The sequence below is a fragment of the Sphingomonas morindae genome (genome assembly GCF_023822065.1).
GTDB lineage: Bacteria > Pseudomonadota > Alphaproteobacteria > Sphingomonadales > Sphingomonadaceae > Solisphingomonas > Solisphingomonas morindae.
Map to the genome: position 1 here is coordinate 1327280 of NZ_CP084930.1, position 50221 is coordinate 1377500.

The 50221-nt window shown below is 70.1% G+C and carries 38 protein-coding genes, 5 tRNA genes and 2 rRNA genes (1 of these 45 only partly in view); 18 read left to right on the forward strand and 27 right to left on the reverse strand.

Annotation, left to right across the window (positions count from 1 at the left end; all coding sequences use genetic code 11):
* A protein-coding gene (lepA, locus tag LHA26_RS06445; protein WP_252167904.1) for a translation elongation factor 4 crosses the window boundary here: on the reverse strand, window positions 1-1302 show its 5' portion. Its footprint begins 507 nt before the window's first position; only the first 1302 of its 1809 coding nucleotides appear in the window; the start codon lies at window positions 1300-1302; its stop codon lies off the left edge, out of view.
* A gap of 164 nt (window positions 1303-1466) precedes the next feature.
* Between lepA and LHA26_RS06450 the strand changes: the two genes are divergently transcribed.
* Window positions 1467-1543: transfer RNA gene (locus tag LHA26_RS06450), tRNA-Pro, on the forward strand.
* A 179-nt stretch (window positions 1544-1722) separates the two neighbouring features.
* Window positions 1723-2703 carry a polysaccharide deacetylase family protein gene (locus tag LHA26_RS06455; RefSeq protein WP_252167905.1) on the forward strand — a complete coding sequence of 327 codons (981 nt, stop codon included), beginning with the start codon at window positions 1723-1725 and terminating at the stop codon, window positions 2701-2703.
* A 4-nt stretch (window positions 2704-2707) separates the two neighbouring features.
* Here LHA26_RS06455 and LHA26_RS06460 read toward each other — a convergent pair whose 3' ends face one another.
* Window positions 2708-3169 (reverse strand): response regulator, encoded by a 462-nt coding sequence (locus LHA26_RS06460; protein ID WP_252167906.1) that lies wholly within the window; start codon window positions 3167-3169, stop codon window positions 2708-2710.
* Window positions 3138-4247, reverse strand: coding sequence for a GAF domain-containing protein (locus tag LHA26_RS06465; protein ID WP_252167907.1), 1110 nt, complete (start codon window positions 4245-4247; stop codon window positions 3138-3140). Before LHA26_RS06465 ends, LHA26_RS06460 begins: the two co-directional genes overlap by 32 nt.
* 177 nt (window positions 4248-4424) lie before the next feature.
* Here LHA26_RS06465 and LHA26_RS06470 point away from each other — a divergent pair, with 177 nt between their 5' ends.
* Entirely contained in the window at window positions 4425-5696 is a 1272-nt protein-coding gene (locus LHA26_RS06470; RefSeq protein ID WP_302898049.1) for a Xaa-Pro dipeptidase, read from the forward strand.
* A gap of 13 nt (window positions 5697-5709) precedes the next feature.
* On the opposite strand, the gene LHA26_RS06475 is transcribed toward LHA26_RS06470, so the two are convergent.
* Entirely contained in the window at window positions 5710-6174 is a 465-nt protein-coding gene (locus tag LHA26_RS06475) for a DUF3617 domain-containing protein (protein WP_252167908.1), read from the reverse strand.
* A 79-nt stretch (window positions 6175-6253) separates the two neighbouring features.
* On the opposite strand from LHA26_RS06475, the gene uvrB reads away from it, so the two are divergent.
* The 3 genes from uvrB (at window position 6254) to LHA26_RS06490 (ending at window position 10219) form a co-directional block, all read left to right on the forward strand.
* Window positions 6254-8455: an excinuclease ABC subunit UvrB gene (gene uvrB, locus LHA26_RS06480; RefSeq protein ID WP_252167909.1), complete on the forward strand. Its 2202-nt coding sequence runs from the start codon at window positions 6254-6256 to the stop codon at window positions 8453-8455.
* Between the two features lie 83 nt (window positions 8456-8538).
* On the forward strand, window positions 8539-9063 hold the full coding sequence (locus tag LHA26_RS06485; RefSeq protein ID WP_252167910.1) for a hypothetical protein: 525 nt from the start codon (window positions 8539-8541) through the stop codon (window positions 9061-9063).
* A 325-nt stretch (window positions 9064-9388) separates the two neighbouring features.
* Window positions 9389-10219 (forward strand): TIGR01459 family HAD-type hydrolase, encoded by an 831-nt coding sequence (locus LHA26_RS06490; RefSeq protein WP_252167911.1) that lies wholly within the window; start codon window positions 9389-9391, stop codon window positions 10217-10219.
* 14 nt (window positions 10220-10233) lie between these two features.
* Here LHA26_RS06490 and LHA26_RS06495 read toward each other — a convergent pair whose 3' ends face one another.
* Genes LHA26_RS06495 through LHA26_RS06510 form a run of 4 tightly spaced genes read right to left on the reverse strand, consistent with a single transcriptional unit; the run spans window position 10234 to window position 12781 of the window.
* Window positions 10234-11244 carry a nucleotidyltransferase family protein gene (locus LHA26_RS06495; protein ID WP_252167912.1) on the reverse strand — a complete coding sequence of 337 codons (1011 nt, stop codon included), beginning with the start codon at window positions 11242-11244 and terminating at the stop codon, window positions 10234-10236.
* On the reverse strand, window positions 11241-12098 hold the full coding sequence (locus LHA26_RS06500) for an HprK-related kinase A (protein WP_252167913.1): 858 nt from the start codon (window positions 12096-12098) through the stop codon (window positions 11241-11243). Before LHA26_RS06500 ends, LHA26_RS06495 begins: the two co-directional genes overlap by 4 nt.
* Window positions 12095-12367, reverse strand: coding sequence for an HPr-rel-A system PqqD family peptide chaperone (locus LHA26_RS06505; RefSeq protein ID WP_252167914.1), 273 nt, complete (start codon window positions 12365-12367; stop codon window positions 12095-12097). Before LHA26_RS06505 ends, LHA26_RS06500 begins: the two co-directional genes overlap by 4 nt.
* 3 nt (window positions 12368-12370) lie before the next feature.
* Window positions 12371-12781 carry a hypothetical protein gene (locus LHA26_RS06510; RefSeq protein WP_252167915.1) on the reverse strand — a complete coding sequence of 137 codons (411 nt, stop codon included), beginning with the start codon at window positions 12779-12781 and terminating at the stop codon, window positions 12371-12373.
* 84 nt (window positions 12782-12865) lie between these two features.
* Between LHA26_RS06510 and LHA26_RS06515 the strand changes: the two genes are divergently transcribed.
* From LHA26_RS06515 to LHA26_RS06535, 5 genes are all read left to right on the forward strand, one after another.
* Window positions 12866-14119, forward strand: coding sequence for a sensor histidine kinase (locus tag LHA26_RS06515; protein WP_252167916.1), 1254 nt, complete (start codon window positions 12866-12868; stop codon window positions 14117-14119).
* 61 nt (window positions 14120-14180) lie between these two features.
* Window positions 14181-15077 (forward strand): PstS family phosphate ABC transporter substrate-binding protein, encoded by an 897-nt coding sequence (locus LHA26_RS06520; RefSeq protein WP_252167917.1) that lies wholly within the window; start codon window positions 14181-14183, stop codon window positions 15075-15077.
* Between the two features lie 86 nt (window positions 15078-15163).
* Window positions 15164-15868, forward strand: coding sequence for a phosphate signaling complex protein PhoU (gene phoU, locus LHA26_RS06525; RefSeq protein ID WP_252167918.1), 705 nt, complete (start codon window positions 15164-15166; stop codon window positions 15866-15868).
* Between the two features lie 4 nt (window positions 15869-15872).
* Window positions 15873-16571 carry a phosphate regulon transcriptional regulator PhoB gene (gene phoB / locus LHA26_RS06530; protein ID WP_252167919.1) on the forward strand — a complete coding sequence of 233 codons (699 nt, stop codon included), beginning with the start codon at window positions 15873-15875 and terminating at the stop codon, window positions 16569-16571.
* Between the two features lie 59 nt (window positions 16572-16630).
* Window positions 16631-16855, forward strand: coding sequence for a hypothetical protein (locus tag LHA26_RS06535; protein WP_252167920.1), 225 nt, complete (start codon window positions 16631-16633; stop codon window positions 16853-16855).
* A 7-nt stretch (window positions 16856-16862) separates the two neighbouring features.
* Here LHA26_RS06535 and LHA26_RS06540 read toward each other — a convergent pair whose 3' ends face one another.
* Window positions 16863-17051, reverse strand: a complete 189-nt coding sequence (locus tag LHA26_RS06540) for a hypothetical protein (protein ID WP_252167921.1) — start codon at window positions 17049-17051, stop codon at window positions 16863-16865.
* A 170-nt stretch (window positions 17052-17221) separates the two neighbouring features.
* Between LHA26_RS06540 and edd the strand changes: the two genes are divergently transcribed.
* From edd to LHA26_RS06555, 3 genes are all read left to right on the forward strand, one after another.
* Window positions 17222-19042, forward strand: a complete 1821-nt coding sequence (gene edd / locus LHA26_RS06545; RefSeq protein WP_252167922.1) for a phosphogluconate dehydratase — start codon at window positions 17222-17224, stop codon at window positions 19040-19042.
* Window positions 19043-19052: 10 nt separating this feature from the next.
* The gene (eda, locus tag LHA26_RS06550) at window positions 19053-19670 is read left to right on the forward strand and encodes a bifunctional 4-hydroxy-2-oxoglutarate aldolase/2-dehydro-3-deoxy-phosphogluconate aldolase (protein WP_252167923.1); all 618 of its coding nucleotides are present in this window, start codon (window positions 19053-19055) and stop codon (window positions 19668-19670) included.
* A 182-nt stretch (window positions 19671-19852) separates the two neighbouring features.
* On the forward strand, window positions 19853-21298 hold the full coding sequence (locus LHA26_RS06555) for a CYTH and CHAD domain-containing protein (protein WP_252167924.1): 1446 nt from the start codon (window positions 19853-19855) through the stop codon (window positions 21296-21298).
* A 3-nt stretch (window positions 21299-21301) separates the two neighbouring features.
* On the opposite strand, the gene fumC is transcribed toward LHA26_RS06555, so the two are convergent.
* The 11 genes from fumC to LHA26_RS06610 form a co-directional block, all read right to left on the reverse strand.
* Window positions 21302-22696 carry a class II fumarate hydratase gene (gene fumC / locus LHA26_RS06560; protein WP_252167925.1) on the reverse strand — a complete coding sequence of 465 codons (1395 nt, stop codon included), beginning with the start codon at window positions 22694-22696 and terminating at the stop codon, window positions 21302-21304.
* Between the two features lie 27 nt (window positions 22697-22723).
* Window positions 22724-23296, reverse strand: a complete 573-nt coding sequence (locus LHA26_RS06565; RefSeq protein WP_252167926.1) for a gamma carbonic anhydrase family protein — start codon at window positions 23294-23296, stop codon at window positions 22724-22726.
* Window positions 23293-25428 (reverse strand): malate synthase G, encoded by a 2136-nt coding sequence (locus LHA26_RS06570; protein WP_252167927.1) that lies wholly within the window; start codon window positions 25426-25428, stop codon window positions 23293-23295. Before LHA26_RS06570 ends, LHA26_RS06565 begins: the two co-directional genes overlap by 4 nt.
* Window positions 25429-25478: 50 nt before the next feature.
* A complete protein-coding gene (locus LHA26_RS06575; RefSeq protein WP_252167928.1) occupies window positions 25479-27461 on the reverse strand; it encodes a M1 family metallopeptidase in 1983 nt (660 codons plus the stop codon).
* A complete protein-coding gene (locus tag LHA26_RS06580) occupies window positions 27458-28552 on the reverse strand; it encodes a methyltransferase family protein (protein WP_252167929.1) in 1095 nt (364 codons plus the stop codon). The genes LHA26_RS06575 and LHA26_RS06580 overlap by 4 nt, the downstream gene beginning before the upstream one ends.
* A 176-nt stretch (window positions 28553-28728) precedes the next feature.
* Window positions 28729-29241: a CHAP domain-containing protein gene (locus LHA26_RS06585; RefSeq protein WP_252167930.1), complete on the reverse strand. Its 513-nt coding sequence runs from the start codon at window positions 29239-29241 to the stop codon at window positions 28729-28731.
* 149 nt (window positions 29242-29390) lie between these two features.
* Window positions 29391-31109 (reverse strand): alkaline phosphatase family protein, encoded by a 1719-nt coding sequence (locus LHA26_RS06590; protein WP_252167931.1) that lies wholly within the window; start codon window positions 31107-31109, stop codon window positions 29391-29393.
* 31 nt (window positions 31110-31140) lie between these two features.
* Window positions 31141-32250 carry a glycerophosphodiester phosphodiesterase gene (locus tag LHA26_RS06595; RefSeq protein ID WP_252167932.1) on the reverse strand — a complete coding sequence of 370 codons (1110 nt, stop codon included), beginning with the start codon at window positions 32248-32250 and terminating at the stop codon, window positions 31141-31143.
* Complete coding sequence (locus LHA26_RS06600; protein WP_437441248.1) at window positions 32250-34667, reverse strand: TonB-dependent receptor; 2418 nt, start codon at window positions 34665-34667, stop codon at window positions 32250-32252. The genes LHA26_RS06595 and LHA26_RS06600 overlap by 1 nt, the downstream gene beginning before the upstream one ends.
* 105 nt (window positions 34668-34772) lie before the next feature.
* Window positions 34773-39437 carry an NAD-glutamate dehydrogenase gene (locus LHA26_RS06605; protein ID WP_252167934.1) on the reverse strand — a complete coding sequence of 1555 codons (4665 nt, stop codon included), beginning with the start codon at window positions 39435-39437 and terminating at the stop codon, window positions 34773-34775.
* A 156-nt stretch (window positions 39438-39593) separates the two neighbouring features.
* A complete protein-coding gene (locus tag LHA26_RS06610) occupies window positions 39594-40778 on the reverse strand; it encodes a hypothetical protein (RefSeq protein ID WP_252167935.1) in 1185 nt (394 codons plus the stop codon).
* A gap of 148 nt (window positions 40779-40926) precedes the next feature.
* Here LHA26_RS06610 and LHA26_RS06615 point away from each other — a divergent pair.
* From LHA26_RS06615 to LHA26_RS06625, 3 genes are all read left to right on the forward strand, one after another.
* Window positions 40927-41002: transfer RNA gene (locus tag LHA26_RS06615), tRNA-Thr, on the forward strand.
* A 99-nt stretch (window positions 41003-41101) separates the two neighbouring features.
* The gene (locus LHA26_RS06620; RefSeq protein WP_252167936.1) at window positions 41102-42610 is read left to right on the forward strand and encodes a L,D-transpeptidase family protein; all 1509 of its coding nucleotides are present in this window, start codon (window positions 41102-41104) and stop codon (window positions 42608-42610) included.
* Window positions 42611-42621: 11 nt separating this feature from the next.
* Complete coding sequence (locus LHA26_RS06625; protein WP_252167937.1) at window positions 42622-42981, forward strand: hypothetical protein; 360 nt, start codon at window positions 42622-42624, stop codon at window positions 42979-42981.
* Between the two features lie 99 nt (window positions 42982-43080).
* On the opposite strand, the gene LHA26_RS06630 is transcribed toward LHA26_RS06625, so the two are convergent.
* Complete coding sequence (locus LHA26_RS06630) at window positions 43081-44226, reverse strand: GGDEF domain-containing protein (protein ID WP_252167938.1); 1146 nt, start codon at window positions 44224-44226, stop codon at window positions 43081-43083.
* 247 nt (window positions 44227-44473) lie between these two features.
* Between LHA26_RS06630 and LHA26_RS06635 the strand changes: the two genes are divergently transcribed.
* On the forward strand, window positions 44474-45229 hold the full coding sequence (locus LHA26_RS06635) for a sulfite exporter TauE/SafE family protein (protein WP_252167939.1): 756 nt from the start codon (window positions 44474-44476) through the stop codon (window positions 45227-45229).
* On the opposite strand, the gene LHA26_RS06640 is transcribed toward LHA26_RS06635, so the two are convergent.
* The 6 genes from LHA26_RS06640 to LHA26_RS06665 all read right to left on the reverse strand — a co-directional run bounded on the left by LHA26_RS06640 (window position 45202) and on the right by LHA26_RS06665 (window position 50162).
* Window positions 45202-45681 (reverse strand): MarR family winged helix-turn-helix transcriptional regulator, encoded by a 480-nt coding sequence (locus tag LHA26_RS06640; RefSeq protein ID WP_252167940.1) that lies wholly within the window; start codon window positions 45679-45681, stop codon window positions 45202-45204. The two genes, LHA26_RS06635 and LHA26_RS06640, sit on opposite strands and share 28 nt — an antisense overlap.
* 694 nt (window positions 45682-46375) lie before the next feature.
* A tRNA-Met gene (locus LHA26_RS06645) sits at window positions 46376-46452 on the reverse strand.
* 55 nt (window positions 46453-46507) lie between these two features.
* Window positions 46508-46622: ribosomal RNA gene (rrf, locus tag LHA26_RS06650) — 5S ribosomal RNA — on the reverse strand.
* Between the two features lie 99 nt (window positions 46623-46721).
* Window positions 46722-49513 (reverse strand): 23S ribosomal RNA (locus LHA26_RS06655).
* A 341-nt stretch (window positions 49514-49854) separates the two neighbouring features.
* Window positions 49855-49930 (reverse strand) — tRNA-Ala (locus tag LHA26_RS06660).
* Window positions 49931-50085: 155 nt separating this feature from the next.
* Window positions 50086-50162 (reverse strand) — tRNA-Ile (locus LHA26_RS06665).
* Between the last annotated feature and the right edge of the window lie 59 nt (window positions 50163-50221).

The window sequence follows — 50221 nt, forward strand, 5'->3', positions numbered from 1 at the left end:
CTGCTGGATGCCGCGCCGATCCTGGCACAGCTTGAGGATGGCGCCGAGATATTCGTCCGGCACGTAGATGGTCGCCTCGATCCAGGGTTCCTCGATCGATTCGATCCGGTTGGGATCGGGCATGTCGGCCGGGTTGTGCAGCTCGATCATGTGCGCATCCTCGGTCTTCGAATGCGTCAGATGGATGTGGTAGACGACCGAGGGCGCGGTGGTGATGAGATCGAGATCATATTCGCGGGTCAGCCGCTCCTGGATGATCTCGAGATGAAGCAGCCCGAGAAAGCCGCAGCGGAAGCCGAAGCCCAGCGCCGCCGACGTCTCCATCTCGAAGCTGAACGAGGCGTCGTTGAGCCGCAGCTTGGAGATGGATTCGCGCAGCTTCTCAAAGTCGTTCGCATCGACGGGGAAGAGGCCGCAGAACACCACCGGCTGGACTTCCTTGAAGCCCGCCAGCGCCGCCGGCGCCGGGCGCCGGGCATCGGTGATGGTGTCGCCCACGCGGGTCTCGGTGATTTCCTTGATCTGCGCGGTGATGAAGCCGATCTCGCCGGGGCCGAGATCGGCAAGCTGCTCGATCTTGGGCCGGAAACAGCCGACGCGATCGACCAGATGGGTGGTGCCGGCGTTCATGAACTTGATCTGCTGGCCCTTGCGCAGCACGCCATCCACCACACGCACCAGAATCACCACGCCCAGATAGGGATCGTACCAGCTGTCCACGAGCATCGCCTTGAGCGGCGCCTCGCTGTCGCCCTTGGGCGCGGGGATGCGCGCGACGATGGCATCGAGGATCTCGTCGATGCCGATCCCGGACTTGGCCGAGGCGAGCACGGCGTCATCGGCGGGCAGGCCGATAATATCCTCGATCTCGGCCTTGACCTTGTCGGGCTCGGCGGCGGGCAGATCGATCTTGTTGATCACCGGCACGATCTCGTGATCGTGCTCGATCGACTGATAGACATTGGCCAGCGTCTGCGCCTCGACGCCCTGGGCCGCATCCACCACCAGCAGCGCGCCCTCGCAGGCGGCGAGGCTGCGGCTCACCTCATAGGCGAAGTCGACATGGCCGGGCGTGTCCATCAGGTTGAGGACATAGCCCTTATAGTCCAACCGCACGGTCTGCGCCTTGATCGTGATGCCGCGCTCCTTCTCGATCTCCATATTGTCGAGCACCTGCGCGGTCATCTCGCGGTCGGACAGGCCGCCGGTGCGCTGGATCAGCCGGTCGGCGAGTGTCGACTTGCCATGGTCGATATGGGCGATGATCGAGAAATTGCGGATGCGATCGAGCGGCGTGGTCATAATGCCGGCCCCTAGCACCGCCCGCGCCGCCGCCCAAGCGGCGGATGGTGGGAGGCGGGTTCGGGCCCAAAAAGACCGCTTGCGATACGCCGCGCCCCTGCCTATAGACCGCCCCGCTTGGCAACGCCGGTCGGCTCCCGAGCAGTCAACGACCGGTGCTCCGTCGGGGAGTAGCTCAGCCTGGTAGAGCACTGTGTTCGGGACGCAGGGGCCGGAGGTTCGAATCCTCTCTCCCCGACCAAGCATCGTCCGTGATGCCCTACGATCCGCGATACACCGCAGTAACGCTGCGCCGGACCGGCACCTTCCGCCCCGCGCCGCCCTTCAAGCGGACATGCTTCCTTATTGGCGATGCGCCGGAAAAGGCTTTACCTTCTTCGCGTAAGGCCAAAAGCCCGAGGGAGTCGCCGGCGCGCAATCGTGACGCAGATCGTCATCACCGTGGATACCGAGCTTTCGGCCGGCCGCCAGGCACGCGGTCTGGCGGCGCGCGCCAATTACGAGAGCAGCTATCTCGGGCGCTGCGCGGCGGGCGATTTCGGCGTGCCCTGGCTGATGGACCGGCTGGAGGCGCATGGCCTCAAGGGGCTGTTCTTCGTCGATCCGATGCCGGCGCTGGTCCATGGCGACGGGCTCGTGGCCGATATGGTCGGGCCGATCCTGGCGCGCGGCCATGAGGTGCAGCTCCACGCCCATGTCGAATGGCTGGCCTTCGCCGCGACGCCGCCGCTTGCCCCGCGCGGCCGCGATCTCGCCCGCTTCCCGCCCGCCGAGCAGGCCAGGCTGATCGCGTGCGCCCGCGCGCTGCTGATCGCCGCCGGCGCGCCGCCGCCCACGGCCTTCCGCGCCGGCAATTTCGGCGCCAACGACGATACGCTGCGCGCGCTCGGCCAGCTCGGCCTGCTGTGGGACATGAGCGCCAACCCGGCCTATGCCGGCCGCGGCTGCGGCATCGCCGGCGCCGCCGATCGGGTGCGGCCCTGGCGCGCGCATGGCGTTACCGAAATCCCCGTCAGCGCCTTTGTCGATCGGCCCGGCCGCGTCCGCCCGGCCCAGGTCTGCGCCATCACCGCCGACGAGATGGCGCGCGCGCTGGATCATGCGCTGGCGGCGGGCGACGGCGTGTTCAGCGTCGTCACGCACAGTTTCGAGATGCTCTCGCGCGATCGGGCGCGGCCCAACCGCATGGTGATGGCGCGGTTCGAGGCGCTGTGCCGCGCGGCGGCGGCGCGCGGCACGCGCTTCTCGGGGCTCGCCGCGCTCGATCCGATCGCGCTCGCCGCCGGCGGCGCGGATCCGGCGCGGCTGCGCGCCCGACCCTGGCGCACCGCCTGGCGCCATGCCGAGCAGGCGCTCGCGACGCTGCGATACGAGCGGCGGCTCTGGCCGGCGCGAGGCTGAGCGCTCAGCCGCGCGCGGCGCCGTACACCACCATCCCCGTCGGCAGACGCGGCGCCACGTCGCCGCACGCGATGGCATGGGCGGCGCGCACCGCCTGCCCCACCGTGGCGGTGTGGAACGGCTTGGGCAGGCAGCCGATGATGCGCGGATCGCCGCCGCTCGGCGGGCAGTTGCCGCTGAGGAAGAGACAGGCGATGCCGAGCCCGGCCAGCGCCTCGGCGGCGGCGATGCCGCTGTCGCCATCGGCGAGCTTGACGTCGCAGAGCGCGAGATCGGGGCGTTCGCGCCGGCCGATCTCGATCGCCTCGGCGGCGGTGTCGGCGATCGCCACCACCTGATGGCCGTGCAGCGTCAGCGCATCCTCGATCAGCATGGCGACCAGCGCCTCATCCTCGACGATCAGCAGCCGCAGCGATGGTCCCTCGCCCTCGGGATCAGCCATGGTCGAGGGGGAGTTCGAGGACATGCACGCTTCCTTCCGTGGCGCGGACGGCGCGCAATTGCTGCGTCAGCGCGCGCAGCATACGCTCGCCACCCGCCGTCGACGCATGGCCGTCCCGTCGCGAACCGTGCAATTCGATGCGCAGCATATGGTTCCCGCCCGCGTCCCGGCGGCGGCCGAGCACCAGCCCGCATTCGGTCTGGCCGAGCACCAGTTCGTGCAGCAGCAGCGCCAGCGCGACCGCGCGCTCGATCGGCAGCGACAGCCCCGCCTCCGCCGCGATCCTGGGCGCCCTGTCCAGCGCCTGTTCCAGCACGCTGCGCAACAGGCTTTCCACGTCCACCTCTTCGGGATGAGCGTGGCGATAGAGCGGGCGATGCGCCGCCGCCAGCACCTGCACCCGCTCCGCCGCGAGCCGCAGCGCGGCGGCCGTCTCGCCCGCCTCGGCGCCGGTGACCTCGAGCAGCACCAGACTCACGCCGAGCTGAAGCGCGTTGCGCACCCGATGGTTAAGCTCGGCCAGCAGCCGCTCCTGCGCCTGCACGCTCTCGCGCAGCGCGGCCTCGGCGCGCAACCGGTGCTTGGCGAGCGCCACATAATGGCAAAGGGTGTGGAGGAAGCTGAGTTCGTCCTGGGTGAAGCGATCCGCCCAGCGCCGCCCGAAGCCGAGCGTGCCGAGCAGCTCGCCGGCATAGACGAGCGGCGTGCAGGCATAGGCATCCAGCCCGATGTCGCGCACGAAATCGCACAGCGGATCCGCCGAGCCCTGCACCCCGGTGACATGGATCGGGGCGCGATCGCGCGCGACGCAGCCGCACACCGCCTGGCCGAGCGCCAGCTCGGCGCCCGCCTCGGCCTGTTCGGGCGTCAGCCCGCCATGCGCCTCCAGCCGCAGCCGGCCATCCTCGACGCGATAGTTGAAGAACACGTCCAGCCGCAGCTCGTCGCGGATCATCGCGAAAAGCTCGTCGACCATGGTGGCGGGCTGTTCGGCCGCGAGCAGCCGCCCCGCCACATCGGCGATCAGCGCGAGGTAGCGCCGCGAAAGCTGATCGTCGACACGTTCGCCCGTGGCGGCGATCCCAAGCGATACCGTCTGCATGTTCAATGCCTTAGGCATGATCTTGGGGCCGGATCAACCATCGTCGCGGCAATTTTGCCTGGCCCCGATGCTGCGCCGGGCCGAGCGCCCCGCGCGGTGACTTGACGCAGCCGGCGCGGACGGACAGCCTCGGTGCGGGCCCGGCCTCCGCCGGCGCCAGTTCGTCGGAGCATCGCCTTGCGTATCCTTACCGCGCTCGCCGGCCTCGCGCTCGGCCTCGCCGCCCTGCCCGCCCGCGCCGAAACCGTGATCGTCACCGCCGCGCGCATGATCGACGGGCTCGGCAATGCGCCGGTGGAGCGGCCGCAGATCACCATCGTCGATGGCCGCATCACCGCGATCGGCCATGCGGGCGATGCCGCGCCGGCGGGCGCGCGGCGGATCGATCTGGGCGCGCGCACGCTGCTGCCGGGGCTGATCGACATGCATGTCCATCTCACCCATGATCCCCGGCTCTCGGGCTATAACCGGCTCAACTATACCGACAGCTTCTGGACGGTGGTGGGCGTGGCCAATGCTCGGCGCACGCTCGAGGCGGGCTTCACCACCGTCCGCAATGTCGGCGCGGCCGATTATGCCGATGTCGCGCTGAAGCAGGGGATCGAGGGCGGCTATGTGCCGGGCCCGCGGATCGTGCCCGCCACCTATGCGATCGGCGCGACCGGCGGCCATTGCGACGATACCGAATTCCCGCCCTCGGTCACCACGCCCGCCGACAATATCGCCAATTCGCCCGACCAGTTTCGCGCGCTGGTGCGCAAGCTGCGGAAATATGGCGCGGAGGTGATCAAGGTCTGCATGACCGGCGGGGTGCTCTCCAAGACGGATTCGGTCGGCGCGCAGCAAATCTCCGCCGAGGAGATCAAGGCGATCGTGGACGAGGCGCACATGCTGGGCCTGCGCGTGGCGGTCCACGCCCATGGCACCGAGGGCATCAACACCGCGCTCCGCGCCGGCGTGGACACGATCGAACATGCCAGCCTTGCCGATGCCGAGAGCTTCCGCCTCGCGCGCGCCCATGGCGCCTGGTTCGACATGGATATCTACAACGACGATTACATTCTCGCCGAGGGCGCCAAGAACGGGCTGTTTCCCGAAAGTCTCGCCAAGGAGCGCGCGATCGGCCTCAAACAGCGCCAGACCTTCCGCGCCGCCCATGCCGCCGGCGTGAAGCTGCTCTTCGGCACCGATGGCGGCGTCTATCCCAATGGCGACAATGCCCGCCAGTTCGCCAAGATGGTCGAATGGGGGATGACGCCGATGGAAGCGATCCGCGCCGCCACGGGCGAGGCGGCCATCGCCCTCGATCGCAGCGCCGATGTCGGCGCGATCGCGGTCGGCCGCTATGGCGACCTGATCGCCGTGTCGGGCGATCCGCTGGCGGATGTCCGCCGCCTCGAACATGTCGAGGTGGTGATCAAGGGCGGCGCTGTGGTGAAGGGGGAATGAGCGCGCGGCGCGCTCAGCCCGCCGGGCAGGCTGCCAGCCGCCGGCCGCTGTCGCGCCCGCGGAAGCCCATGTCGAAATGGTCGTTGCGGCCGGTGCCGGTGAAGGTGAAATCATAGCCCGTGGCGGTGTAGGTGCCGCTGCCGTCGACATGGAGCGCCTGGCCGCGCGCATCGGTGCAGTCGCCGCTCGCGACGATGCGGCCGCCCGCCATGTCGAAGCGGGTGAAGCGGCAGGCCTGGCCGACGCTGCCGAGCAGGATGGCGCGGGGATCGGCCAGTTCGGCGGCGCTGTAGCAATCGCGCCGCGGCCGCGGGGTCGGCAGCACCTTCTGCATCTGCGCCGCCATCTCGCTCGATCCGTTCACGCTATCCAGCGCGAAGACCAGCGTTTCCTCCCAGAGACCGGGCATCAGCGGCGGCGCCGGCGCGGCGGCGAGGAGCAGAGGCAGGGCGAGCGCGATGCGGAGCGGGCGGATCATCGCCCGGCCCTAGCCGCGCGGTGCGGGAGCGGCAACCGCATGGCTGGCGTCTGCCGCACGGGCGCCCCATATCAGCGTCATGGCCATCCAGATCCGCACGAATCTCGCCGAACCCGAGACGTCCTCGATGTTCATGCCGCACCGGCCCGAACGGCCGGAGAAGAGCGAGGGCGGCAAGCCCTTCCGGCTGGTGTCCGATTATGCGCCGTCGGGCGACCAGCCGCGCGCGATCGGCGAGCTGGTGGCGGCGGCGCGCGAGGGCGATCGCACGCAGGTGCTGCTCGGCGTCACCGGCTCGGGCAAGACCTTCACCATGGCCAAGGTGATCGAGGAGATGCAGCGCCCCGCGCTGGTGCTGGCGCCCAACAAGATCCTCGCCGCTCAGCTTTACGGCGAATTCAAGCAATTCTTTCCCGATAACGCGGTCGAGTTCTTCGTCAGCTATTATGATTACTATCAGCCCGAAGCCTATGTGCCGCGCACCGATACCTATATCGAGAAGGAAAGCTCGATCAACGAGGCGATCGACCGGATGCGCCATTCGGCGACGCGCTCGCTGCTGGAGCGGGACGATGTGCTGATCGTCGCGTCGGTCTCCTGCCTCTACGGTATCGGCTCGGTCGAGACCTATTCGGCCATGACCTTCAGCCTCAAAAAGGGGCAGACCGCCGATCAACGCGAGATCATCCGCAAGCTGGTGGCGCTCCAGTACAAGCGGAACGACCAGTCGTTCGCGCGCGGCAATTTCCGCGTGCGCGGCGACAATCTCGAGCTTTTCCCCTCTCACTATGAGGACACCGCCTGGCGCGTCACCTTCTTCGGCGACGAGATCGAGCAGATCACCGAGTTCGATCCGCTCACCGGCAAGAAGGTGGCGACGCTCGATTATGTGAAGGTCTATGCCAATTCCCACTATGTCACCCCCGGTCCGACGCTGAAGCAGGCGACCGAGGCGATCCGCCACGAGCTGACGGAGCGGCTGAAGGAGCTGGTCGGCGAGGGCAAGCTGCTGGAGGCGCAGCGGCTCGAGCAGCGCACCAATTTCGATCTGGAGATGATCGCGGCGACCGGCTCCTGCGCCGGGATCGAGAATTACAGCCGCTTCCTGACCGGCCGCCTGCCGGGCGAGCCGCCGCCGACGCTGTTCGAATATCTGCCCGAGAACGCGCTGCTGTTCGTGGACGAGAGTCACCAGACCGTGCCGCAGGTGGGCGGCATGGCGCGGGGCGACCATCGCCGCAAGATCACGCTCGCCGAATATGGCTTCCGCCTGCCGTCGTGCATCGACAACCGCCCGCTGCGCTTCAACGAATGGGATGCGATGCGCCCGCAGACCATCGCCGTCTCGGCGACCCCGGGCCCGTGGGAGATGGAGCAGGCCGGCGGCGTGTTCGCCGAGCAGGTGATCCGCCCGACCGGGCTGGTCGATCCGCCGGTCGAGGTGCGGCCGGTGGAGCATCAGGTCGATGATCTGGTGCAGGAGTGCAAGGACACCACCGCGCGCGGCTATCGCGCGCTGGTGACGACGCTGACCAAGCGCATGGCGGAGGATCTCACCGAATATCTGCACGAGGCGGGGATCAAGGTCCGCTACATGCACAGCGATGTCGAGACGCTGGAGCGGATCGAGCTGATCCGCGACCTCAGGCTCGGCGTGTACGACGTGCTGGTGGGGATCAACCTGCTGCGCGAGGGGCTTGATATCCCGGAATGCGGGCTGGTCGCGATCCTCGATGCCGACAAGGAGGGCTTTCTCCGGTCCGAGACCTCGCTGATCCAGACGATCGGCCGCGCCGCGCGCAACGCCGACGGCCGCGTGATCCTCTATGCGGACAGCATCACCGGATCGATGGAACGCGCCATGGCCGAGACCGAGCGGCGCCGCGCCAAGCAGCAGGCCTTCAACGAGGCGCATGGCATCACGCCCGAGACGGTGAAGCGCAACGTCACCGATATCGTCGCGCATCTCGCCAGCCGCGATCAGGTGACGGTGGACACCGGCATCGAGGACAAGCCGCACATGGTCGGCCATAATCTGCGCGCCTATATCGAGGATCTCGAGAAGAAGATGCGCAAGGCCGCCGCCGATCTGGAGTTCGAGGAGGCCGGCCGGCTGCGCGACGAGATCCGCCGGCTCGAGGCGGACGAGCTCGGCCTACCCGGCGAGCCCAGCCACGCGCCGATCAAGGGCAATTCCACGCTCGGCAAGCCGGGCACGCGCCAGACGCGCTATGGCAAGGCGCGGCAGGTGCGGGCGGAGAAGCGCGCGCGCGGGCGCTGAGCGCGGGCGCTTCGCCCCGCCGGGCGCGGCGGGGCGCCGCCGCCGAATTGCCTCGCGCCGCCGGCCGGGGCATGAGGCGGCCCATGGTCCGCTCCGCTTTCGCTCTGCTTCCCCTCCTCGTCCTGGCCGGCTGCGTCGCCGCGCCGCCGCCGCGCGCGCCCGCGCCGCGCCCCGCCCCGCCGGCTCCGGCGCTGCCCGCGGCGCCGCCGCAGCAGGATTGGCGCGACGTGCCGCTCACCCCGGGAGACTGGCGCTGGCAGGCGCTGCCCGGCCGGGGCTCGATCGCGCAGTTCGGGCCGGCGGGGCAGGCCGCGCTGGTGGCGCTGCGCTGCGATCCCGCGCGCCGCGTGGTGCAGCTGTCGCGCGCGGGCGCGCTCGCCGCTTCGGGGATGCTCGCCGTCACCACCTCCTTCGGCCGGTTCGCGGTGCCCGCCGGCAATGGCGGCGGCACCCCGCCCGCCATCATCGCCCAGTTCGCCGCCGCCGATGCGCGGCTGGATCAGCTCGCCTTCAGCCGCGGCCGCTTCCTGCTGGATGCGCCCGGCCAGCCGCAGCTGGTGGTGCCCGCCTGGCCCGAGGTGGCGCGCGTGATCGAGGATTGCCGCTGAGCGGCCCCGCCGCCCGCCCCGCCCGCGCCACGCCGTGGCGTTAGGGGAGATTTGCGGATGGCGAATAAGCTTGAATCCTTAACCGCGATGACTCACACTCGCCGGCGTCCATCAACTGGCGAAAGGAGGTGATCCGATGTCTCATGGTTCAGCCGAGAGGTCGGTTCTGTCCGTTCGGGAGATGCCTCGCTAAGCCACGCTTAGCGGGCCCAGGTCTCCCGGGCCGGACCTCCGGCCGCTGACCATGCGAGACCGCCGGGGCGAGACCCGTTCCGGCGGTCTTTCTCTTGTCCGCGCGCCGCCCGCGCTCCTTGCGAGACCCGCCATGATCCGCCTGCCCGAGGATGCCCGCCTGCTGCTCTGCGATGTGTGGGGCGTGGTGCATGATGGCGTGCAGGCCTTTGCCGGCGCCCGCGCCGCCCTGGCCCGCTGGCGCGGCGAGGGCCGGACGGTGGTGCTCGTCACCAATGCGCCGCGCCCGTCCGCGCCGATCCGCCGCCAGCTCGCCCGGCTCGGTGTCGGCGACGCGCACTATGACGCGCTGGTCAGTTCGGGCGATACCGGGGTCGAGCTTGTCCGGCGCGCCGGCGGCCGCGCGGGCTTCATCGGCACCCGCACCGATCATGCCGCGCTCACCGAGGCCGGGCTGGCGCTGGTGCGCGATGGCGCGGAGGCGCTGCTCGTCTGCACCGGGCTGGAGGAGGATCGCCCCGATCCCGCCGATTACGACGCCGAACTGGCCCGGATGCGCGCGCGGGACACGCATATGCTGTGCTTCAATCCCGATCGCGTCGCCTATCACGGCACCACCCTGGATATCTGCGCGGGCGCCATCGCCGAACGCTATGAGGCGCTGGGCGGCCGCGTCACCTATACCGGCAAGCCCTTCGCTCCCATCTACGAACGCGCCTGCGCGCTGGGCGCCGCGGCGGCCGGACGCGCCTTCGCGCCGCACGAAGTGGTGGCGATCGGCGATGCCGTGGCCACCGATCTGCTCGGCGCCGCCGGCATGGGCTATCGCTTCCTCTTCGTCACCAGCGGGATCGAGCGCCATGCCATCGCCGAACAGGGCGAGGCGCGCTTCCTGGCCGACATGCGCGCGCGCCACGCGCTCACCGACTTCGCCCCGCTCGCCATCGTCCCCGCGCTGGACTGACGAGGCGCGCCTGCCTAGCGCGCGGGGCGCCAGCGTGGCGGCAGCGCCTTGATGGCGAGGTGCCGGGCGAGCAATGGTGGCGGCATCCGCAGCGCGTGCGACCGAAGATAGAAGCCGAAGCGCGTGGCGGCGTGGCGCTGCCGCCCCCAGCCGTCGCGCACCAGCAGGCGGCGGCGGACCAGCGCGTCGAAGCCGTTGAAGCGGCCCGCCCAGTCGGGACAGGGCGTCTCGTAGAGGCGATGCGCGAGCCGCAGCGCCTGCCGCACCGGGCCGAGCAGCCCGTGCCGCCGCGCCTGGTCGCGCAGCGCCGCCACCCCCTGTTCGCGGACGAGCCGATCGATATCCCACAAATTGCGCAGGCCGCCGGAAAGATCGCCATCGGCGAGAAGATGCGCGGCGGCATGGACGATGCGGTCCGCCGGCGCCAGCGCCCACAGGCCCTGGCCGAGCGGCACCGCCTCGGCGCACAGCGCGGCGGCGTCCGGGCGGGGCCGCGCGGTGGGCGGGAGGATGCTGTGATGGACGTCGATCAGCCGATCGCGCTCGGCATGGATGAGCGGCGGCAATTCATGCATCCAGCGGCGATAATAGGCGTCGTCATAGGGATCGGTCTTGACCGGCTCCCAGCCCGCGCCGATCAGCGCCGCCTCCACCGCCGCCAGCGCCGCACGCGGCACCAGGATATCGAGATCGCCGATCGCCCGCCCGCGCGCCGCGGTCGATCCGGCGGCGGCGAAGGCGGTGCCCTTGAGCAGGATGGGCGCCACCCCGATCGGCGCCAGCGCGCGCCGCGCCATCTCCGCCTCCCACAGGGCGGCGCGACGCTCGGCCTCGGCCCCCTCGATCGCGTCGGAGAGCAGCGCGGCGACCCCCGCCGGCGCGGCGCGCGCATCCAGCCGCATCGCCAGCGTGCCGAGCAGGCGCTCGGCGCGGGCGGCGGTGAGCAGCCCCGTCCAGCCGGCCTCGTCCAGCGCCGCGACCGTATCCGGCGCGACCAGCGCCCGCACCAGTGCGTGCGCGCTCATCGCCGCGCCTCGGCCCAGAGCCGCTCGACCAGCCGCAGCGCCGCCGCGCTGTCCGGATAATCGATGGCGCAGACCGGCACGGCCGCGATCAGCCGGGTCAGCGCCACGAACCCCGCCTCGCCCAGCGCCACGTAATTGGTGGAGGCCTGGGTAAGGCGGACAAAGGCCTCGCTCGGCGGCACCGCGGCCACCGCCTCGGCCGCGCCGAAGCGCGGCAGCAGCAGCAGCGCGGGCGGCGCCGGTTCCGCCATCCGCGCGAGCGCCGCGGCCGGCGGCCGGACATAGCCGATCCGGCCCTTGGGCGTGCCGGGGATTTCGGCGGCGATGACGCCTCCTGCGGCGCGCACCACCGCGATCGCCGCATTCTTGAGGCTGGCCGGGCGCGGAAATGGATGGATGCAGCCATCCTCCCGCCCCACCAGCGCGAATTCGTCCCCCAGAAAGCGCCAGCCGGCCAGCATCAGCAGCGCGGCGAGCGTGGATTTGCCCGAGCCGGACGCGCCCGCGAGCAGCAGCACCCGCCCGTCGCGTTCGAGCGCGGCGGCGTGGAGCAGCAAATGGCGCCGCCAGCCGAGCGCGACCTGCAGATTCATCCCCATTTCGGCCGCGACCAGCCCCTGGGCGAGCGGCAGCGGCACCGTATCGGGCAGCCAATAATCGCCCGAGATCGTCACCGCCGGCCGCACCAGCCGCCGCCACGGGCGCGGCGCCGTCAGCCGAACGGTGCAATCGGGCACGCGCTCTTCATCGGGATAGCCGGCATAGAGCGCGCGCAGGGCGGCGATCGGCGCCGCCCAATCGGCGCCGATGCGGAAGCGCACCGGGCCGACCGTGATCGCATGCTGGTGCCTCACCGCCGCTGCGCCAGGCCGATCGCCACCAGCTCGTCCAGCCGCGCCGCCAGCGCCGCCGGATCGGCATCGGCGATGTCGAAGCGCCGCGCCAGCCGGGCGAGCAGCGTGGCGGCGTCCGCCGGCCCCTCGGCCAGCGCGTCCAGCAGTTCGGGCAGGGGACTGGCGAGGAGATGCGTGGCGCCGGAGGGGCGGTGGTACAGCGCGGTCATCGCGTCCAGCGGCACCACCAGCCGCGTCGCCGGCGGCTCGGCCGCGTAGCGCGCCGGCATGGCTCAGGCGCGCGGCATCTGCAGCGAGGCGTAGCAGGTAAAGCCGCTCGTCCCCTGCTGGAGCCGGCGGATATAGTTGACATAGGCCTGGCGCGACCGGGGATCGAAGCCGGGCGGCGAGAGGCCGTTGAGCATCGCCTTGGCCTCGGCGCCGGTGACGGGCCGCGGCGCCGGGGGCACCGCCCCGGCGGTGCCGCGCGCCACCAGCGTGCCGTCCTGCGCGATATAATGATCGGCGCGCGGCGGATCGGGCAGCGGGATGGTGCAATGGCTGACCGAGGCGGCGGTGCTCGCCAATGCCGGGCGGATGGTGACCACCGAAGAGGCCGCCGCCGCGCCCAGCATCAGCAGCTGGCGCCGGCCGGCGCGCTTTTCGGGCGCGACCGACTCCGAATCGTCATTGTCCTCAGCCATCAATTGTCCAATGTCACGAGCGAGCTTTCCCAGGCGTAAACATCGTCGCCGGTTATTGGAAGGGATGCCGCGCGGGTGTGACCCATGGCTGCTAAGAGGCTTGGCCTGAAAATGCGGGCGCGGATCGCCCTGGCGCTGCCGCTGCTCGGCGCGGGGGTGCTGCTGGCGCTCGCGGTCGGCGCGAGCCCGCTCGCCATCGCCGCCGGGCTCGCGCTCGGCATCGGCGCGGCGGTGCTGCTCTGGCCCGAGCCCGCGCCCGAGCGCCCGCCCGAGCCCGCGCCGTCCGCCGATCAGCCCCGGGTGGAGGAGCTGATGGCCGCCTTTGGCGATCCGCTGCTGCTGGTGGAGGGGCGCATGGTCATCCACGCCAATACCGCCGCGCGCGAGGCGCTGGGCCCGCATGTCGAGGGCGAGGATGTGCGCCTCGCCATCCGCCATCCCGCCGCCGCCGAACTGCTGGTCCGCCGCGCCGAGGATAAGCCGGGCCAGGTCGATCTGGTCGGGCTGGGCGATCGCGACCGGCCCTGGACGCTGTCCACCCAGCCGCTCGGGCGCGGCCTGCGGCTGGTGCGGCTGGTGGATCGCAGCGAAGGCCGCGCGGCCGAGCGCATGCGGGTCGATTTCGTGGCCAATGCGAGCCATGAGCTGCGCACGCCGCTGGCCAGCCTGATCGGCTTCATCGAGACGCTGGAAGATGCCAATGGCCCCGAGGATGCGCCGGTCCGCGCGCGCTTCCTCAAGATCATGGCGGGCGAGGCGCGGCGGATGCAGCGGCTGGTGGAAGATCTGATGTCGCTTTCGCGGATCGAGGCCGATCGCCATCGCGCGCCCGCCGAGGCGGTGGCGCTGGTGCCGCTGGCGCGCGAGGTGGCGGATGCCTTTGGCGTGGACGTCAATCATCGCCGCCGCATCCGGATCGAGGCGGGCACGGTGCCGGCGGTGGCCGGCGATCGCGCGCAATTGTCGCAGCTGCTCCACAATCTGATCGGCAACGCGCTCAAATATGGCGACGCCGCCAAGCCGGTGCGGGTGGTGGTGACCCGGCTGGAGACGATGGTGCGGCTCAGCGTCGCCGACGAGGGCGAGGGCATCGCCCCCCAGCATCTGCCGCGCCTCACCGAGCGCTTCTACCGCGTCGACGCCAGCCGCAGCCGCGCCATCGGCGGCACCGGCCTCGGCCTCGCCATCGTCAAGCATATCGTCGAGCGGCATCGCGGCCGGCTGGATATCGCCAGTGTCCCGGGGCGCGGCACCGAGGTGACGGTGCTGCTGCCGATCGCGCAGAATGCGGGCGAGACGCCGGGCCTCGAGACGCCGCCGGGCGCCCTCGCCCGCTAACGCGCGCCGCCGCCGCGCGCACGGCGCTTCCCCGCGCCGCGCGGGCTTCGTAAGACGGGGCATGCCCGCCTTCCCGCCCCGCTTCCGCCGCGCCGCCCTGCTGCCGCTGCTGCTCGCGCTGGCGGCGGGCGGATGTCGCGGCCCGGCCGCCGGGCCGCCGCCGCGCCAGATCCGGCTGGTGGGGGCGGTGGCGGGCTTCCCCTTCGCCACCGCGCTGGCCGAGCAGGTCGCGCGCTCGAGCCCGGAGGCGATCGCGCCGCTCGCGCGCGCCACCGGCAACGAGGCCGGTATTGCCGCCTTCTGCGCCGGCAAGGACGCGCCCGCGCTGCTTCTCACCACCCGGCCGATCGCCCCCGCCGTTCGCGCGCGGTGCCGGGGCGGCCGCTTGCTCGCCCTGCCCTTCGGCTGGACCGCGCCGGTGCTGGTGCCGGGCGCGGCGGCGCCGGCGCCCGCGCTGACGGCGGACCGGCTGAGAAGCGCGATCACCGGCGCGGCGGCGCGCTGGTCCGATATCGATCCCGCCTTGCCCGGCGCCGCCATCGCGCTGATCGGCCCCGCCGCGCCGGAGGAGGTGCTGCCCGGCCTCGGCGCCCCCCGCCGCGACGGCCGCTACCGCGCTCAGCCCGCCGATATGCGGCTGGTGCTGGCGGCGCTGGCCACCGCGCCCAACGCGCTCGCGCTGCTGCCCTATGCCGATGCCGCGCGCGCCGGCCGCGCGCCGCTGCCGCTGGCCGGCATCGCCCCTGATCCGGCAGCCATCGCCGCGGGCCGCTATCCGCGCGTGCCGCTGCTCCTCTATGTCCACGCACGCGATGTCGCGCGCTGGCCCGAGCTGCGCGCGGCGCTGCGCCTGTTCGTGGCCGCCATGGAACCGGGCGGGCTCTTCGCCGCCAAGGGCCTGGTGCCGCTGGACGCGCCCGCGCGGCGGGCGGTGGAGGGCGCCGTCGCCAAGCTGTAACATTCAACGTGCAAGGGGCTGGGCGCGTCTTCCGGCCCCGCCTCGCGCGGGCTAGTTTCCGCCGGATAACGAGTCGGGATGAGAAGATGGCGACCACGGGCCATACCGTTAAGGCGTTCGATACGGACCTCGGCCAGATCCGCGGCCTGGTGTCCGAGATGGGCGGCCGCGCCGAGGCGGCGATCACCGACAGCATCGGCGCGCTCGCCCAGCTGGATCTGGAAACCGCCGCGCGCATCGTCGAGGATGATCGCCGGCTCGACGAGCTGGAAGCCGAGGTGGAACGCCACGTCATCCGGCTGATCGCGCTGCGCCAGCCCATGGCGGACGATCTCCGCGAGGTCGTCGCCGCGCTCAAGATCTCGGGCGTGGTCGAGCGGATCGGCGATTACGCCAAGAATATCGCCAAGCGCGTGCCGCTGCTGGCGGATATGCATTCGTCCGAGCCGCTGGCGATCCTGCCCGCCATGGCGCGCGCCGTGTCCGATCTGGTGCGCGCCGCGCTCGATGCCTATGCCGCGCGCGATCCCGCCGCCGCGATCGAGGTCTGCCGCGCCGATCGGCAGGTGGATGATTTCTACAACACGCTGTTCCGCTCGCTGCTGACCTACATGATGGAGAATCCGACGGCGATCACGCCCTCGGCGCATCTCCTCTTCATCGCCAAGAATCTCGAGCGGATCGGCGATCATGCGACCAATGTCGCCGAAATGGTCTATTTCGCCGCCACCGGCGAGCAGCTGACCGAGCGGCCGCGCGGGCAGGATCCGCTCGCGGTGATGGGGGCCTGAAGGCATGCCCGGTCGCGTCCTGCTGGTCGAGGATGACGGCGCGCTCGCCGAGCTTGTGTCCTGGCATCTGGAGCGCGAGGGCTTCGAGGTGGAGCGCACCGCCGATGGCGAGGAAGCGCTGCTGCTCGCCTCCGAAAGCGCGCCGGATCTCGTGCTGCTCGATTGGATGGTCGAAGGCCTGTCGGGCATCGAAGTGTGCCGCCGGCTCCGCCGCCGCGCCGAAACCGCCAATCTGCCGATCATCATGCTCACCGCGCGCGGCGAGGAAGAAGATCGCATCCGCGGCCTCCAGACCGGGGCCGATGATTATGTCACCAAGCCCTTCAGCCCGCGCGAGTTGATCGCGCGCGTCACCGCCGTGCTGCGGCGCGTGCGGCCCGCGCTCGCCGGCGATCGGCTCGCCTATGGCGGCATCGAGATGGATCTGGTGGGCCATAAGGTGCGCCGCGATGGCGACGCGATCATGCTCGGGCCGACCGAATTTAGGCTGCTCCGCCATTTTCTGGAGCATCCCGGCCGCGTCTTCTCGCGCGAGCGGCTGCTGGATTCGGTCTGGGGCCGCGAGGCGGATATCGAGCCCCGCACCGTCGACGTGCATATCCGGCGGCTGCGCAAGGCCATCAACGAGGATGGCGCGCGCCCCGACATCATCCGCACGGTGCGCTCGGCCGGCTATGCGCTCGATGCCGAGGGCCAGGCCTAGCGGGAACCGCGCCGCCCGCCCCCGCTTTATGGCGGCGGGGAACGGAAAGGCGGTCTTAGGTGAGCCTCTGGGTGGCGATGGCGATGCTGGGCACGATCGGCGGCCCCGAGGCGGCCGGGTTCGATCTCGCCCGCCCGCGCCCGGCGCCGCTGCTGCTGCCCGCGCATCCGACGCGCGCCCGCTGGCTCGCCCCGGAGCTGGGGCCACCGCCGGCGGCGCACAAGGCACCGGCCCGGCTTCGCATCCGGGGCCGGCGCGTGAAGCTGCGCATCCCGTTCGGCTGAGCGGCGTCTATTCCTCCGCGATCTGCTTCACATAGTGGCCGGCGACCAGCACCACGGCGCCGATCGCCAGCGCCGGCACCACGCGCTTGAGCACCTGCCAGCCGACCACGCCGAGCACCGCGCCGGCGGCGCCGCCTTCGCCATCGCTCTCGTCGATTTCCTTGCCGACCAAAGCCCCGATCAGATTGCCGATCATTCTGTGTCCTTTCGCGTCATGCCCTGCCGGACGAGGACGCGGCAGGATCGGCGCGGTTCCCTCACCGGCAAAAGCGATCGCGCGCGCGCCTTTTCGCGCATCTGTCGTGCGTAGCGGCTAGGCGCTACAAGGCTTGCATTGCGCACGCCGACATGACAGCGAGAGCCAAGATGAGCCTCCACCCTGAAGTCGCCGCGGTTACGGACCGTGTCATCAGCCGTTCCAGCGCGGGGCGCCGCGCCTATCTCGATCTGATCGCGCGCGAGCGCGACGCCGGCGTCCATCGTCCGCGCCTCGCCTGCGGCAATCTCGCCCATGGCTTCGCCGCCGCCGGCGAGGACAAGGCGACGATCCGCGCCGGATCGGCGATGAATATCGGCATCGTCACCGCCTTCAACGACATGCTGTCGGCCCATCAGCCCTATGGCCGCTATCCCGAGCAGATGAAGCTGTTCGCGCGCGAGGCCGGCGTCACCGCGCAGGTGGCGGGCGGCGTGCCGGCGATGTGCGATGGGGTCACCCAGGGCCAGCGCGGCATGGAGCTGTCGCTGTTCAGCCGCGACGTGATCGCGCTCTCCACCGCCGTTGCGCTCAGCCATGGCATGTTCGAGGCGCAGGCGCTGCTCGGCATCTGCGACAAGATCGTGCCGGGCCTGCTGATTGGCGCGCTGCGCTTCGGCCATCTGCCGGCTTTGTTCGTGCCGGCGGGGCCGATGCCCTCGGGCATCGCCAACAAGGAGAAGCAGCGCGTCCGCCAGCTTTATGCCGAGGGCAAGGCGAGCCGCGACGAGCTGCTGGAAAGCGAGGCCGCCTCCTATCACGGCGCCGGCACCTGCACCTTCTACGGCACCGCCAATTCCAACCAGATGATGATGGAGATGATGGGCCTGCAGCTGCCGGGCTCGTCCTTCGTCAATCCCGGCACCCGGCTGCGCACCGAACTCACGCGCGCGGCGGTCCACCGGCTCGCGGCGATCGGCTGGGACGGCAATGGCTATCGCCCGCTCGGCCTGTGCGTGGACGAGCGCGCCATCGTCAACGCCGCGATCGGGCTGCTCGCCACCGGCGGCTCCACCAACCATGCCATCCACCTGCCCGCCATCGCGCGCGCGGCCGGGATCCTGTTCGACTGGGAGGATCTGGACCGGCTCTCGGCGGTGGTGCCGCTGATCGCGCGCGTCTATCCCAATGGCGCCGGCGACGTGAACCATTTCCAGGCGGCGGGCGGCCTCGCCTTCGTCACCCGCACGCTGCTGGAAAACGGCCTGCTGCACGGCGACATCCTCACCGTCGCCGAGGGCGGCATGGCCGATTATACGCGCGAGCCCGTGCTCGAGGGCGAGACGCTGCGCTGGATCGACGGCCCCGCCGAAAGCCGCGATACCGCCATGCTGCGCCCGGTGCCCGCCCCCTTCCTGCCCGATGGCGGCATGCGGCTGGTGCAGGGCAATCTCGGTCGCGGCACCTTCAAGACGAGCGCGGTGGAGCGCGAGCGCTGGACGATCGAGGCGCCCGCGCGCGTCTTCGAGGAACAGGATGATGTCGTCCGCGCCTTCAAGGCGGGCGAGCTGGATCGCGACGTAGTGGTGGTGGTGCGCTTCCAGGGGCCGCGCGCCAACGGCATGCCCGAGCTGCACAAGCTCACCCCCTCGCTGGCGGTGCTGCAGGATCGCGGCCATCGCGTCGCGCTCGTCACCGACGGGCGGATGTCGGGCGCGTCGGGCAAGGTGCCGGCGGCGATCCATGTCACCCCCGAGGCGCTGGGCGGCGGCCCGCTCGCCCGGCTGCGCGACGGCGACATCATCAAGCTGTGCGGCCATGACGGCGAACTGACGGTGAAGGTGGATGCGGCGGACTGGGCGGCGCGCGCCCCCGCCACGCCGCGCGAAGCGCAATGGGGCACCGGGCGCGAATTGTTCGCCTTCATGCGCCAGGGCGCCGACGGCGCCGAACAGGGCGCCTCGGCCATGCTCGCCGCCGCCGCTCTTTGAGGAGATGGACATGACTCTCGATGTTGCCGGCGTGATGCAGCTGGCGCCCGTCATCCCGGTGCTGGTGGTGGAAGATGTCGCCCATGCCCGGCCGATCGCCGAGGCGCTGGTGCGCGGCGGCCTCCCCGCGCTGGAAGTGACGCTGCGCACCCCGGCCGCGCTGGAGGTGATCCGCGAGATGGCGCAGGTGGACGGCGCGGTGGTGGGCGCGGGCACGGTGCTCAATCCCGCGCAGATGGAGGCGGCGCAGGCTGCGGGCGCGCGCTTCATCGTCTCGCCCGGGCTGACGGAGCCGCTCGCCAAGGCCGCGATCGCCGCCGACATGCCCTTTCTGCCGGGCACGGCCAATGCCTCGGACATCATGCGCGGGCTCGATCTCGGCCTCACCCATTTCAAGTTTTTCCCGGCCATGGCGGCGGGCGGCGTGCCCGCGCTGAAAGCGATCCTGGCGCCGCTCCACATGGTGAAGATCTGCCCCACGGGCGGCATCACCCAGGCGAGCGCGGCCGAATGGCTCGCCATTCCGCAGGTGCTTTGCGTGGGCGGGAGCTGGCTGGTCGGCAAGGGCGCGCCCGATCCGGCGGCGATCGAGCAGGCGGCGCGGGCGGCGCGCACGCTCGCCGGCTGATCGCGGCGCGCGGGCGTGCCCCGCGCGCCGATCCGCTGCCGCCGATCCGCCGGCTTTCGGGCGCGCCCCCGCAAGGGCGGCGCATCCAACCGGCGCGGGCGGACGTTCACCCCCCGCGCAGGCAGAAGCGGGAGGAGCAGCATGGCAGCCGGAACGGGCGGGATCCGCCAGCGGGGCGGGCGATGAGCAGCCCCACCGAGATCGAGCTCAAGCTCGAAGCCGAAACGCTGGCGCCGCTTGCCGATCTGGCGCTGCTCGCGGCGCTGCCCGCCGAGAGGGCCCTGCTCGTCTCCACCTATTATGATACGCCGGAAGGCCTGCTGCGCGCGCGCGGCTATACGCTGCGCATCCGCGAGCAGGAGGGGCGGCTGATCCAGACGGTGAAGGCCGAGGGCGCGGCGGTGGCCGGGCTCTACGTCCGCCCCGAATGGGAATGCCCGCTGAAGGCGCCCGTGCCCCGGCTCGATGCCGAGGCCGGGCCGCTCCGCCCGCTGCTCGACGACGCCGCGCAGGGCGCGCTGGCGCCGCGCTTCGTCAGCCGGGTGTCCCGGCGCAGCGGCCTGGTGACGCATCAGGGCGCCACCATCGAGGTCGCGCTCGATGAGGGCGAGAGCGTGGCCGGCCCGCGCCGCGCCCCGCTGTGCGAGGTGGAGCTGGAACTCAAGGCCGGCGCGCCCGACGCGCTGTTCGATCTCGCGCGGCGGCTCAATGCGGCGGTTCCCGTGCGGCTGGGCGTGCGCACCAAGGCAGAGCGCGGCTATGCACTCGGCGATCCGCTGCCAGCCTCCCACAAGGCCGAGCCCGTGCGGATCGGCGGCGATGCGCGCGAGGCCTTCGCCGCGGTGGCGGCGGCCTGCATCCGCCATTTCCGGCTGAACGAGACGCTGCTCATGGCGGGCGGCGGCGCTCCGGCGCTGCACCAGGCCCGGGTGGCACTGCGGCGGCTGCGTTCGGCCTTCTCACTGTTCAAGCCGCTCTTCGCTGACGACGCGACCGCGCTGCGGCTGAAGGAGGATCTTAAAGCGATGGCGGCCGCGCTAGGCACGGTGCGCAATCTCGACGTGCTGATCGCGCGGCTGGGCCCGACGCCGCCGCCGGCGCTCACCACCGCGCGCCAGGCCGCGCTGGAGGCGGCGCTGCGCCAGCTCGCCAGCCCCGAGGCGCGCGCCACGCTGCTCGATCTCGCGCAGTGGCTGGCGCTGGGCGCGTGGCGCACCGCGCCCGCCAATCCCGAGCGGGCCGGCCAGGATGCCGCCCGCTTTGCCGCCGCCGTGCTCGAGCGGCGGCGCAAAAGGCTGAAGAAGCAGGGCGCGCATCTCGCGGCGCTCGACGATGAGGCGCGCCACCAGGTGCGGATCGAAGGCAAGAAGCTGCGCTACGCGGCGGAGTTTTTCGGCGGCCTGTTCGGCGGCAAGAAGGCGCGCCGGCGGCTCAAGGCCTTTCTGGCCGCGATCGAGGCGCTTCAGGAGGAACTGGGCGAGCTCAACGATCTCGCCACCGCGCCGACGGTCTATGCCGATCTCGGCCTGCCGCTGCCCGCCGAGGCGCCGGACCGCGCCGCCATCCTCGCGCGCGCCGAGGCCGCCTATGACGACCTCATCGACGTGAAGCGCTTCTGGCGGACCTGATCGCTAGTCGGCGAGCGAGGGGCTGGTCATCCGCGCCGGATCGACGACGCGGTCGAAGGTGGCGGCGTCGACATGGCCGAGCGCCAGCGCCGCCTCGCGCAGGCTGAGATCATGATGCATCGCGTGATGCGCGATCTCGGACGCCTTGTCATAGCCGATCACCGGCGCCAGCGCCGTCACCAGCATCAGCGAGCGGCCGACATGCTCGGCGATCCGGCGGCGATCGGGCTCGGTGCCTTCGATGCAGAAGCGGCGGAAATTGGTGCAGCCATCCGCCAACAGCCGGATCGACTGGAGGAGATTGTGCAGGATGAGCGGCTTGTAGACATTCATCTCGAGCAGGCCGCCGGCCCCGCCGAGCCCGACCGCGACATCATTGGCCATCACCTGCGCCGCCACCATGGTGAGCGCCTCGACCTGGGTGGGATTGACCTTGCCCGGCATGATCGAGGAGCCGGGCTCATTCTCGGGCAGGCGAAGCTCGCCCAGCCCGGCGCGCGGGCCGCTGGCGAGCAGCCGCACATCATTGCCGATCTTGGCGAGCGAGACGGCCAGGGTGCGCAAAGTGGCGGACAGCTGGACCAGCGCATCATGCGCGCCCTGCACGGCGAATTTGTTGGGCGCGCTCTCGAAGGGCAGGCCGGTCAGCGCGGCGATGCGCGCGCAGGCGGCCTCGGCGAAGCCCGGCGGCGCGTTGATGCCGGTGCCCACCGCCGTGCCGCCCAGCGCCAGCCGATAGGTGCCGGGCAGCGCCGCCGCGATCCGCGCCTGATCCTCCTCCAGCATCGCCGCATAGCCGGAAAATTCCTGGCCCAAGGTCAGCGGGGTCGCATCCTGCATATGGGTGCGGCCGATCTTGACGATCTCCGCCCAGGCCCCGGCCTTGTCCGCCAGCGCGGCCTGGAGCGCCGCCAGCGCGGGCAGCAACAGTTCGTGCGTGGCGGTGGCGGCGGCGATGTACATGGCGGTGGGGAAGCTGTCGTTCGACGACTGCGCCATGTTGACATGGTCGTTGGGATGGACGGGATCCTTGCCGCCGAGCGGCTTGCCCGCCAGCTGCGCCGCGCGGTTGGCGATCACCTCGTTGACGTTCATGTTGAACTGGGTGCCGCTGCCGGTCATCCACACATGCAGCGGAAATTCGTCGCGATGCTCGCCCGCCAGCAGCTCGTCGCAGGCGGTGGCGATCAGCCGGTGCCGCGCCTCGCCCAGCCGCGGCGCGTTCACATCCGCGCAGGCGCGCTTGAGCAGCGCATAGGCGGTGATCAGCTCGGGCGGCATCTTCTCGCGGCCGATCGAGAAATAATGGAGCGACCGCTGGGTCTGCGCGCCCCAGAGGCGATCGGCGGGCACCGCGATGGCGCCCATGCTGTCGGTTTCGGTGCGAGTCTCGGCCATGGTCGAGCCTCGCCACAGCCGCCGGGCTTAGGCAAGCCCTTCCGGACGAGGCGCGTCCTCGCTGCGGCGGGGCTCGGCCGGCCGCAAGCCGGCGGCGTAGCGGCGCGCCTTGTCCGCATAGGTGCGCGCCGAGCGGGCGAGCCCCGCCAGCGCCTCCGGATCGAGCGGGCGCACGGCGCGCGCGGGCGCGCCCAGGATCAGCGTCTCGGGCGGGAAGGCCCTGCCCTCCGGCACCAGCGCCCCGGCGCCGACGAGCGCGCGCGCGCCGATCCGCGCCCGGTTGAGCAAAGTCGCGCCCATGCCGATCAGCGCGCCATCCTCGATCCGGCAGCCATGGATGATCGCGCCATGGCCGATGGTGACCCCGGCCCCGATCCGCAGCGGCGCGTCGGGATCGGAATGGAGCAGCGCGCCGTCCTGGACATTGGTGTCCGCGCCGATCTCGATCGCGCCATTATCGGCGCGGATCACCGCGCCGAACCAGATCGACACGCCCGGCGCGATCCGCACATCGCCGATCAGCGTGGCGTTGGGCGCGATCCAGGCGGAGCCGCAGGCGGGCAGGCGCGGCGCGATCCCGTCCAGCGCGAACAGCGTCATACCCGCGCCTTGGCGCGGCGGCGAAAGGCATGGAGCAAGGGCTCGGTATAGCCATTGGGCTGGTCCGCGCCCTCGAAGATGAGCGCGCGCGCCGCCTGGAAGGCGAGGCTCGTCTCCACCGCCGGGCCCATCGGCCGGTAGAGCGGATCGCCGGCATTCTGCGCATCCACGCGCGCCGCCATCCGCCGCAGCGCGGCCTCCACCGCCGGCGCCGTCACCACCCCGTGGAGCAGCCAATTGGCGATGTGCTGGGAGGAGATGCGCAGCGTGGCGCGATCCTCCATCAGGCCGATATCGTGGATGTCAGGCACTTTGGAACAGCCCACGCCCTGATCGATCCAGCGCACCACATAGCCGAGCAGCCCCTGTGCGTTATTCTCCAGTTCGGCCTCGATCTCGGCCGGCGCATAGCCGGCGGCCGGGGCGAGCGGCAGGGTGAGCAGAGGCGCGAGCGGCGTGATCGGCTCCTGCGCGCGCGCCGCCTGGCGCGCCGCGACATCGACGCGGTGATAATGGGTGGCGTGCAGCGTCGCCGCCGTCGGCGAGGGCACCCAGGCGGTCGAGGCGCCGCTGGCGGGATGCGCCTCCTTTTCGGCGAGCATATCGGCCATGCGGTCCGGCGCCGCCCACATGCCCTTGCCGATCTGCGCGCGGCCCGCCAGGCCGCAGGCGAGGCCGATCTGCACATTGCGGTCCTCATAGGCGGCGAGCCACGAAGCCCGCTTCATCGCGCCCTTGGCGCACACCGGGCCGGCGCGCATGGCGCTGTGGATCTCATCGCCGTTGCGATCGAGAAAGCCCGTGTTGATGAAGACGATGCGATGGCGCACCGCGTGGATGCAGGCGGCGAGGTTGACCGAGGTGCGGCGCTCCTCGTCCATCACCCCGATCTTGATGCTGTGCCGCGCCAGGCCGAGCAGATCCTCGACCGCATCGAACAGCCGGTTCGAAAACGCGGCCTCCTCCGGCCCGTGCATCTTGGGCTTGACGATATAGACCGCGCCCGCCCGGCTGTTGCGCAGCGGCCCGGCGCCGCGCAGATCGTGCAGCGCGATCAGGCTGGTGACGATCGCATCGAGCAGCCCTTCGGGGGCCTCGCCGCCATCGGGCAGTCGCACGGCCGGGGTCGTCATCAGATGCCCGACATTGCGCACCAGCAGCAGCGCGCGCCCCGGCAGGGTGAAGGACGTCCCGTCGGGGGCGAGATAGGCGCGGTCCGGCGCCAGCGCGCGGCGCATCGGGCGTCCGTCCTTGCTGAACGTGGCGGTGAGCGTGCCGCGCATCAGCCCCAGCCAGTTGCGATAGGCCGCCACCTTGTCCGCCGCGTCCACCGCCGCGACCGAATCCTCGAGATCGACGATCGTGGACAAGGCCGATTCGAGCCGCACATCGGCAAGGCCGGCGGGATCGGCGCGGCCGATCGGGGAATCGCGATCGAACACCAGCTCGATATGGAGGCCGTGGTGGCGCAGCAGCAGCGTCTCGCCGGCGCGCCCGACACGCTGCGCCGGATCGGCGAATTCCGGCGCGCCGCGCAGCGCGGCCCAGCGCTGGCCGCCGGCGAGCGGCGCCGCCGTGTCCAGAAAGGCCTTGGCCCAGGCGATCACCGCCGCGCCGCGCGCCGGATCATAGCCGGGCCCGTCAGGCGCGCCGGGAATAGCGTCGCTGCCGTAGAGCGCATCATACAGGCTGCCCCAGCGGGCATTGGCGGCGTTGAGGAGGAAACGCGCATTGAGCACGGGCACCACCAGCTGCGGCCCCGCGATGCGGCCAAGCTCCGCGTCCACCGCGCCGGGATCGATGGCGAATGGCGCCGGCTCGGGCACGCGATAGCCGATCTCGCGGAGAAAATCGGCATAGGCCTCGCCGCCGGCGGCCTGATTGGCGTGCGCCGCGTGCCAGGCATCGAGCTTCGCCTGCAGGCGGTCGCGGGTGGCGAGCAGGGCGCGGTTCTCGGGTGCGAAGCGCGCGAGCAGCGCCGCGGCGCCATCCCAGAACGGCGCCGCGGCGATCCCCGTGCCCGGCAGCGCCTCCTCTTCGAGAAAGGCCACCAGCGTCCGATCCACCGACAGCCCGGCCCGCTCGATCCGCTCGTCCCGCTCGCCCATCTCCGACTCCCCTGGCTGGCTCATGCCATAGCCTGCCCTTTACGTAAGCGGAAGATGGCGCGCGGTCTCCAGCCTTACCGCTTGAGCAGATTATTGCTCCGATCGTGATCGGGCAGCCGGTGATCGGGATCGATCTCGGCCGAAATGGGCGCGGTCGCGCCCGGCACGAACACGGGCGAGGCCGCCTGGCGGATCCAGGTCTCGGCGGGGAGCCGCACGTCGCGCCGGCTGCCGTCCGCATAGCGCAGCCGCAGCGTGGCCGGCATCACCAGCGGATCGCGATTGACCACGGTGACGAGCCAGCCCGCCGGGCCCTCGGCCGGCGCCGGCGCGATGCCGGTCACGGCCAGATCCAGCTGGCTGTTGGTGGCATACCAGCCGCGCCACCACCAGGAGAGATCCTCGCCGCTGCCATCCTCCATGGCGCGGAAGAAATCGGCCGGCTTGGGATGGCGGAAGGCCCAGGCGGCGACGAAGCGCCGGAAGGCGGCATCGAACCGCTCCGGACCCAATATCTCCTCGCGCAGCAGCACCAGCCCCAGCGCCGATTTGAAATAGCTGACGGGGTGCCGGTATTTCTCGGTGATGGTGTCGGCGCGCGAGAGGATCGGCGGCGCCTGCAGATCGGCGAGCAGCGGCAGGATCTCGTCCACCGGATTGCCGCCGCCCTCGGCATATTCGCTATCGCGCTTGGGGGCGAACTCGCCATGGTTGAAGGCGTCGGATTCATACACGTCGATGAAGGTGTTGAAGCCTTCGTCCATCCAGGCGTCGCGGCGCTCGTCAAAGCCCACCATCATCGGGAACCAGTCATGCCCGATCTCGTGCGCGGTGATCCAGAACAGCTCCTTGCCCTTGTCCTCGACGCCGTCGAACACGATGCCGGGATATTCCATGCCGTCGGTCGGCCCGGCGACGCTGATCGCGGCGGGCCAGCGATAGGGATACCAGCGGCGCGAGAATTCCTCGATCGCGTGCTTCACATATTCGGTGGAGCGGCCCCAATGCGCGCGGTCCGCCACCTCGGCGGGATAGACGGACATGGCGAGCGCGCTGCCGCCCTTGGGCAAGTTGATCCGCGCCGCATCCCAGGCAAAGGCCCGCGACGCGGCGAAGGCGACATCGCGCGTCTGCTCCATGCGGAAATGCCAGGTCCGCTGGGTGACGCCGGCGGGGCGGGCGGCGGCGGTGGCGACCTCGTCGGGGCGGATGATCGCCACCGTCGCATCGCTGCGCGCGGCGGCGGCGAGCCGCGCCCGCTGCTGCGCGGTCAGCACCTGCTCGGGGTTCTGGAGCGCGCCCGAGCCCGCCACCACCATGTCCGCGGGCAGCGTGATCCAGTAATCGAAATCGCCGTAGTCGAGGTAGAATTCCTGCGCGAGATAGGGGAGCGGATCCCAGCCGCGCAGATCGTCATACACCGCCATGCGCGGATACCATTGCGCTATATCGAAGATGTCGCCCTGCTTGGACGGGCCCCAGCTGGTGCGGCCGCCAAAGCCGCCGGGCACGGTGTAATGATAGGCGATGCTGAGCGTGAGCGCGGCGCCGGGCGCGAGCGGCGTGGCGAGCGGCACCTCCATCCGCGTGTCGGTGATGCGCGGCGTCACCGCCACGCCCGGCGCGGCGCCCGACTCCAGCGTCACCGCCTCGATCGTCATGCCGTCGGTGGTGCCCGCCCAGGCGCCGCCCTGCGCCCGATGGCTGCGCGAGTCCGGGCGATAGGCATTCTGATCCAGCTGCAACCACAGGCTGTCCAGCCGATCGGGGCTGTGATTGGTGTAGCGGATGGTCACCTTGCCCGTGAGGCGCCGGGCGGCGGGATCCAGCGTCGCGCGGATCTGGTAATCGGCCCGGTTCTGCCAATAGCCCGGACCCGGCAGGCCATTGGCCCCGCGCACGGCGCTAGCGGGGCTCGGCATGGAGAAGGGCGCGAAGGCCGCGCGCGGATCATAGCCGGGCGCGGGCGCGGCGGCGGCGAGGGCCGCGGCGGCGGCGCTGAGCAGGAAGGCGATCATTACGAAGGCGATGATGTCCGCCGCCGGGGGCCGGATCAAGCCCCGCGTCGCGCGAACAGGCCGTGGCGCGCGATCCAGGCGGAATAGGCGCGATAGGCGGGATCGGCGCCGAGATGCCGCTCCTCGGTCCGCGCCCGCCAGAAATAGACGAGGCTCACCAGCGCGAGCAGCAGCGTGTTGCGCACCGCGTCGCTCCACACGCCGCTGGCGGCGAGGAAGGGCCAGGCCGACAGCCACCAGAAGAGATTCTTCGAGACATAGGCCGGGTGGCGCAGCCAGCGGTACGGGCCATGGGTGAGGATGCCGCGATGCGTGAGATTGGAGAAGCGCAGCCCGAAGGCGATGGTCGCCCAGGCATAGCAGGCGGTGAGCGCGATCAGCGCGAAGGCGTTGAGCGCGAGCAGCAGCGGATGGCCGGCCAGCCAGCGATCATAATGGCCGAGCCCGGGCCCGTAATCCAGCGGACCGCCCGCCGTCATCAGCACGAAGGGCGGATAGCAGATGAGCGCGGCCGTCCAGCCGGCGGCATAGGGATTGGCCGAGCGGATATGGCTCGCCAGCGGCCGTAGCGTCAGCGCGTAGCCGACCGTGGCGAGCATCACGTCGATCAGGAACATGATCGCGATCAGCCCCTCGGCCAAGGCGACGGAGCTGTCGCGCCAGGCGGCGGGGGCGAGCGCCATCACCTGCCCCCAATTGCCCGGCACGATGGCGAGCATGAAGGCGAGGAAAAACCCCTTCACCGCCCAGGCGCGCGCCTGCGCCGCGAGCGCGGCATGGGCGCCGGGCCGATCCCAATCCCGCCCCAGGATCAGCCGCCCGGCCTGCCACAACTCGTCGCGCGGCGCGATCAGCCGGCGCTCGAGCAGCAGCAGATAGGGGATGGAGAGCAGCAGCAGCGGGCCCGCGACGCGCATCAGCAGTTGCATCGCCGCCAGATAGGGCGGCTGCCAATACCAGCGGCCGGCGAAATAGCAGAGCGCGATCAGGCCCCAGAAGGTCCAGAGCGCGGCGAGCTTGGTGGCGGCGCCGGCGCAATCCTCGCGCCAGGACCGGCCCGCCCCGCCCCAGATGATGCCGGTTTCGGGCAGGCGATGGACGCGATCGACCAGCAGCGACCAGAGCAGCATCGGCAGCGCGGTGGCGCCCAGCGCGATCAGCGCGCCCGCGCCGCCGGCCCATCCGGCATGGTGCGCATAGACGGTCCAGCCGCCGAGACCGGCGACGCCGAGCCAGCCGACCGGGGCGGAGACGGCGGAGGGCGGACGCTGGAGGGCAGCCGCCTCGGCGGCCGGCGGCGTGGCGATCAGCCGGCGACCGACGCCTCGTCAGCGCCGCCCTCGACGGCCGCAGCCACGGCCTTGCCGCCATAGATGAAGCCATAGGCCGGATATTCACGCTTGCCGAGATCGTGAATGCCCTTGAACCAGACGCGCACCTCGCTCCAGTCGTTGCGCGCGGAGGTGTCGATCACCTCGACGTCGCGCTCGACGCGGCCCGGCACCGACCAATTGGCGTGGGTGACCTTGATGATGCGATCGGAGACGACCTGGCTGACCGTGGCGACATGGCCCGAGCGCATCGAGCTGATCGCCTTGAACACCAGCACCGCGCCCTGCTTGGGCGCATTGCCGCGATCATAATGCCCCACCGCCTGCGACCACCAGGAGGCGGCGGCGCCGAACAGCTGCACGCCCGAGAACATGCGGGCGAAGGTGGCGCACTGCCAGAAACGCCCGTCCGCCGCATTCGCCGATGCCGGCATCGCCATGAAGGCGAGCAGGATGGAACCGACAATCAGCCTCGATAGTTTGAGCATGAAACCCCCGGCAAACCCCATGGCCCGAAGCTAGCCAGCCCCCCGGCGTGGCGGGAAGCGTCTATCGGCCAAGCGACGGGCGGTTGCGATGAACCGCCCGCGCCTCCCCGGGCGCTCCGACCAAAGTCGCCCCAAAGCTTAGCAAGACCCTAATTTTGGCCGGAATCGCCGGTATTGGGGCAGCGCGCGACGCTGGCGAGGCACCGGCCGTCCACGGCCGGCGTGGGCACTGCCGCGATCGCGGCGAGCGTCGGCGCGATGTCCACCGTCTCGATCGCCGCGCTTTCGGCGCGCGGCGTCACCCCCGGCCACCAGAAGAGGATCGGCACGCGCCGGTCATAGTCCCAGGGCGTGCCGTGCCCCGCCACGACATCGCCGGGCGCACGCGGCACGCCGAGCGTGGTGTAGGGATGATAGGCGACCAGGATATCGCCGCTGCGCGACCGATCGAAGCTTTCGGCGTAGCGCTGGATCAGGCTCAGCTGCGTCGGCGGGATATGGCTGGGCGAGGGCACGGCGGCGATCTCGTCGGCGGTGAACACCGCCTCCACCTCGGGCCGCGCCTTGAGCCAGACGACCGCCGCCGCCCGCATCCGCGCGGCAAGCGCCGCATCCGCGCCGGCGGTGATGGTGATATCGTCCGCGCCCTCGCTGGCGACGGGATCATAGCCGAGCGCGAACTGGCGCCGAAGCTCGGTGTTGAGCGCGCGCACCACCGCCGCGCCATCCACGCGCCGCGCCTGCGCATTGCCGTTGGCGGCGGCGCGCTCGGGCGCGTCGGCAGCGCCGTGATCGGCGGTCAGCACCACCATATAGGGCAGGTTGAGCGCATCGAGCCGGGCGAAAAAGCCGCCCAGCGCCGCGTCCAGCGCCGCCATCTGCACGCAATCCTCCGCCCCGCCATTGCCATAGCGGTGCCCGATATAATCGGTGGCGGACAGGCTGATGGCGAGCAGGTCGGTGGCCGCGCCGCGGCCCAGCCGGTTCCGGTCGATCAGCTGACCCGCAAAATCCAGCACCAGCTGGTCGAACAGCGGCGAGGCGCGGAGCTGGTCGGCGAAATCGGTGCGGGCGAAGAAATTGGGGCCGGTTTCGACGGTGAGCGAGGCGGGCGGCGGCACCGTGCCGGGCATCGCCACCGCGCCCATCTGGAAGGGCTTTTGCAGCGCCGCGCACCGCGCCGAGACGCTGGTCGGCCACAGGGCCGGGGGCGCCGCCTTCCAGCGCGCGATCAGCGCGGCGTTGAAGGCGCGCGCCGGCGCCAGCACGGTTGGGGTCGCGGGGGCGGCGAAGGCGGAGCTGGTGAAGCCCTCATTATCGCCCCACCAGTAGATCGCATCGGCGTGATGGCCGCCCATCATGATCGCGGCGCGATCCTTGCCGGACACGGCGAAGCTGCGTGCGCCGGGCTGGGCACGCTTCAACCAATCGCCGAACGTATCGACGCGCAGCATCTGCCCGCCGCGCGCATCGGGATCGGCGGTGCCCTTCACCGCCACGCAATAAAGGGTGGAGCCGCTGGCGCGATCATACCAGCTATTGGCGATGATGCCGGTGGCGGCGGGATGGCGGCCGGTCAGGATGGTGGAGTGGCCGGGGCAGGTTTCGGTCGCGGCATGGGATTGATAGCCGTTGACGAAACTGACCCCCTCGCCGAGCCGCTTGAGGCCGCCGGTAAAGCTCGGCCGATAGCGCTCGTACAATTCGGCCGAGAATTGGTCGATCGACAGGGCGACGATCAGCTTGGGCGCGCGCGGCGCCAGCGTGCCGGTCTGCGCGGCGGCGGGCGTGGCGAGCGGGGCGGCGAGCGCGGCGGCGGCGAGCAGCGCGCCGGCCAGCGCCGCGCGGAGGCGGGGGGCGTGAGTCATGGGCGCCTTTTCGATCGGCGATGTTGCGGTTTCAAGACGCGCGTGCGCGGACGCCGAGCGCGGGGTCATCGGTGAAGAAGCCGTCGATGCCGGCGGCCAGATAGCGGCGGATCTCCGCCACCGATCCCGCCTCGTTCCGCACCGCGGGGCCGCCCGCCGACTGGAAATCGGCCGCGAGGAAATAATTTTCGGGCCGGAACGTCCAGGGCTGGACGAGCAGGCCGGCGCGATGGGCGTCGGCGACGAGGCTGGTCGGCGCCGCGAGCCGCTTGTCCGGGCCGAGCGGGATGATGGCGCGGGTGTTGGGGGCCAGGATATCCGCATAGCGCGCAATCTCGGCCAGCCCGGCGGGCGCCATCATGGCCTGATAGGTGAGGCTGCCGCCGGCCTTCACGATGTCCGCCGGACGCAGGCCCGCGGGCTCGGACGTCACCAGCTGCATGAGCTGGAGATTGGCCGGACGGCCCAGCATGCGGCGCAGCGCGCGCAGATTGGCGGTCTCGAAGCTCTGCACCACCAGCGGCGCGGTGCGGCTGTGATGGTGGCGCCCGATAATGTCGACGAACCGCCCTTCCGGCGCCAGGCCGATGCCGGTGAAATAGGTGGAATGCTTGATCTCGGGCACGATCCCCACCAGCCGCCCGCGCGCCGCCGATTCGGCGGCGGCGAAATCGATCACCTCCTCGAAGCGGAGCAGATCGAACCAGCCGTCCATCGCCGCGCTGCCCGGCCGCAGCTGCGGCAGCCGCTCGCGCGCGCGCAGCGTCTTCAGCTCGGCATAGGTGAAATCCTCGGTGAACCAGCCGACCTGCTTCTCGCCATCGATGCTCTTCTCGGTCTTGCGCGCGGCGAATTCGGGATGGGCGGCGATGTCGGTGGTCTCCGCGATATTATTCTCGTGCCGCACCACCAGCACGCCATCGCGCGTCATCACCAGATCGGGCTCGATGAAATCGGCTCCGTCGGCGATCGCCTTGGCATAGGAGCCCAAAGTATGCTCCGGCCGCAGCGCCGAGGCGCCGCGATGCGCATAGATGGGCGGCGTCCGCCCGGGCACCAGCCGATCGACGGCGCGGAGCGGCGCGCCCGTCATGGCCGCCCCGGCCGCCAGCCCGCCCGCCAGGAGATCGCGCCGGCGCATCAGAAGCCGAAGCTCAACGTGCCGAACCACTGGCGCGGCGCCACCGGGAAGGCATTGTAAGTGCCCGAGGCGGCGCCGATGCTGAGCGTCGAGGCGGCCTTCTTGTTGGTGATGTTGGTGACGTTGAGGCTGACGACGAGCGATTTGATCGCTCCCGTCGGCGCCATCGGCACGGTCGCCGCGATCCGCCCGCTCATCGTGAAATAGCCCTTTACCGAGAGGTCGTTGGTATAGGTGGCGTAGCGCTTCCCGATATAGTCGCCGATCAGCTGCGCGTCGAACAGGCCGGCATGGGCGCTGGCGACGAACTTGTTGAGCCATTTGGGCGAACCCGGCACCTTCTTGCCGGCGGTCGGGACCAGCGCGGTGCCGCTGGTATAATCATCCTCGAACCGGGAATTATTGTACGACAGCGCATCGTAGAAGGAGAAATGTGGCCCGAAGCGGAGCGTGCCGGCCACGTCGACGCCGTCCGTCTTCACGCTGCCGACATTCTGGAGGATCGCCGCGCCCGAGACGATCGAGGTGATCACCGGCGTCGGGCTGATCGCCAGCAGCCGGTTCTTGAAGTCGACATGATAATAGCTGATCTGGCCCTGGAAGCCGGTGATCGGCCCGAGGTCGAGGCTCGCGTCCACGCGCGCGCCCGCCTCATAGGTCCAGCTCGTCTCGGGGCGGACCTGCTGCTTGAAGAGATCGAACGCCGCCTGGCTGCCCAGCGCGAAGGGCGACAGGCCCGAGGCCGCGCTCGTCTGGAACTGGCGGATATTCTTCTGCGCATTGGCGAAGATCTGGATCCGCGAGGTCACGTCCCAGAGCAGGCCGGCCTGGGGCAGAAAGGCCTTGTCGGTCTTGATGCGCCCTACCGGCAGCGCCACCGATCCGGTGAAGGAACCCGGGATCGGCTGCACCGGCACGCGCTGCTCGGCATTCTGGAAGGTGCTCTTGAAGCCGCCCAGCACCGTCAGCGTCGGCAGGATGCGCCAGCTATCCTGGATATGGGTCTGATATTCCTGCACCCGCACCTGGCTGCCATATTGGGTGATGAGCGGATCGGCATAGGCGCGCGGCCGCTGATAGGGGGTGGAGGGATTGTTCACGTCGAGCCCGTACCAGCGCCGATAGGCGGACGAGCTCTGATATTCGTACCAGCCGCCCAGCTCGATATGGTGCTTGCCGAAATCGCCGCTGACGGTGGAGAGCACGCCGCCGCGATCGATGCGATATTCGGTGGTGCGCGTCGCCAGGCCCGAGCCGCCGAAGCGGCTCGACAGGCGGGCGAGATTGGCCGCCGAGGTGGGGGAGCCGGTGCCCGGGAAGTAGAAGGAGAAAAGCTGCGGCAGGCCGGCCACGTCGATCGGCCCGGCGACCACGCCGACGCCGTCGTCATGATGATAATAGGCCTGGTTCGACCAGGTCAGCCGGTCACTGATGTGCCAGTCATATTTCAGATAGGCGAGATAGTCCGTCCGCTGCGCGTCGCTGTAATAGTTGCGATAGTTGGAGCCCGCGGCCTTGTACGCGCCCGAGCTGAGATAATTCTCCACGCCGCTGAAATCGGGATAGAAGAAGGGCCGCGTATAGGGTGCGGTGTCGCGGTTGGCGGCGGTGAAGACGGTCGCGTCCTCATTGGGCTCGACCTTATCCGAATAGGCGAAATAGGCCGTCAGCTTGCCCGTGGCATCGTCATGCACGAACTTGCCATTGGCCTGGTAGCCGCCCTGGTGGCCGTTGAAATCCCACGCCCGCGCATCCTGGCGCACGCCGGAGAGATACAGGCTGTTGCCGTTGCCGAAGGTGCCCGTGTCCACCCGCGCATAGGTGCGGAAGGTGGAATAGCTGCCGAAGGTCTGCTGGATCTGGGCGCCGCGCTCGCGCCGCGGATCGCTGGTGAAGGTATCGATCGTGCCGCCGAGATTGCTGGTGGAGGCGGTGCCGAGATCGCCCGCGCCGGTGGCCAGGGTGACCGTGCCGACATTCTCCGAGATCACCGCGCGCTGCGGCGAAAGACCGTTGTAATTGCCGTAGGTCTGATCGCCGAGCGGCACGCCGTCCAGCGTATAGCCCAGCTGGCTGCTGGAAAAGCCGTGGATGAAGAGCGAGATGTTCTGCTCGTTATTGCCCCAGGGATCGGCGGTGAGGAAGGTCACGCCGGGCAGGGTCTGGATCGCCTTGAGCGGGTTGATGCCGGGCAGGATCTTCTGGATCTCGCTGCCGGCGAGGCTGGCGACCGAGCGCGTCTGGCGCGAGGTGACGACGATCGCCCCATCCGACGCCGCATCGTCCGCCCCAGTCAGATCAGGCTGGGCCGCCGGCGCCGTATCGGCCGCCGCGGGCGCGGCCGGGGCCGCCGGGGCGGCGAGCGCGGGGCTGGCCGCCAGCGCGCAGCCGAGCGCCAGCCAGGACGAGACATGCATCATGAAATTAACCCCTAACCCGCAACGAACATGGCGGGCGAGTTAGGGGCGCTATCGGTCAGCGCGGTGACCGATTGGAGACCTTTCCGTTACAAAAGCCGCGCCTCAGCTGCGCCGCACCAGCAACAGCCGCGCCTGGGCGGCAAGCTGGGCGAGCATCGCCGGCGTCGCGCTGGCGGCGGCGCGGGCGCGGTCCACCAGCCGGCGGAACCGCTCCACCCGCACGCCATGCTGGTCGAGCCACTGATCCACGAAGGCGCGCGGCCCCTCGCCGCCGGCGCGGGCGAGGAAATCCAGCCGCAGCTGCTCGAAATCGCGCACCAGCCCGGCGATCAGCAGCCGCTCCCAGGGATCGCTTGCCTGGGCGCGCAGCGCGGCGGCCTTGGCCCAATCCAGACCCAGCGCCTCGCCCAGCCGCACATAGGCCGCGACGACATCCACCTCGGACCAGCCGCTGCGCGCCGCGAGCGAGGCGGTCGCCACCGCGCCGTCGAGCGCGAACAGCCGCACCAGCCGCGCCACCAGCGCCTCGCCGGCGCCGGTCTCGGCCAGCCGGCGGCCGAGCGCGGCGGACTGATCGCGCACCTCCTGCAGCACCAGCTCGTCCAGCCGATCGCCCACCGCCGCGATGCCGGGGCCGAAGGCGGCGGCGGTTTCGCCGGGCAGCAGCGTGGGATCGGCGACGCGCAGCAGATCGGCGATGTGCAGCCGCACGATCCCCGCCGCCGCCTCGAGCAGCGCCAGCCGGCCCGGCTCGGGCATGGCCTCGGCCTCGATCGCGGCGAAGAGATCGCCCAGGCCGAACATGGCGTCGCAGGCGAGATAGGCACCGGCGACGCGGGCGAGGCTGACACCCTCCTCCTCGGCCAGCTCGAACGGCGCCACCAGCCCGAGCCGGTTGACCACCATATTGGCGACGCGGGTCGCGATGATCTGCGGCCGCAGCCGGTGCTGCTCGATCGCGGCGCGGTGGCCGGCCCGCATCGGCTCGGGGAAGTTGCGGATCAGCAGATCGGTGAGCGCCGGATCGCGGGCGATGGGCGAGGCCTCGATCGCCGCCTGGAGCGCGAGCTTGGCATGGCTGAGGATCACCGCCAGCTCGGGCCGGGTGAGCCCCTGGCCGTCGGCGGCGCGGCGCAGGAACTGGTCGTTGCTCGCCAGCCCCTCCACCGCGCGATCCAGCCGGCCCTGGCTTTCCAGCGCCTCGATCACGCTCACCTGCCCCGGCAGGGCCGCCGCGCCGCCCCGCTCGGCGGCGGACAGGGCGAGCGTCTGGAGGCGGTTGTCCTCGAGCACGATCGCCGCCACATCGTCGGTCATGGCGCCGAGCAGCGCGTTGCGCGCGTCGAAGCCGAGCGTCCCCGCCGCCACTTCGGCGTTGAGCGCGATTTTGATGTTGACCTCATTGTCCGAGCAATCGACGCCGGCCGAATTGTCGATGAAGTCGGTGTTGCAGCGGCCGCCGAGCAGGCTGAACTCGATCCGGCCCGCCTGGGTGGTGGAAAGATTGGCGCCTTCGCCGATCACCTTGGCGCGCACCTGGTCGGCATTGACGCGGTTGGCGTCGTTTGCGGGATCGCCGGCATCGCTCTGGCTCTGGCCCGCGGCCTTGATGTAGGTGCCGATGCCGCCGAACCAGAGCAGGTCGACCGGGCTCTTGAGGATCGCCTGGATGAGCGTGGAGGGATCATAGGTGCCGGGCGCCACGCCCAGCGCCGCCGCCGCCTCCGGGCTCAGCGCGATCTGCTTCTGCGTGCGCGCGAACACGCCGCCGCCGGCGGAGATCAGCGTGCTGTCGTAATCGGCCCAGGACGAGGCCGGCAGGCGGAAGAGGCGCGCGCGCTCGGCCCAGGAGGAAGCGGGATCGGGATCGGGATCGAGGAAGATGTGGCGATGGTCGAAAGCGGCCACCAGCCGCAGCGATTGCGACAGCAGCATGCCGTTGCCGAAGACATCGCCCGACATGTCGCCGCAGCCGGCGACGGTGACGGGATCGCGCGCCACGTCCACGCCCATCTCGGCGAAATGGCGGGTGACGGACACCCAGGCGCCGCGCGCGGTGATGCCCATCGCCTTATGGTCATAGCCATGGCTGCCGCCCGAGGCGAAGGCATCGCCCAGCCAGAAGCCCCGCTCCACCGCGATCGCATTGGCGATATCCGAGAAGGTGGCGGTGCCCTTGTCGGCGGCGACGACGAAATAGGGATCCTCGCCATCGAGGATGCGCATGCCTGCGGGATGGACCACCCGGCCCTCGACCAGATTGTCGGTGACCGAAAGCAGCGCGCGGATGAAGATGCGATAGGCTTCCGTACCCTCGGCCAGCCACGCCTTGCGATCGCCGGGCGCGGGCAGCTGCTTGGGATAGAAGCCGCCCTTGGCCCCGGTCGGCACGATCACCGCATTCTTGACGATCTGCGCCTTCATCAGGCCGAGGATCTCGGTGCGGAAATCGTCGCGCCGGTCCGACCAGCGCAGGCCGCCGCGCGCGACCGGACCGCCGCGCAGATGAATGCCCTCGAGACGCGGCGAATAGACCCAGATTTCGCGATAGGGCACGGGCGCGGGCAGGCCCGGCACGCGCGCGCTGTCCAGCTTGAAGGCCAGTGCCGCCTCGCCCTCGGCGGTGAAGGCGTTGGTGCGCAAAATCGCCTCCACCAGCCCATGAAGCCGGCGCAGGATGCGGTCGTCGTCGATCGCGGCGACCGCGACCAGCCCATCCTGGATGCGCGCGCGCGCGGCGGCGGCGGCCGTGTCGCCGCCGGCGGCGGGATCGTGCAGCGCGACGAACAGATCGACCAGCCCGGCCGTCACCTGCGGCGCCTCGGTCAGCGCCTCGGCGACGGTGGCGAGGCTGTAGGGCAGGCCGGCCTGGCGCAGATAGCGGAACCAGGCCCGCAGCCAGACCACCGCGCGCGGCTCCAGCCCGAGCCCGGCGATCAGCCGGTTGAAGGCGTCGTTCTCGGCGCGGTTCTCCAGCACCGCCGCGATCGCCGCCTCGGCGATGGCGGCGCGCGCCAGCAGCGCCGCGCCGCTGCCGCGCGGGGCATGGAGCAGGAATTCGTGGATATGGCCCAGCGCCCCCGCCTCGCCGATCGGCGTCGGCCGCTCCTCGACCACGACGAAGCCGAAATTCTCCAGCACCGGCACCACGTCGGAGAGCGGCACCAGCCCGCCGAGGCGGTAGATCTTCAGACGCAGCGCGTCCGGCTCGGCGCCCGCGATCAGCCGCACGCCACGGCCATCCTCTTCCAGCTGGGTCAGCGCCAGGAGATCGCGCGCCGCCTCGGCCGGATCCGTGGTTTCGCGGTAGAAGCCGGGAAAGGCCTGGGCATGGCTGAGCGTGAGCCGCGCCGCGCGCGTCGCGCCGACCTCGGCGGCGAGCGCCACCTCGATCGCGGGCGCCCAGCCGCGCAGCATCTCGGCGAGGCGGCGATCGACCGCGTCCGCCTGCGCCTCGTCGACCCGCGCGCCCGCCAGCGTATAGCGCAGCATCGCCAGCCCGCCCTCGTCGTCGAGCCCGATCGCGGACGCGACCACCCGCCCGCCGGTCGCCTCGATCAGCATCCGGCCGATCGCGGCCTGGCGGCGCATGGAGAAATCCTCGCGCAGCATCCAGGCGAAGGCGAAGACATGGCGGCCCAGCCCGTCCTCCACCAGCACCAGCCGCGAGCGCGGCCGATCGGCGAGCGACATCGCCGTCAGCGCCACCCGCTCCAGCGCGGCGCCGGTGAAGGAGATGACGATATCGTGCGGCAGCACCGCCAGCGCGTGGCGCAGCGCCTTGCCGGCATGGCTGGCCGGATCGAAGCCGAGCGTCTCCTCCAGCTGCGCGAGGCGGCGGCGGATCAGCGGCACCCGATCGGGGCGGCTGGCGAGCGCCGCCGATGTCCAGAGCCCGGCATGGACATCGAGCGCCACGACCCGGCCCTCGGCCCGCACCGGCGCGAGGATCAGGTCCAGCGGCGCGCGCCGGTGCACGGTCGAGACGATGTCGCTCTTGAGGAAGAGCGGCGCCTCGCCGCCCTGCTCGAACCAGGCGATCGCGGCGTCGCGCAGCCCGGCGTCGCACAGCGGCGCGCCCAGCGTGCGCGCCAGCCCGAGCGGCTGGCCGGGCGCGCCATCGCGGCTTTCGCGCGCGGCGGCGAGCAGGGTCATGTTGCCGTCCACCAGCCAGCGCACCAGCGCCGCGCCCTCGCCATCGGGCAGGCGATAGGCGGTGTCCTTGAGCGATTGGATGAGCGCGCCATAATCGCCCACCGCCGCGCGCACATCCTCCAGCACGCGCTCGATATCGCTGCCGAGCTGGCGCCGGACCTTGGCGTCGGCGCGCTCCACCTCGACATAGATGATCGATTCGCGCCGCTCGCCCTCGGCGCCGGCGGGCAGCAGCGCCGTCAGATCGCCGTCGGCATCGCGGCGCACGGCGGCGATGGGATGGAGCAGGCGATGCACCGCCAGGCCATGGCCGGCGATCGCCGCCGCCACCGAATCGACGAGAAAGGGCATGTCGTCATTGACGATGGCCAGCCGCATGGTGCGCCGTCCGGTCTCGCCGCCGAGCGACTCCAGCGCCACCAGCGCGTGGCCGGGCGAGCGCCGCTGCGCGGTCTCGGCCACGAACAGAGCGGCGGCGTGGCGGGCTTCGGCATCGAAGCCATCGGTCTCGCCAGGCAGCGCCCCGCGCACCAGCAGCTCTTCCCAGGGAGCGGCGCGGCGCCCGGCCTCGTCCGCGTTGAAGGGCCGCTCGTCCGCCACGGATGCTGTCATCACCTGCTCCTGCCGGCGCTCTCGACGGGCGCCATTGATGGATAGGCGGCGGATATGCGCCCCTCTCCGGCGGACCTCAACCCCCGCCCGCCGCGCCGCAACGGCATGGCCGGGAGCCCGCGCGGGACAGGCGGATCGTTGCGGCAGCGGCCGCGATCAGCGCGATATCTTGCGGATCGCGCGGGCGACGAGCGGCGACTCGTCGGGAATGGGCGCGACCACGGCGAGCCGGCCGTCCGCCTCGCGCCGCGCGATCAGCAGCACGAACTCGCCCTGCGTGCCGGCGATCTCGAGCCGGGCGAGCGCGGGCAGCTTGTGGAGCGCGGCGCGCGCGCGCTGATCGAGGCTGGGGGGCGCATCGGCCGGGCGACGGGCGACGCGCTCGGCCGCCACCAGCCCCTTGAGCCCGCCGGGCTCGGACTCCACCGCCGCGACGAAGCCGCCGGGCTCAAGGCCGCGCCGGCGCGCCTGGGCGAGCGCGGCGGCGAATTCGGTCAGCCGCGCCTTGTCCGCATCGGCGCCGAACACCAGCTTGGCCACCGCCGTCATCGGCGCCCGCGTCTGGCGGCGGATACCGGCTTCGGCGAGCAGCGCGCCATATTCCTCGGGCCGTTTCTCGCTGGCCCGCGCGAAATCATAGGCAAGGCCGAGCGCGCGATACAAGGCGGCGCGCGTCTTGAGGCGGCCGCGCTGCGCCTCGCCCGCGCCGGCGCGGGCGGCGGCGAGCTGCGCGGCCAGCGTCGGCGCGGGGGATGGCGGGGCGGAGGGCATGGCCAGCGCCTGCGCCAGATCCCGGCGCAGCGCCTCGGTCAGCGCGGGCGCGGCCAGCTCCTTCCAGCTGATGACGCCGAGCACGCCATCGATCGCCTCGCCATCCTCCGACAAGGGCAGCAAAATGCCCCGGTACAGCGTGGGCAGCCCACGCCGGCCGACAAATTCGGCCTCGAAGCCGATCGGCGCGCGATGGGCGACGCATTCGAGCCGATGATCGGTGAGCCGCGAGAGCAGCGAGCGGCCCGGCACGTCCGCCAGCCGCCGCGCCGCGCCCGGCTTCAGCCCGGCCTCGGCCGCCAGCGCGGAACCGAGATGGGTGAGCGCGGGGTCGGCATAGTCCTCGTCGAAGCGGAGCAGCACCGCATGATCGGCGAAGGGCAGATCGGCCGCCGGGCCGAGATCGACGGCGGCGGGCATGGCACGGCCGCGCAGCAGGGCGGCCCAATGCTCAAAGGCGCGCACCTGCAGGCGCCGCTCGCGCGGCGGCGGCCCGGTTTCGATGCGCGGCGTGCTGAATTCGCCGTCCTCGTCGCCCGGATCGGCCCGGATCGTGCGTGCTTCGTCCACCCTCGAATCGTCCCCCTGCGCCGCGCGGGCCCGTGCCCTTCCTAGGCGTGCGCCCTTGCCGAAGGGTAAAATCCACCGTCCGCGCCGTGCACGATCGGCGCTTGTGCCGCCGCGGCCCGGCTGCTAGGGGAGCGCGGCCTGGCGTGACGCCGCTTTAGCTCAGCCGGTAGAGCATCGCATTCGTAATGCGAGGGTCGCGTGTTCGAGTCACGCAAGCGGCACCACTCCCAGCCCCGGCTAAGCTCCGGGTGCGCCAGGGAAAGTTGATCTTGCTATATTCGGCATTGCCCGCGCGGCCCAGTTGCGCGATGCAACCGCGCATCATGCATGGCCGCTCCCTCCCGCTTTCCGCTCCGCTCATCGGTCGTGCCTGGCCGCTGCTGGCCCTGCCATGGCTCGTCGCCGCGCAATCGCCGGATCAGGCGCCGGTGCTGCCGCTGATCCCGCCCTCGGCGCAGACCGCGCCGGCCCCGGTTCCGGTGGCGCCGCGTCCCATGCCGGCCTTGAGCGCGCATCAGGCGGACCAGCTGCGCCACATGCTGGACGATGCCGCGGCCGATGGCATGGCCCCGGCCGATGCCGACAGCGCCGCGCCCACGGGCAGCGACGATGCCGCTTTGGTGCGCGCGGCGCTCGATTATGCGCGCGCGCTGCGGCGCGGGCGGCTCGCTCCCGGGGATTTTCTTGGCAATTGGGGCCTGCGGCCGGCCGCCTATGATCCCTATGGCGATTTCGTCGCGGCGGTGAAGGCGGATCGGCTGGCCGACTGGGTCCAGGGCCTGGCGCCGCCCTATGCCGGCTATGATACGCTGCGGCACGCGCTGGCCCGCTATCGCGGCATCGCCGCCGATGGCGGATGGCCCGTGATCGCCTCCGCCGACGGGCTCCGCCCCGGATCCGAGAATGCGCAGATCAAGCTGCTCCGCACGCGGCTGGCGATCGAGGACAAGGCGCTGGACGGCGGCGGATCGCGCTATGACGAGGATGTGGTGGCGGCGGTGCAGCGCGCCCAGCGCCGCTACGGCCTGGAGCCGACCGGGCAGATCGGCCCGGCCACGCTCGCCGCGCTGAATGTCAGCGCGCGCGATCGCGTCCGCCAGATCGAGGCCAATATGGAGCGGTGGCGTTGGCTGCCGCGCACCCTGCCGACGCGGCGCGTGCAGGTGAACATCGCGGCGGCGGTGCTGACCCTGTTCGAGGCGGACGCGCCCGTGCTGTCGATGCGCGCCGTGACCGGGCGGCCCGGCGACGAGACGCCGATGCTCGCCTCCTCCATCCACAGCATCGTCTTCAACCCGCCCTGGAACGTGCCCAGCTCGATCGCCGCGAAAGAGCTGTGGCCCAAGGAAAAGGCGCATCCCGGCTATCTCAAGGCGCATGATTTCCGGGTGATCGACACCGGCAATGGCGGCACCAGGCTGCAACAGCGCGCCGGCTCCAAGAGCGCGCTCGGCCGGGTGAAGTTCGATTTCGAAAATCCCTATGGCGTCTATCTCCACGATACCCCCAGTCAGGGCACGTTCGGCCGCTACAGCCGGCTCGCCAGCCATGGCTGTGTGCGCCTCGCCCAGCCCGTCGCGCTCGCCAAGCGCGCGCTGGAGGGCGATGCGCAATGGACGCCCGACGCGATCGACGCGGCGCTCGCCAAGGGCGATACGGTGCGCGCCCCACTGGCGCAGCCGGTGGCGGTGTTCCTGCTCTACTGGACGGCCTATGCCGGCGCGGATGGCCGCGTCACCTTTCTCGGCGATCCCTATGGCTGGGATGGCGAGCTGGCCAATCGGCTGAAATCCAGCGCCACCCGCGCCAAGCAGGCGGCGACGCTGCAATGAGGAGACCAAGGATGCGCCTGCCCCGGCTGTTGCTCCCGGCGATGATCCCGCTCGCGCTCGCCGGCTGCGATCGCAAGCCGCCGGCGCCCGCGCCCGAGTCCAATATCAACGAGCCCGAGCCCGTGCCCCCGCCGCCCGAGCCCGTGCCCGCGCCGGCCGAAAATCAGGCGGCCGAGACGAACAGCGCCGCCCCCGCCCTGGCGATCAAGCCGCCGCCCGCGCCGAGCGCCGAGCAGCAGATGCTCGACGACGCGGCCGCCACCGGCATGACCGCCCCCGCGCGGCGCGGCGGCGACGGCGCGGGCGACGATGCCGGCGCTAGCGACACCGGCGGCGCGGGCAGCGGCGAGGGCGGCGGCAACCGAAGCTGATCCTGTCAGCGGGGGCGCGCGCCGGTGCGGCGGACGGGGGCGGACGCCGATAACCTTCCCCGAAGCGCCGGCCGCATCGAGGCGCGGCGGAGCGTCGCGTCAGACGGTCGGTGTCCCGGCGGGACCGAAGCGCGCATGGCCATTGCCGCCCGTGCGCTTCACCCGATAGAGCGCCGCATCCGCCTCATCCAGCAGCCGGGCGAGCGCGCCATCCGCGATGCTGCCCGTGGCGATGCCGATGCTCGCACCGACCTGAATCGGCCCCGGCGCGATATCGATCAGCGGCTGCTCGATCCGCCGGACGAGCCGTTCGCTCGTGCGCGTCGCCTCGATCGCGCCCATGTCGAGAAGAAGGATGACGAATTCGTCGCCGCCCAGCCGGCAGACGAAATGCGGCGCCGCCTCCTCCGCGAGCCGGGCCGCCACTTCCACCAGCACCGCGTCGCCGGCGGCATGGCCATAGGCGTCGTTGACGGCCTTGAAGCCATCGAGATCGACGAACAGCGCCGCCACGCTTTGCTCCGGCGCCGCTTCCGCCTCGAGCCGCGCCACCTCGGCCGCCAGCCCCGATCGGTTGGCGAGCCCCGTCAGGCTATCGGTGCGGGACAGGCGCCGCGCCTGGTGCGATCCGCGCAGCATGGCGACGAGGGTGCTGTGGTTCTGCAGCGTCAGCGCCGCCGTGGTGGTGGCCGCGACGGTGAAGAGCGCGCCGATCGCGCCGTGCACATAGAGCACCGCGGCGCCGAACGGCGCCGCCGCCGCGAGCATGGTGGCGATCGCGAGCCGCGGCAGTGCCGCCCAGCGGCTCGCCAGCCCCGCGATCAGGCTCATCATCGCGGCGGTCACCACCATCTGCAGCGCGGCCGGTCCGATCAGGAAGCTGGCCGTGCAGCCGAGCCCGAACAGGAGGAAGGTGGGCACGCTCGCCACCACGACGCACCGCGCCAGCCCTTCGGCCAGCGATTGGCCGCGCCCGAGCCGCAGCGAGACCAGGAAGCGGGCAAGCACCATCACGAGATCGAACAGGCACCAGAGCAACGCCCAGCGGGTCCGCGTGAGCATCGCCGCCGCGCCGCTGATCAACACCAGGCCCACGCCGGAAAAGAGGAGCGGCAGCGGACGCAGCAGCACCGTCTCGAAAATGTCGGCGCGCAGCATTCGTACCTCGGCGCCCGGCAGGCCCGTGCTCCAATCGAGCAGCGCGACGAGCCAGCCATCCCTGGTCTTCGCGCGTTTTCGCGTCATCGTGCCCCTCGTGCCTCCCTGCCCGGCCGTCGGGCGGACAGGCATGCCGCTCGCCGCTATTGGTCGGGTGCCGCTGCGAGGGCGTTAACCTTGCCCCTCGCGCGATTGCTTAAGGGACTCTGCTCGCTTTCCCGCGCGGGCCACGGAACTCGGGGCCACTCGGCATGGTGGAACGCGGCGGGCGGATAAGGCGTCCTCTCCTGATCCTTCTGCAGCGGGAGCCGGCGTCATCCACGCGATCACCTCCATGGATCCCCTGACAATCCTTCCCTTTATTCTGGTGGGCTTCGCGGCGCAGCTGGTCGATGGCGCGCTCGGCATGGCCTTTGGCGTCATCTCTTCTACGCTTCTCATCAGCCTCGGAGTCCCGCCCGCTGCGGCCTCGGCGGGTGTTCACTTCGTCGAGATCTTCACCACCGGCGCGTCGGGGCTCAGCCATATCTATCAGCGCAACGTGGATTGGCGGCTGTTCCTGCGCCTGATGGTGCCCGCGTTGATCGGCGGCATCGCCGGCGCAACGCTCATCTCGGGCTTGAGCGCCACTATCGCCAGGCCCGCCATCCTCCTCTATCTGCTCGCCATCGCCCTGTCCCTGCTGTGGCGGGGATGGCGCGGCGCGCCGCGCCCCCGCGCGCCGCGCATCGTCATGCCGCTCGCGCTCGCCGGCGGCTTCCTCGATGCGGCCGGCGGCGGCGGCTATGGGCCTGTGGTGACCAGCAATCTCTTGGTCCAGGGGGCGCCGCCGCGCAGCGTGATCGGCAGCGTCAACCTGTCCGAATTCTTCCTCACGCTGATCGTGTCCGCCACCTTCATCGGCACGCTCGGCCGGTCCGCGCTGAGCGAGGCGACGCTGGGCCTGCTGGTCGGCGGACTGCTCGCGGCGCCGCTCGGTGCGCTGATCGCCAAGCGCGTGCCGGCGCAACGGCTGCTGCTGCTGGTCGGCATGATCCTCGCGCTCACCAGCGCCTGGGGCATTTACACCGCGCTGTCGGGGCGCGGCTGAGGCGCGGCGGCATAGGCGCGCAGCTGCGCGCGCAGCGTGAGCAAAGTGTCGCGCATCGCGCCGATCTCGCCTGGCGTGTGCCCGGTTGCGGCGAGGATCGCCTCGGGCAAGCAGGCGGCGCGAGCGACGGTGGCGCGGCCCTGCTCCGTCAGCGCCACGCGCACCACCCGCTCGTCGCTCGTGTCGCGCTGGCGTTCGACCAGACCGGCGGCGGCCAACCGCTTGATCAGCGGGGTCAGCGTGTTGCTCTCCAACCCCAGCCGCTCGCCGAGCGCGCCCACCGAAAGCGTGGGCGCCTCGCTCAACGCGATCAGGGCCAGATATTGGGGATAGGTGAGGCCGAGCCCATCGAGCAGCGGCTTATAGACGCGGTTGAAGGCGAGCCCCGTGGAATAGACCGCGAAGCAGAGCAGATGGTCCAGCGGGATGGCGGCGGGGTCGGGCTCGGTCATGGCTGCAAATATGGATCGCACGCGATTGAATCGCAAGGGCGTCTGCGGGAAGGCGGACCTCGGCCGTGGGTGATATCGGGGAGAGGGCGTTTCGGTGGACGGCGCGAAGGCGCGATCAGGCGGATGCTTCGCGCGAATCGGGGATCCGTCTCGAGGCGTCGCGCGCGACCAGCCTGGCTCCCAGCCTTGCGCTCGCGTGTGCGACACAGGCGCCACGATGGCCGCGAGGCGGCTGGTGCCGCCGGGGCGCTCGCCGCGCGGGTGCTGGGGAGAAAAACGGGTCCGGCCGTTCGTGGCGACACACGCCGCGAGTCCGGTGGCCGCGCGGCGGAAGGCGCCTTTGAAGCCGGCGCGGAGGGGCGTCGTATGAAGTGGTGTTTGCGTCGAGACCATGCGGCGCGAGCGAACGAGGGGAGGCGCTCGTGCGCGCGCGATGGGAAGTCGAGAGCTGTACCGCGTTCGGAGAGGGTGCGGGCCAAGTGAAAGCCGATCCGCCCGCTCGTTAGAGACGCGCGAGGCAGACGGCGAACCGCGCACCTTCGCCAGGTCGTTAGCCGCTGCGGAGACAAGCGCGGCGCAGGGGGTCGGCGGGCGCGCTCTCGCGGCTGGCTTTGCGCCGCCGGCAGCACGCGGCCTTCCCGTGTCCCGGACGCACGAAAGCCCCAGGCCGTGGGGTCTGGGGCTTTAGTGGATTTGGTTGCGGGGGCAGGATTTGAACCTGCGGCCTTCAGGTTATGAGCCTGACGAGCTACCGGGCTGCTCCACCCCGCGCCGGGAGTTTTGGTGGGGTGTGAATGGGTTTTTTCCGTCTCGCGCCGGTCGCAAAGCCTGGCGGCGTCCTACTCTTCCATCGCTTAAGCGATAGTACCATTGGCGCAGTCCGGTTTCACGGCCGAGTTCGGGATGGGATCGGGTGGGTCACGGACGCTATGGCCACCAAGCTATGGGGCCGGCGCGGGGACGGAGTGTGTTTTGAGATCGGTGCGTGTGTCATGCTGGGCGTTTGCGCATCACCAGGCTTTAGGGTGATGGCGGGGCTCATCAAGCGCGAATAGAGCAATTAGGACCGGTTAGCTTCACACGTTACCGTGCGTCCACATCCGGCCTATCGAGGTCGTGGTCTTCGACCGCTCTAAGATATCTTATCTCGAGGGAGGCTTCCCGCTTAGATGCTTTCAGCGGTTATCCCGTCCATGCATAGCTACCCTGCTGCACCGTTGGCACGATGACAGGTCCACCAGAGGCATGTTCAACCCGGTCCTCTCGTACTAGGGTCAACTCCTCTCAAATATCGACGCCCACGGCAGATAGGGACCAAACTGTCTCGCGACGTTCTGAACCCAGCTCACGTACCACTTTAATTGGCGAACAGCCAAACCCTTGGGACCTGCTCCAGCCCCAGGATGTGATGAGCCGACATCGAGGTGCCAAACAACCCCGTCGATATGAGCTCTTGGGGGTTATCAGCCTGTTATCCCCGGCGTACCTTTTATCCGTTGAGCGATGGCCCTTCCACGAGGGACCACCGGATCACTATGACCGACTTTCGTCTCTGCTCGACTTGTCAGTCTCGCAGTCAGGCTGGCTTATGCCATTGCACTCTAACAGCCGGTTTCCAACCGGCCTGAGCCAACCATCGCGCGCCTCCGTTACTCTTTGGGAGGCGACCGCCCCAGTCAAACTACCCGCCACAGAGGGTCCCTCACCCGGCTAACGGGTGCAGGTTAGACATCAGAAAACAACAGGGTGGTATTTCACCTATGGCTCCACCAGGGCTGGCGCCCTGGCTTCAAAGCCTCCCACCTATGCTACACAGTTCTTTCCTAATGCCACTCTGAAGCTGCAGTAAAGGTGCACGGGGTCTTTCCGTCTAACCGCGGGTACTCCGCATCTTCACGGAGAATTCAATTTCGCTGAGCATGTGCTGGAGACAGTGGGGAAGTCGTTACGCCATTCGTGCAGGTCGGAACTTACCCGACAAGGAATTTCGCTACCTTAGGACCGTTATAGTTACGGCCGCCGTTTACCTGGGCTTCATTTCGATGCTTGCACATCTCCACTTAACCTTCAGGCACCGGGCAGGCGTCAGACCCTATACGTCGTCTTGAAGCCGACTTAGCAGAGCCCTGTGTTTTTGCTAAACAGTCGCTACCCCCTGGCCTGTGCCCCCTGGCAGTGCTTGCGCATAGCCAGGGCCTCCTTCTTCCGAAGGTACGGAGGCAATTTGCCGAGTTCCTTCAGCACACTTCTCTCAAGCGCCTTGGTATACTCTACCTGACCACCTGTGTCGGTTTCGGGTACGGTCTGTATGGGGAGGCTATTTCCTGGAACCGCTTCGAAGCACGGCCAATCCGATAAGGCCGTACAACTGCCACGATCCGTCACTCATCCCCAGGCCATGGAATATTAACCATGTTCCCATCGACTACGCCCTTCGGCCTCGTCTTAGGGGCCGGCTCACCCTGCGCGGATTAGCCTTGCGCAGGAACCCTTGGTCTTTCGGCGACAGGGCATCTCACCCTGTTTATCGCTACTCATGTCTGCATTCGCACTTCCGATACCTCCACGGCCCATTACCAGGCCGCTTCGCAGGCGTACGGAACGCTCCGCTACCGCGTGGATAAATCCACACCCTAAGCTTCGGTGCACGTCTTGAGCCCCGGTACATCTTCGCCGCAGGAACCCTTGATTAGACCAGTGAGCTGTTACGCTTTCTTTAAAGGATGGCTGCTTCTAAGCCAACCTCCTGGTTGTTTTGGGATTCCCACATGCTTTCCCACTTAGACGTGACTTGGGGACCTTAGCTGTAGGTCAGGGCTGTTTCCCTCTTGACGACGGACCTTAGCACCCGCCGTCTGTCTCCCGGATATCACTCTTGGGTATTCGGAGTTTGGTTAGGTTTGGTAGATCTCGCGACCCCCTAGCCCATCCAGTGCTCTACCCCCCAAGGTGTTCGTCCGAGGCACTACCTCAATAGTTTTCGCGGAGAACCAGCTATTTCCCGGCTTGATTGGCCTTTCACCCCTAAACACAACTCATCCGGTACCTTTTCAACGGTAATCGGTTCGGCCCTCCAGTGGGTGTTACCCCACCTTCAGCCTGGTCATGCCTAGATCGCCGGGTTTCGGGTCTAATGCATCGAACTCAGTCGCCCTATTCAGACTCGCTTTCGCTGCGCCTACACCTAACGGCTTAAGCTTGCTCGATACATTAAGTCACAGACCCATTATGCAAGAGGTACGCGGTCAGGGCTTAAAACCCCTCCCACTGCTTGTAGGCATTCGGTTTCAGGTACTGTTTCACTCCCCTCATCGGGGTGCTTTTCACCTTTCCCTCACGGTACTTGTTCGCTATCGGTCATGCACGAGTATTTAGGCTTGGAGGGTGGTCCCCCCATGTTCAGACAGGATTACACGTGTCCCGCCCTACTCAAGGCCTGAATGCGTCCTTTCGCATACGGGGCTGTCACCCGCTATGGCCGACCTTTCCAGATCGTTCTGCTAGTCTACATCCAGGCACTGGCCTGGTCCGCTTTCGCTCGCCACTACTTACGGAATCTCGGTTGATGTCTTTTCCTCCGGGTACTGAGATGTTTCAGTTCTCCGGGTTCGCTTCACCAAAGCCTATATATTCAGCTTAGTGATACCTTCCCCATTAAACACCGACCGTCCTCGCGAACGCGCCGATGTTTAATGGTGAGGGTGGGTTCCCCCATTCGGAAATCTGCGGGTCAAAGGTTGCTCACACCTCACCGCAGCTTATCGCAGCGTGCCACGTCCTTCATCGCCTGTGCATGCCAAGGCATCCACCAAATGCCCTTACCTCACGCTTGAGAGCCCGCACCATCAACCTAAAGGCTGACGATGCGCTTAATTTGCTCAGCATGAAACCATATCACGAACCAAAACGCCGATCGCCACGGCCAAAGCCGTGCCCATCAACGCCGGTCCGCGGCATCGATCTCAAAAACCCATTCACAATGTCAAAGACAGGTCGGATGACCCTACCGCGTGTCGCCACGCGGATCCGGTTCCCATTATCACTGGACATAGTCAGAAGCGCCGTGCGTCAGATGCGTCGTGCTCCCCCGCAGCCTCGCACTCCCGCGCCGCCTTTCGGCGGCTTGGGAATTTTCGCGCAAAACCATGCCCCGCATAGTTTGGCTGAGAAAATTGGTGGAGCCTGTCGGGATCGAACCGACGACCTCAAGCTTGCAAAGCTAGCGCTCTCCCAACTGAGCTAAGGCCCCGACAGGATGCGCCGCCCGACGGCTCGAGCGGCCTTGCGGCCCCTGCGCCGCCTCTCGGCGGCCGCGCAGATCGGCGTTGCGCCACCGGCGCCGCCTCTCGGCGGCTTGGGAATTTTTTCGCAAAACCATGCCCCGCATGGTTTGGCTGAAAAAATTGGTGGGCCGAGGAGGACTCGAACCTCCGACCTTACGCTTATCAGGCGTACGCTCTAACCACCTGAGCTACCGGCCCAAATCTGCCCGGGCCAGAAAGCGGCGCACCCCGCCGCGGGAAAACCCCGCGTGGGCGCG

Bases quoted from the DNA above. Each gene is read 5' to 3' on its own strand.
- LHA26_RS06475 (WP_252167908.1), bottom strand. From the start codon at position 6,174: ATGATCCGCCCGCTCCGCATCGCGCTCGCCCTGCCTCTGCTCCTCGCC.
- LHA26_RS06620 (WP_252167936.1), top strand. From the start codon at position 41,102: ATGCATGGCCGCTCCCTCCCGCTTTCCGCTCCGCTCATCGGTCGTGCC.
- LHA26_RS06600 (WP_437441248.1), bottom strand. From the start codon at position 34,667: ATGCATGTCTCGTCCTGGCTGGCGCTCGGCTGCGCGCTGGCGGCCAGC.
- LHA26_RS06640 (WP_252167940.1), bottom strand. From the start codon at position 45,681: ATGACCGAGCCCGACCCCGCCGCCATCCCGCTGGACCATCTGCTCTGC.
- LHA26_RS06515 (WP_252167916.1), top strand. From the start codon at position 12,866: ATGGCTGCTAAGAGGCTTGGCCTGAAAATGCGGGCGCGGATCGCCCTG.
- LHA26_RS06635 (WP_252167939.1), top strand. From the start codon at position 44,474: ATGGATCCCCTGACAATCCTTCCCTTTATTCTGGTGGGCTTCGCGGCG.
- LHA26_RS06625 (WP_252167937.1), top strand. From the start codon at position 42,622: ATGCGCCTGCCCCGGCTGTTGCTCCCGGCGATGATCCCGCTCGCGCTC.
- LHA26_RS06485 (WP_252167910.1), top strand. From the start codon at position 8,539: ATGGTCCGCTCCGCTTTCGCTCTGCTTCCCCTCCTCGTCCTGGCCGGC.
- LHA26_RS06520 (WP_252167917.1), top strand. From the start codon at position 14,181: ATGCCCGCCTTCCCGCCCCGCTTCCGCCGCGCCGCCCTGCTGCCGCTG.
- LHA26_RS06580 (WP_252167929.1), bottom strand. From the start codon at position 28,552: ATGCTGCTCTGGTCGCTGCTGGTCGATCGCGTCCATCGCCTGCCCGAA.
- LHA26_RS06540 (WP_252167921.1), bottom strand. From the start codon at position 17,051: ATGATCGGCAATCTGATCGGGGCTTTGGTCGGCAAGGAAATCGACGAG.
- LHA26_RS06495 (WP_252167912.1), bottom strand. From the start codon at position 11,244: ATGAGCGCGCACGCACTGGTGCGGGCGCTGGTCGCGCCGGATACGGTC.
- LHA26_RS06555 (WP_252167924.1), top strand. From the start codon at position 19,853: ATGAGCAGCCCCACCGAGATCGAGCTCAAGCTCGAAGCCGAAACGCTG.
- LHA26_RS06595 (WP_252167932.1), bottom strand. From the start codon at position 32,250: ATGCGCCGGCGCGATCTCCTGGCGGGCGGGCTGGCGGCCGGGGCGGCC.
- LHA26_RS06605 (WP_252167934.1), bottom strand. From the start codon at position 39,437: ATGACAGCATCCGTGGCGGACGAGCGGCCCTTCAACGCGGACGAGGCC.
- phoB (WP_252167919.1), top strand. From the start codon at position 15,873: ATGCCCGGTCGCGTCCTGCTGGTCGAGGATGACGGCGCGCTCGCCGAG.
- uvrB (WP_252167909.1), top strand. From the start codon at position 6,254: ATGGCCATCCAGATCCGCACGAATCTCGCCGAACCCGAGACGTCCTCG.
- phoU (WP_252167918.1), top strand. From the start codon at position 15,164: ATGGCGACCACGGGCCATACCGTTAAGGCGTTCGATACGGACCTCGGC.
- edd (WP_252167922.1), top strand. From the start codon at position 17,222: ATGAGCCTCCACCCTGAAGTCGCCGCGGTTACGGACCGTGTCATCAGC.
- LHA26_RS06585 (WP_252167930.1), bottom strand. From the start codon at position 29,241: ATGCTCAAACTATCGAGGCTGATTGTCGGTTCCATCCTGCTCGCCTTC.
- LHA26_RS06505 (WP_252167914.1), bottom strand. From the start codon at position 12,367: ATGCCGGCGCGCTACGCGGCCGAGCCGCCGGCGACGCGGCTGGTGGTG.
- LHA26_RS06565 (WP_252167926.1), bottom strand. From the start codon at position 23,296: ATGACGCTGTTCGCGCTGGACGGGATCGCGCCGCGCCTGCCCGCCTGC.
- LHA26_RS06490 (WP_252167911.1), top strand. From the start codon at position 9,389: ATGATCCGCCTGCCCGAGGATGCCCGCCTGCTGCTCTGCGATGTGTGG.
- LHA26_RS06590 (WP_252167931.1), bottom strand. From the start codon at position 31,109: ATGACTCACGCCCCCCGCCTCCGCGCGGCGCTGGCCGGCGCGCTGCTC.
- LHA26_RS06570 (WP_252167927.1), bottom strand. From the start codon at position 25,428: ATGAGCCAGCCAGGGGAGTCGGAGATGGGCGAGCGGGACGAGCGGATC.
- LHA26_RS06460 (WP_252167906.1), bottom strand. From the start codon at position 3,169: ATGTCCTCGAACTCCCCCTCGACCATGGCTGATCCCGAGGGCGAGGGA.
- fumC (WP_252167925.1), bottom strand. From the start codon at position 22,696: ATGGCCGAGACTCGCACCGAAACCGACAGCATGGGCGCCATCGCGGTG.
- LHA26_RS06465 (WP_252167907.1), bottom strand. From the start codon at position 4,247: ATGCAGACGGTATCGCTTGGGATCGCCGCCACGGGCGAACGTGTCGAC.
- LHA26_RS06630 (WP_252167938.1), bottom strand. From the start codon at position 44,226: ATGACGCGAAAACGCGCGAAGACCAGGGATGGCTGGCTCGTCGCGCTG.
- LHA26_RS06510 (WP_252167915.1), bottom strand. From the start codon at position 12,781: ATGGCTGAGGACAATGACGATTCGGAGTCGGTCGCGCCCGAAAAGCGC.
- eda (WP_252167923.1), top strand. From the start codon at position 19,053: ATGACTCTCGATGTTGCCGGCGTGATGCAGCTGGCGCCCGTCATCCCG.